Origin of the sequence: Desulforamulus aquiferis (genome assembly GCF_030577015.1) — a bacterium.
Taxonomy (GTDB): Bacteria; Bacillota; Desulfotomaculia; order Desulfotomaculales; family Desulfotomaculaceae; genus Desulfotomaculum; species Desulfotomaculum aquiferis.
The window spans coordinates 57672-115059 of record NZ_JARPTC010000004.1; the positions used below are offsets into that span (position 1 = coordinate 57672).

The 57388-nt window shown below is 41.0% G+C and carries 64 protein-coding genes and 3 tRNA genes (2 of these 67 only partly in view); 25 read left to right on the plus strand and 42 right to left on the minus strand.

Annotated elements, in window-relative coordinates:
* Positions 1-706 carry the 3' end of a DUF294 nucleotidyltransferase-like domain-containing protein gene (locus tag P6N53_RS03465; RefSeq protein WP_304541215.1) on the plus strand. The gene continues 1214 nt to the left of window position 1, outside the view, so the window shows 706 of its 1920 coding nt (coding positions 1215-1920); its start codon lies beyond the left edge, outside the window; the stop codon is at positions 704-706.
* A gap of 31 nt (positions 707-737) precedes the next feature.
* Here P6N53_RS03465 and P6N53_RS03470 read toward each other — a convergent pair whose 3' ends face one another.
* Genes P6N53_RS03470 through P6N53_RS03480 form a run of 3 tightly spaced genes read right to left on the minus strand, consistent with a single transcriptional unit; the run spans position 738 to position 3276 of the window.
* Positions 738-902 (minus strand): hypothetical protein, encoded by a 165-nt coding sequence (locus tag P6N53_RS03470; RefSeq protein ID WP_304541218.1) that lies wholly within the window; start codon positions 900-902, stop codon positions 738-740.
* A 23-nt stretch (positions 903-925) separates the two neighbouring features.
* Positions 926-2965 carry a solute symporter family protein gene (locus P6N53_RS03475; RefSeq protein ID WP_304541220.1) on the minus strand — a complete coding sequence of 680 codons (2040 nt, stop codon included), beginning with the start codon at positions 2963-2965 and terminating at the stop codon, positions 926-928.
* Positions 2962-3276, minus strand: a complete 315-nt coding sequence (locus P6N53_RS03480; protein ID WP_304541223.1) for a DUF485 domain-containing protein — start codon at positions 3274-3276, stop codon at positions 2962-2964. Before P6N53_RS03480 ends, P6N53_RS03475 begins: the two co-directional genes overlap by 4 nt.
* Positions 3277-3634: 358 nt before the next feature.
* On the opposite strand from P6N53_RS03480, the gene P6N53_RS03485 reads away from it, so the two are divergent.
* Positions 3635-3916 (plus strand): MarR family transcriptional regulator, encoded by a 282-nt coding sequence (locus tag P6N53_RS03485; RefSeq protein ID WP_304541224.1) that lies wholly within the window; start codon positions 3635-3637, stop codon positions 3914-3916.
* A 44-nt stretch (positions 3917-3960) separates the two neighbouring features.
* Here P6N53_RS03485 and P6N53_RS03490 read toward each other — a convergent pair whose 3' ends face one another.
* Positions 3961-4185 (minus strand): DUF378 domain-containing protein, encoded by a 225-nt coding sequence (locus P6N53_RS03490; RefSeq protein WP_304541226.1) that lies wholly within the window; start codon positions 4183-4185, stop codon positions 3961-3963.
* A 197-nt stretch (positions 4186-4382) separates the two neighbouring features.
* Between P6N53_RS03490 and P6N53_RS03495 the strand changes: the two genes are divergently transcribed.
* Positions 4383-4691, plus strand: coding sequence for a hypothetical protein (locus tag P6N53_RS03495; protein ID WP_304541227.1), 309 nt, complete (start codon positions 4383-4385; stop codon positions 4689-4691).
* A 53-nt stretch (positions 4692-4744) separates the two neighbouring features.
* Here the strand turns inward: P6N53_RS03495 and P6N53_RS03500 are convergent, their stop codons facing one another.
* The 3 genes from P6N53_RS03500 to P6N53_RS03510 form a co-directional block, all read right to left on the minus strand.
* On the minus strand, positions 4745-5467 hold the full coding sequence (locus P6N53_RS03500) for an N-acetylmuramoyl-L-alanine amidase family protein (RefSeq protein WP_304541228.1): 723 nt from the start codon (positions 5465-5467) through the stop codon (positions 4745-4747).
* 371 nt (positions 5468-5838) lie between these two features.
* Positions 5839-6933, minus strand: coding sequence for an FUSC family protein (locus P6N53_RS03505; protein WP_304541229.1), 1095 nt, complete (start codon positions 6931-6933; stop codon positions 5839-5841).
* Between the two features lie 5 nt (positions 6934-6938).
* Complete coding sequence (locus P6N53_RS03510; protein WP_304541231.1) at positions 6939-7664, minus strand: nitrogenase component 1; 726 nt, start codon at positions 7662-7664, stop codon at positions 6939-6941.
* A gap of 257 nt (positions 7665-7921) precedes the next feature.
* On the opposite strand from P6N53_RS03510, the gene P6N53_RS03515 reads away from it, so the two are divergent.
* Both P6N53_RS03515 and P6N53_RS03520 read left to right on the plus strand, forming a co-directional pair.
* Positions 7922-8254, plus strand: a complete 333-nt coding sequence (locus P6N53_RS03515; protein WP_304541232.1) for a hypothetical protein — start codon at positions 7922-7924, stop codon at positions 8252-8254.
* Positions 8255-8320: 66 nt separating this feature from the next.
* A tRNA-Met gene (locus P6N53_RS03520) sits at positions 8321-8396 on the plus strand.
* 79 nt (positions 8397-8475) lie between these two features.
* Here P6N53_RS03520 and P6N53_RS03525 read toward each other — a convergent pair.
* Both P6N53_RS03525 and P6N53_RS03530 read right to left on the minus strand, forming a co-directional pair.
* Positions 8476-8727, minus strand: coding sequence for a hypothetical protein (locus tag P6N53_RS03525; protein WP_304541234.1), 252 nt, complete (start codon positions 8725-8727; stop codon positions 8476-8478).
* Positions 8728-8850: 123 nt separating this feature from the next.
* A complete protein-coding gene (locus P6N53_RS03530; protein ID WP_304541236.1) occupies positions 8851-9228 on the minus strand; it encodes a hypothetical protein in 378 nt (125 codons plus the stop codon).
* Between the two features lie 194 nt (positions 9229-9422).
* On the opposite strand from P6N53_RS03530, the gene P6N53_RS03535 reads away from it, so the two are divergent.
* Positions 9423-9499 (plus strand) — tRNA-Arg (locus P6N53_RS03535).
* Positions 9500-9687: 188 nt separating this feature from the next.
* Here the strand turns inward: P6N53_RS03535 and P6N53_RS03540 are convergent.
* The 3 genes from P6N53_RS03540 to P6N53_RS03550 are packed head-to-tail and all read right to left on the minus strand — an operon-like array spanning position 9688 to position 10844.
* Complete coding sequence (locus P6N53_RS03540) at positions 9688-9849, minus strand: helix-turn-helix domain-containing protein (RefSeq protein WP_304541380.1); 162 nt, start codon at positions 9847-9849, stop codon at positions 9688-9690.
* Positions 9850-9855: 6 nt separating this feature from the next.
* Positions 9856-10176 carry an Ada metal-binding domain-containing protein gene (locus P6N53_RS03545; RefSeq protein WP_304541238.1) on the minus strand — a complete coding sequence of 107 codons (321 nt, stop codon included), beginning with the start codon at positions 10174-10176 and terminating at the stop codon, positions 9856-9858.
* Between the two features lie 14 nt (positions 10177-10190).
* Positions 10191-10844 carry a (Fe-S)-binding protein gene (locus tag P6N53_RS03550; RefSeq protein ID WP_304541239.1) on the minus strand — a complete coding sequence of 218 codons (654 nt, stop codon included), beginning with the start codon at positions 10842-10844 and terminating at the stop codon, positions 10191-10193.
* 268 nt (positions 10845-11112) lie between these two features.
* Between P6N53_RS03550 and P6N53_RS03555 the strand changes: the two genes are divergently transcribed.
* On the plus strand, positions 11113-11511 hold the full coding sequence (locus P6N53_RS03555; protein WP_304541241.1) for a helix-turn-helix transcriptional regulator: 399 nt from the start codon (positions 11113-11115) through the stop codon (positions 11509-11511).
* A 25-nt stretch (positions 11512-11536) separates the two neighbouring features.
* The gene (locus P6N53_RS03560; RefSeq protein ID WP_304541242.1) at positions 11537-12505 is read left to right on the plus strand and encodes a biotin synthase BioB; all 969 of its coding nucleotides are present in this window, start codon (positions 11537-11539) and stop codon (positions 12503-12505) included.
* Positions 12506-12776: 271 nt separating this feature from the next.
* On the opposite strand, the gene P6N53_RS03565 is transcribed toward P6N53_RS03560, so the two are convergent.
* On the minus strand, positions 12777-13727 hold the full coding sequence (locus P6N53_RS03565; RefSeq protein WP_308447257.1) for a P1 family peptidase: 951 nt from the start codon (positions 13725-13727) through the stop codon (positions 12777-12779).
* Between the two features lie 266 nt (positions 13728-13993).
* The gene (locus P6N53_RS03570) at positions 13994-15535 is read right to left on the minus strand and encodes a methyl-accepting chemotaxis protein (RefSeq protein WP_304541244.1); all 1542 of its coding nucleotides are present in this window, start codon (positions 15533-15535) and stop codon (positions 13994-13996) included.
* 368 nt (positions 15536-15903) lie between these two features.
* On the opposite strand from P6N53_RS03570, the gene P6N53_RS03575 reads away from it, so the two are divergent.
* The 4 genes from P6N53_RS03575 (at position 15904) to P6N53_RS03590 (ending at position 19792) form a co-directional block, all read left to right on the plus strand.
* The gene (locus tag P6N53_RS03575; protein ID WP_304541246.1) at positions 15904-16224 is read left to right on the plus strand and encodes a hypothetical protein; all 321 of its coding nucleotides are present in this window, start codon (positions 15904-15906) and stop codon (positions 16222-16224) included.
* A 168-nt stretch (positions 16225-16392) separates the two neighbouring features.
* Entirely contained in the window at positions 16393-17406 is a 1014-nt protein-coding gene (locus tag P6N53_RS03580; protein ID WP_304541248.1) for a methyl-accepting chemotaxis protein, read from the plus strand.
* A 140-nt stretch (positions 17407-17546) separates the two neighbouring features.
* The gene (locus P6N53_RS03585) at positions 17547-17918 is read left to right on the plus strand and encodes an ArsR/SmtB family transcription factor (protein WP_304541249.1); all 372 of its coding nucleotides are present in this window, start codon (positions 17547-17549) and stop codon (positions 17916-17918) included.
* On the plus strand, positions 17918-19792 hold the full coding sequence (locus P6N53_RS03590) for a heavy metal translocating P-type ATPase (RefSeq protein ID WP_304541251.1): 1875 nt from the start codon (positions 17918-17920) through the stop codon (positions 19790-19792). Before P6N53_RS03585 ends, P6N53_RS03590 begins: the two co-directional genes overlap by 1 nt.
* Before the next feature lie 55 nt (positions 19793-19847).
* Here the strand turns inward: P6N53_RS03590 and P6N53_RS03595 are convergent, their stop codons facing one another.
* Together P6N53_RS03595 and P6N53_RS03600 are read right to left on the minus strand one after the other, a co-directional pair.
* Complete coding sequence (locus tag P6N53_RS03595; RefSeq protein WP_304541253.1) at positions 19848-20075, minus strand: hypothetical protein; 228 nt, start codon at positions 20073-20075, stop codon at positions 19848-19850.
* 177 nt (positions 20076-20252) lie between these two features.
* The gene (locus P6N53_RS03600) at positions 20253-21899 is read right to left on the minus strand and encodes a long-chain-fatty-acid--CoA ligase (RefSeq protein ID WP_304541254.1); all 1647 of its coding nucleotides are present in this window, start codon (positions 21897-21899) and stop codon (positions 20253-20255) included.
* A gap of 410 nt (positions 21900-22309) precedes the next feature.
* Here P6N53_RS03600 and P6N53_RS03605 point away from each other — a divergent pair, with 410 nt between their 5' ends.
* The 3 genes from P6N53_RS03605 to rarD all read left to right on the plus strand — a co-directional run bounded on the left by P6N53_RS03605 (position 22310) and on the right by rarD (position 25030).
* Positions 22310-23488: an Ig-like domain-containing protein gene (locus P6N53_RS03605; protein ID WP_304541256.1), complete on the plus strand. Its 1179-nt coding sequence runs from the start codon at positions 22310-22312 to the stop codon at positions 23486-23488.
* 86 nt (positions 23489-23574) lie between these two features.
* A complete protein-coding gene (locus tag P6N53_RS03610; RefSeq protein WP_304541258.1) occupies positions 23575-23937 on the plus strand; it encodes a hypothetical protein in 363 nt (120 codons plus the stop codon).
* Positions 23938-24076: 139 nt separating this feature from the next.
* Positions 24077-25030 carry an EamA family transporter RarD gene (gene rarD / locus P6N53_RS03615; RefSeq protein WP_304541259.1) on the plus strand — a complete coding sequence of 318 codons (954 nt, stop codon included), beginning with the start codon at positions 24077-24079 and terminating at the stop codon, positions 25028-25030.
* Between the two features lie 78 nt (positions 25031-25108).
* Here the strand turns inward: rarD and P6N53_RS03620 are convergent, their stop codons facing one another.
* The 4 genes from P6N53_RS03620 to sigK all read right to left on the minus strand — a co-directional run bounded on the left by P6N53_RS03620 (position 25109) and on the right by sigK (position 30308).
* Positions 25109-26008 (minus strand): sensor domain-containing diguanylate cyclase, encoded by a 900-nt coding sequence (locus tag P6N53_RS03620; protein ID WP_304541262.1) that lies wholly within the window; start codon positions 26006-26008, stop codon positions 25109-25111.
* A gap of 144 nt (positions 26009-26152) precedes the next feature.
* Positions 26153-27508 (minus strand): DUF1015 domain-containing protein, encoded by a 1356-nt coding sequence (locus tag P6N53_RS03625; RefSeq protein ID WP_304541264.1) that lies wholly within the window; start codon positions 27506-27508, stop codon positions 26153-26155.
* A 343-nt stretch (positions 27509-27851) separates the two neighbouring features.
* On the minus strand, positions 27852-28958 hold the full coding sequence (locus tag P6N53_RS03630) for an iron-containing alcohol dehydrogenase family protein (protein ID WP_304541266.1): 1107 nt from the start codon (positions 28956-28958) through the stop codon (positions 27852-27854).
* Positions 28959-29609: 651 nt separating this feature from the next.
* Complete coding sequence (gene sigK, locus P6N53_RS03635) at positions 29610-30308, minus strand: RNA polymerase sporulation sigma factor SigK (protein ID WP_304541267.1); 699 nt, start codon at positions 30306-30308, stop codon at positions 29610-29612.
* Positions 30309-30466: 158 nt separating this feature from the next.
* Between sigK and P6N53_RS03640 the strand changes: the two genes are divergently transcribed.
* Positions 30467-31075 (plus strand): DUF47 domain-containing protein, encoded by a 609-nt coding sequence (locus P6N53_RS03640; protein ID WP_304541268.1) that lies wholly within the window; start codon positions 30467-30469, stop codon positions 31073-31075.
* A 12-nt stretch (positions 31076-31087) separates the two neighbouring features.
* Entirely contained in the window at positions 31088-32089 is a 1002-nt protein-coding gene (locus tag P6N53_RS03645) for an inorganic phosphate transporter (RefSeq protein ID WP_304541269.1), read from the plus strand.
* Positions 32090-32142: 53 nt separating this feature from the next.
* Here P6N53_RS03645 and P6N53_RS03650 read toward each other — a convergent pair whose 3' ends face one another.
* Positions 32143-33393: a radical SAM/SPASM domain-containing protein gene (locus P6N53_RS03650; RefSeq protein WP_304541270.1), complete on the minus strand. Its 1251-nt coding sequence runs from the start codon at positions 33391-33393 to the stop codon at positions 32143-32145.
* A 6-nt stretch (positions 33394-33399) separates the two neighbouring features.
* The gene (locus P6N53_RS03655) at positions 33400-34077 is read right to left on the minus strand and encodes a hypothetical protein (RefSeq protein ID WP_304541271.1); all 678 of its coding nucleotides are present in this window, start codon (positions 34075-34077) and stop codon (positions 33400-33402) included.
* Positions 34078-34234: 157 nt separating this feature from the next.
* Between P6N53_RS03655 and P6N53_RS03660 the strand changes: the two genes are divergently transcribed.
* Together P6N53_RS03660 and P6N53_RS03665 are read left to right on the plus strand one after the other, a co-directional pair.
* Positions 34235-34645: a DUF2325 domain-containing protein gene (locus P6N53_RS03660; protein WP_304541274.1), complete on the plus strand. Its 411-nt coding sequence runs from the start codon at positions 34235-34237 to the stop codon at positions 34643-34645.
* 70 nt (positions 34646-34715) lie between these two features.
* A complete protein-coding gene (locus P6N53_RS03665; protein WP_304541276.1) occupies positions 34716-35000 on the plus strand; it encodes a hypothetical protein in 285 nt (94 codons plus the stop codon).
* Positions 35001-35363: 363 nt separating this feature from the next.
* On the opposite strand, the gene P6N53_RS03670 is transcribed toward P6N53_RS03665, so the two are convergent.
* A complete protein-coding gene (locus P6N53_RS03670; RefSeq protein ID WP_304541278.1) occupies positions 35364-35669 on the minus strand; it encodes a hypothetical protein in 306 nt (101 codons plus the stop codon).
* 126 nt (positions 35670-35795) lie between these two features.
* Positions 35796-36494: an ATP-binding protein gene (locus P6N53_RS03675; RefSeq protein WP_304541279.1), complete on the minus strand. Its 699-nt coding sequence runs from the start codon at positions 36492-36494 to the stop codon at positions 35796-35798.
* A gap of 282 nt (positions 36495-36776) precedes the next feature.
* Between P6N53_RS03675 and tatA the strand changes: the two genes are divergently transcribed.
* Together tatA and P6N53_RS03685 are read left to right on the plus strand one after the other, a co-directional pair.
* Positions 36777-36965, plus strand: a complete 189-nt coding sequence (gene tatA, locus P6N53_RS03680; protein WP_304541280.1) for a twin-arginine translocase TatA/TatE family subunit — start codon at positions 36777-36779, stop codon at positions 36963-36965.
* A 280-nt stretch (positions 36966-37245) separates the two neighbouring features.
* Positions 37246-37767: an AmiS/UreI family transporter gene (locus tag P6N53_RS03685; RefSeq protein ID WP_304541282.1), complete on the plus strand. Its 522-nt coding sequence runs from the start codon at positions 37246-37248 to the stop codon at positions 37765-37767.
* Positions 37768-37959: 192 nt separating this feature from the next.
* On the opposite strand, the gene P6N53_RS03690 is transcribed toward P6N53_RS03685, so the two are convergent.
* The 13 genes from P6N53_RS03690 to P6N53_RS03750 all read right to left on the minus strand — a co-directional run bounded on the left by P6N53_RS03690 (position 37960) and on the right by P6N53_RS03750 (position 50487).
* Positions 37960-38033 (minus strand) — tRNA-Gly (locus P6N53_RS03690).
* A gap of 65 nt (positions 38034-38098) precedes the next feature.
* A complete protein-coding gene (locus tag P6N53_RS03695; protein WP_304541383.1) occupies positions 38099-38581 on the minus strand; it encodes a metallophosphoesterase family protein in 483 nt (160 codons plus the stop codon).
* Between the two features lie 11 nt (positions 38582-38592).
* Positions 38593-39198, minus strand: a complete 606-nt coding sequence (locus P6N53_RS03700; RefSeq protein WP_304541283.1) for an XTP/dITP diphosphatase — start codon at positions 39196-39198, stop codon at positions 38593-38595.
* Positions 39199-39206: 8 nt separating this feature from the next.
* On the minus strand, positions 39207-39947 hold the full coding sequence (gene rph / locus P6N53_RS03705; RefSeq protein ID WP_304541284.1) for a ribonuclease PH: 741 nt from the start codon (positions 39945-39947) through the stop codon (positions 39207-39209).
* A 17-nt stretch (positions 39948-39964) separates the two neighbouring features.
* Positions 39965-40936, minus strand: coding sequence for an alanine-tRNA synthetase second additional domain-containing protein (locus P6N53_RS03710; protein ID WP_304541286.1), 972 nt, complete (start codon positions 40934-40936; stop codon positions 39965-39967).
* A gap of 12 nt (positions 40937-40948) precedes the next feature.
* On the minus strand, positions 40949-41695 hold the full coding sequence (locus tag P6N53_RS03715; RefSeq protein ID WP_304541287.1) for an MBL fold metallo-hydrolase: 747 nt from the start codon (positions 41693-41695) through the stop codon (positions 40949-40951).
* An 8-nt stretch (positions 41696-41703) separates the two neighbouring features.
* A complete protein-coding gene (locus P6N53_RS03720; RefSeq protein ID WP_304541385.1) occupies positions 41704-42474 on the minus strand; it encodes an acyl-CoA dehydratase activase in 771 nt (256 codons plus the stop codon).
* A 5-nt stretch (positions 42475-42479) separates the two neighbouring features.
* Positions 42480-43457: a 2-hydroxyacyl-CoA dehydratase family protein gene (locus tag P6N53_RS03725; protein ID WP_304541288.1), complete on the minus strand. Its 978-nt coding sequence runs from the start codon at positions 43455-43457 to the stop codon at positions 42480-42482.
* Positions 43457-44704, minus strand: coding sequence for a methylaspartate ammonia-lyase (locus P6N53_RS03730; protein WP_304541290.1), 1248 nt, complete (start codon positions 44702-44704; stop codon positions 43457-43459). Before P6N53_RS03730 ends, P6N53_RS03725 begins: the two co-directional genes overlap by 1 nt.
* A gap of 34 nt (positions 44705-44738) precedes the next feature.
* Complete coding sequence (locus tag P6N53_RS03735) at positions 44739-46190, minus strand: methylaspartate mutase subunit E (RefSeq protein WP_304541292.1); 1452 nt, start codon at positions 46188-46190, stop codon at positions 44739-44741.
* A 16-nt stretch (positions 46191-46206) separates the two neighbouring features.
* Entirely contained in the window at positions 46207-47595 is a 1389-nt protein-coding gene (glmL, locus tag P6N53_RS03740; RefSeq protein ID WP_304541293.1) for a methylaspartate mutase accessory protein GlmL, read from the minus strand.
* Positions 47596-47606: 11 nt separating this feature from the next.
* A complete protein-coding gene (glmS, locus tag P6N53_RS03745) occupies positions 47607-48041 on the minus strand; it encodes a methylaspartate mutase subunit S (protein ID WP_304541295.1) in 435 nt (144 codons plus the stop codon).
* Between the two features lie 448 nt (positions 48042-48489).
* The gene (locus tag P6N53_RS03750) at positions 48490-50487 is read right to left on the minus strand and encodes an SH3 domain-containing protein (protein ID WP_304541297.1); all 1998 of its coding nucleotides are present in this window, start codon (positions 50485-50487) and stop codon (positions 48490-48492) included.
* A 259-nt stretch (positions 50488-50746) separates the two neighbouring features.
* Between P6N53_RS03750 and P6N53_RS03755 the strand changes: the two genes are divergently transcribed.
* Positions 50747-51694 (plus strand): L,D-transpeptidase family protein, encoded by a 948-nt coding sequence (locus P6N53_RS03755; protein ID WP_304541298.1) that lies wholly within the window; start codon positions 50747-50749, stop codon positions 51692-51694.
* Positions 51695-51740: 46 nt separating this feature from the next.
* Here the strand turns inward: P6N53_RS03755 and P6N53_RS03760 are convergent, their stop codons facing one another.
* From P6N53_RS03760 to P6N53_RS03770, 3 genes are all read right to left on the minus strand, one after another.
* Entirely contained in the window at positions 51741-52694 is a 954-nt protein-coding gene (locus tag P6N53_RS03760; RefSeq protein ID WP_304541300.1) for a DUF8754 domain-containing protein, read from the minus strand.
* 107 nt (positions 52695-52801) lie between these two features.
* Positions 52802-52996 (minus strand): hypothetical protein, encoded by a 195-nt coding sequence (locus P6N53_RS03765; protein ID WP_304541301.1) that lies wholly within the window; start codon positions 52994-52996, stop codon positions 52802-52804.
* Positions 52997-53021: 25 nt separating this feature from the next.
* The gene (locus P6N53_RS03770; RefSeq protein WP_304541302.1) at positions 53022-53414 is read right to left on the minus strand and encodes a hypothetical protein; all 393 of its coding nucleotides are present in this window, start codon (positions 53412-53414) and stop codon (positions 53022-53024) included.
* A 158-nt stretch (positions 53415-53572) separates the two neighbouring features.
* Between P6N53_RS03770 and P6N53_RS03775 the strand changes: the two genes are divergently transcribed.
* Positions 53573-54880, plus strand: coding sequence for an S-layer homology domain-containing protein (locus tag P6N53_RS03775; RefSeq protein ID WP_304541304.1), 1308 nt, complete (start codon positions 53573-53575; stop codon positions 54878-54880).
* 43 nt (positions 54881-54923) lie between these two features.
* Positions 54924-55259: a hypothetical protein gene (locus P6N53_RS03780; RefSeq protein WP_304541305.1), complete on the plus strand. Its 336-nt coding sequence runs from the start codon at positions 54924-54926 to the stop codon at positions 55257-55259.
* 50 nt (positions 55260-55309) lie between these two features.
* Here the strand turns inward: P6N53_RS03780 and P6N53_RS03785 are convergent, their stop codons facing one another.
* A complete protein-coding gene (locus P6N53_RS03785; protein ID WP_304541307.1) occupies positions 55310-56038 on the minus strand; it encodes a CAP domain-containing protein in 729 nt (242 codons plus the stop codon).
* A gap of 310 nt (positions 56039-56348) precedes the next feature.
* Between P6N53_RS03785 and P6N53_RS03790 the strand changes: the two genes are divergently transcribed.
* The gene (locus P6N53_RS03790; protein WP_304541309.1) at positions 56349-57089 is read left to right on the plus strand and encodes an SIMPL domain-containing protein; all 741 of its coding nucleotides are present in this window, start codon (positions 56349-56351) and stop codon (positions 57087-57089) included.
* Between the two features lie 104 nt (positions 57090-57193).
* Here the strand turns inward: P6N53_RS03790 and P6N53_RS03795 are convergent, their stop codons facing one another.
* Positions 57194-57388 carry the 3' end of a helicase-related protein gene (locus tag P6N53_RS03795; RefSeq protein WP_304541311.1) on the minus strand. The gene runs 1362 nt beyond the window's last position, so only the last 195 of its 1557 coding nucleotides appear in the window; its start codon lies off the right edge, out of view — the gene reads right to left on this strand; its stop codon occupies positions 57194-57196.

The following is a 57388-nucleotide window of genomic DNA, read 5'->3' on the forward strand; positions in this document are numbered from 1 at the left end:
AGGCCATAAGGTGGTTGAAGGATTAGCCAGATGCGGCTTTCTCAAATGCAAAGGCGGAGTTATGGCTTCCACACCGGATTGGTGCCGCCCCCTAAGTGGCTGGAAAAATACATTGGAGCAGTGGATTCGCCGACTTGACCCAGCCGAAGTGCGTTCCCTTACTATATTTCTCGATTTTAGACCAGTTTATGGTGAAAGGGCTTTGGCTAAAACCCTTTGGGAATATTTTGTCCAATATTTCAACATTTCCAGCCCGGCATCACATTTGTTAGCCACTGATGAGCTAAAATTCCGACCTCCCTTGGGGTTTCGAAATAATATTGTTACGGAAAAATCAGGTCCCCATAAAAATGAAATAAATCTAAAGTCCTCAGCCGCTATTCACATTGTCAATTGCATAAGAATATTTGCCCTAAACCACGGCATTACAGAAACATCAACTCTGGGACGTCTGAGGGAGTTGGTTGAACAAAGGATTATAGACAAGGATGATGCAGAGTATATTCAATCAGCCTATGAAACCATTATGATGTTTCGCATCAGAGAAAACCTGCGCAAATATCAGCTGGAACTGCCTCCGGATAATTTTATCAACCCCAACCGCCTCAGTAAAAGGGAACGTGCTATACTAAAGGACTCCCTTTCAATTATCCTGAGACTCCAGAAAACCACCGAAAAAAAATTTTCCTACCTTTGGAGACTTTAAGGGGTCTGCATATGTTGCAGACCCCTTAACTTTACCATCTTGGCCAGTAAACTGCCATGGCCGCACCGGCCAGTATTGCCAACCCAATACCAGTGGTTGAAGACAGTGTCCCACCATCCACCGCCAGCCAAATCATTCCTAGGGCAGCAAGATATACCGAGTATAGTGCAAACCCCCACCTGGTTTTTCTAAACATAAGTTATTCCTCCTACCATAGATTTAATGGGCACCAGGTGCAGCCCCTTGTTCCTTGATATACTCGCTCCTTAAGGCCAGTTCCTCCGGCGCGTGAAGTACCAGCATTTTTTGCCTTGCATCTGTCGGAATGCTATCCGGAGTAAATTTAGAAACAATAAAAATTAGGGACAGGGATAAGGGCACTGCCCAAATAGCCGGTTGCTCTGCCAGGGTCCTTATTATTGGATTTGCTGCAAAAAATACACTTAGGGAAGGGAGCCAGCCCTTATCAGCCAGCATTACCGCTACAATAGAAGCAAGTGCTAATAACCCGCCTCCAAGCATTCCGGTCCCGGCTCCCAGAGCACTGGTCCCTCGCCACCACACACTTACAATAAGCATCGGGAAATATGAGGCCGCAGCAATGGCAAAGGCCCAACCAACCATCATATTAATATCAAAGTTCTCCACCATGGTTCCCAGCAGCACCGCTGTTAAGCCACCACAGACCGCCGAAATACGAAATGCCTTTAAACGTTGACCCGGACCTGCCTTTGGATTAATCATGTTACCATATATATCATGGGCCAGTGCCCCTGTAATAGAAACCAGCAACCCTGAAAAGGTAGTCATAAACCCTGCAAAGGCACCGGCTGAAGTTATACCAGAGAGTATATCTCCTAAATAGGGCATGGTGCTATTTAATACCCTGGGCAGAGTTAAAACCACTGAATCAGTGCTAAAGGCTCCACCGGTGACAGCGTAAAGCTGAGGCACAAGATTCCTGCCTAGGGCACCCCAAATAGGTGGAAAGACATAAAAACAGCCCAGTAGAATTAAAACCCAAAATGCTGTTTTCTTAGCGGTTTTACCATCCGGGTTGGTATAGAACCTTACCAAAATATGAGGCAAACCTGCCGTGCCGCAGATTATGGCAATTATTAAAGAATAAGTGTATAGAAGGGGGTAGCCGTATTTATTGGTAAAGGGACCATAGGGTTCCATCCATTCCTTATCCATAGGAGCATTAGGAACAATCTCTCCCTTTGGATAAAGCATATGAACCGCTTCATTTCCCTCGGCGGGGAACACAGTAATTTTAACCGGAACTGATTTTAGCTCATCTCCACTACCTATAGAAATTGGATCCTTTATAGTGATGCTACTCCCAGCTTGAAATACATAGAAGTCAACCTCTTTGCCGGCAATGCTTCTTACTTTTGTTTGCTCAGGAAGGACGGACAAAATCAGATTCTCAGGCTTTGACAAAGCCTCAGCTATTGGCTTTACAGTCAAAAATGCTACCTCGGCACCGTTAGAAAATTCCGCTGTTGTTCCTGCCGGAAAAGTAATTTCATTTGCAGGCAACATAGGCTTATAGGTAATAGTAGTATCTTCTAAAAACCTTGGCAGGGATTTTCCTTCATCCCCTGTATTGCCAAAGGTTTTCATATGTCCCGAATAACCACCAACAACAGCAAAGAGGATAAACATGGGCACAGATATGGCAAACATCTTCACCCAGTATTGAAAGGCCTGAACAAAGGTAATTCCCTTCATTCCTCCCAGGGAAACATTAAAGGTAATAACAGCGCCTACCAGGACTACCCCCACCCAATATGGCGTATGGAGGATATTAACCAGCGCAACTCCCGCTCCCTTCATCTGGGGCATGGTATAAAAAAGACCAATGACAAGCACAAATATTACCGCAATCTTGCGAAACAGAGGACTTGAAAAGCGCCCCTCGGCAAAATCCGGAATAGTATAAGCTCCAAAACGCCGAAGGGGACTGGCAATAAACAACAATAGAAAAAGATATCCTGCCGCATACAAGGCCGGGTACCACAGTACATCATAGCCATATTTCATTACCATACCGGCAATACCCATGAAAGAAGCAGCAGAAAGGTATTCCCCTGATATTGCCGCCGAATTCATAGGTACACTGACAGAGCGGGAAGCAACGTACAAGTCGTCAGCATTGCGAACCGACCTTTGCACATAAAAGCCCAGGCCAATGGTTCCTATAACAAGAAGGGTTACAAAAATTAAAGGTATCCACCCAACCCCCGTCATCATAATTTCCCTCCCTTGCCCTTAATGGTATTTTCAGTTATTACCTGCTCCAAATTTAAGGAGCATTTGACATATATATAGGCGACCAACCATGTCAAAGGATAAAACATAATTCCCAAGAACAGCCAACTGACTGTAAAACCCCACACCCGGAAGTTAGTTATATCAGGTAAGTAATAATTCATTAGCGGCAAACCAAAAAGAATAAGAAAAAAAACCGCAAAGAGCAGCAAACTTAAGCGAAGCTGCTGACCCATAATAATCTTTAAATATTCCTCACTCTGCACTTCCAATAGACTTTCTTTTTTCCCCACTACAACCTCCCCTTTCTTGATTTGTGATACCAATTATAACTAGCTGACTAAAAATAACCTATTAATCTCCGGTCAAATGCATAATTTTAAACCTGATTTTTTCGCTGAAAACTAGGAGACCTATTTTCAAGAAAATGTATTGGCAGATTTCGCCCAACTGCACATAATAGGCCGCCAGTTGACAGAACTGACAACCTATTTTAAAACCGTAAAAACCCCAGCAGTTTAACCTTAATTTTGTTTATTTAAGGAATGCTAATTACCACTGGGATAAATTAAAACTTATTATTTCAACAGATAATGTACCGTGAACATTTCCTCTTTTGGGGAATACTACCCCAAAAGGAGGTGGGAATACTTGAAAAAAGCCAGAAGTCTAGCTAACCTTAGGGAAATTGATAGAAATGTACTGCTCTTTGTTAAAGAACAAGCTTCTCCTGACGGTATGCTAATATACCCCGCTAGAGAAATTGGTAGGCTATTAGGCTATTCAGAGCTGGAAGTAACCGCGTCACTCAGAAATCTAGAGGATTTAAAGCTTATTGATTATCGTGAAGGGGAGTATTCCGATGATCCTAACATGATCTTATATAAAGATGAGTGGCTGGAAAGCTTTACCCAAAACCATGACCCATTCTAAGTGCCTAAATGAAAAAAGCCCATGTGGGCTTTTTTCATTTAGTACTACTTCTCTTCAACTTGTGCCTTATCGCGGAAAAAGCTCGGGATTAGAACAATACCGGCCAAACCAACTATACTGTAGATAATTCTACTAAGTATAGAGGATTCCCGTACTGCATTTCCTCCCAACAGAGCGGCAACCAAGTCCCAACTAAAGAGACCTACTAGCAGCCAGTTTAATGCACCAATAATCACCAATACCAAGGCTACTCTGGTAAGCATTTCCATTGCAGTTTCACTCCTTAAGAATAAAATATAATTACAAGACAATCATTGACAGTTTTCGATATTAATATACATATTTTGGTAAATTTGTATCTTTATTTATTTGTAAGTTATTATATATATTATGTATATTTTTATATTTTTTGGTTTGAAGTGAGTTATAATTGGGTTAATATATAATTATGAAAGGAGTGAATCCCATGAAAAAAAGTTTTGCCTTTATGGTACTGATAGCCATCGTCTTTGGCTTGCTAATGATACCAAAAGCCTTTGCCTCTGATGCTCCTATATCCCAGGCCAAGTCATGGTTTGAGCAGAGAATGGCTACTAAACAAGCTGCCGTAAACCAAGCATTAACAGAAGGCCTCATAACCAAGGAGCAGGCTAATCTCTGGAACACACATTTTGAGCAAATGAAACAATATCACGCAGAATACGGCTACACTTGCCCGGGAGGTGGCATGGGCCGCTGCAACGGTAAAGGCCCCGTTAAAGGTCTTATTAAGTAGCAAAATTTATATTTATAAAAACATCCCGCTCAGAATTCTTGAGCGGGATGTTTTTATAAATATTGTTCCTTAGCATAGTTTATAATTCCTTCTGCAATGGCTTTAGCAACTTGCTCCTGATACTCTGGATTCAGTAGTTTCTCCCTTTCATTTGGACTGCACATCCAACCGGTTTCTACTATTACCACCGGGATATCGAGACAATCAAATAAATAAAAGGTATCTGCTTTAGCCCTTCTAGGAGGCATTTGGGGTATTTTATTTAGTTCCTCCTGAATCAGTGCAGCTAACCGCTGGCAACCCAACTTCTTAGGATCATAGTACACTTCCGCTCCACTGTTCGTACCCACCCCTGAATTTACATGGATACTTACAAGTACTTTCCCCCCTGCACTCTTTGCCAGTTCTGCCCTTCTCCGAAGGTCCTGCCTCTCTGCCTTACGGCTAAACACCCCATTATCTGAGAAATCTTTATCAGTTTCTCTGGTAAGCTGTACAGGATATTTGTGGGAGGTAATATGCTTTGCTACACGTTGTGCAATGGCCAGGTTTATGTCCTTCTCCAAAATGCCAGCCTGGCAGGTACCTGGATCAGTGCCTCCGTGCCCTGGATCAATTACTATTAACGGCATCTTTGTATTTTTTACCAGCCTGGTCTCATGATTCCCTTCGGCTTCAGACAGCATGGATTGTTCCCTTAGAAAAAAAGCAGCGGCAAAAATAATAAGGGTAAGTAAGCCAACCAATGCCAGCTGGTGTTTTTTAGTATTTCTCATGGTTTGTAATATTTCCTTTTATGTTGTCCCTCAGGCTTACTTAGTTTTATCTTTGCAGAGGGGAGAAATACTGTAAACTTATTGTAATTTTGGAAGATAAAAAATAAGCACTTCCAGCATTACTGTCAGTGCTCATTTTTACTATTGTTAAAAATAAAGACAACAACAAACTATTAGAATTATAACTAAAATTACTAGTACACAGCAAAGGATTGGAAACCATGAGCCCCATCCCCAAGAACAGGATTGTAAGGTAGTAACCATTTTAATTTCCCCCTTTTGGTACTAATTTACGAATTAATAACTAATAGTGTGAAAATAATAACCTGGGAAATATAGCCAACCTATACAAACTTGCCTACCACTCTTTGCTACGATTCAATTGAACCGCTCTCTTTCATGGCGGGAAATTCCTTAATGCTTCGGCTGGCCCATTTTATATCATTTGCCACTACCGACACATACATAAATACGTGCAAGAAATTCGCTCCAGTTAATTTGGTGTGCCAATTATCTATAAAGTAGCTTAACTCCTCCCAAAAATGCTCATTCTTTGGTAATTGCTCCATACCTACTCCATTAATAATATAATCATAGAGTTTAGCGTTTAATAATACTACTGAATCCACCCCTCTGCCCAACATCTCCAGAACTTTATTAAATTCATTAGATATGGGTGGCTCTCCCCTCTCCAAACGCCAATCTAATCTCTGCTGTGTTGCGTTATATATTTCCTGGCTTTTGAAAAATAGTTTAGAATTAAAATCCAGGTATTTCTCCCAGGTCTCATTTACATCACAGGGTATTTGTTTTAAGTATTTGTTTTGTTCCTTTAGGAGCTCATATTGACTTCTAGTGGTCCTCAACTGACCTTTGATCAAACTCCTCCGTCTTTCGTACTCTTCGGCCCCCATTGGTTCAAGTTTAATAAACCTCTTTACCAACTCCTCAAAAAACTCTATACACATAACATTCAGTTTTGACAAGTTAGTTAAAACAATTTGACCATAGCGAGGTTGGGGCAAAAGGCTATTCACCAGGAGTGCTGCCCCCAAACCCACAAACACCACATAGGAACGGGTCAAAGCATGGGTTAGAAAATCATGCTGGGGTGCATCCAGGACAAAGATACCCGCAACCACCCCCATGGCAACTCCCTGAAAAAGTTTTAACTTAACATTGGTAAGTATAATTAATACCGTTGTAATCCCCATAATCACAGGATTTGAGCCAAGGGCATAGCCGCAGGCAACAGCAATTAATACAGATATAATATGGGTCAGAATCTGTTCCACGGCATTCCTGAAAGAACGAAAAATAGAAGGCTGAACATTGATAACGGCACTTACTGCGGAAAAAACCTTAGGTTCCAGGTTTAATATGGTACAAATATACACGGCAAGGGTAACAGCTAATCCGGTTTTTAGTATCCTTGCACCAATAGCATTAACAATTGCAGCAAACATACCATTTACTCATGATATCTCAATTTTGACATCTGGGAAATGGATTTTGCTAGATTAGTAAAACCGGAAAAACCTAAGTAGGATGTTTCTGGATCAGGCATGGTCATATAGGGCAAACCTTTAACAAAAACATCATAGAAAGGACCAATAATCAGCTGAGCCTTTTGCTCCATGGCAAGCTGTTTAACATTCTCCTGCCTCATATTTTGATATTTAAATCTTTTATCTCTGATTGATTTCACCCCTAAATCTGTTAACACTGACTCAATTAAATCTCCCTGGTAACCATCATGTAATAATAAAATTCTCTTTCCGTACACCTCAGAACCATAGGAATTAATATCATTAGTTACTCCCAACAGTCCCTTCCGTACGTTTTTTTCCACAGCATTAGTATCTAAGCCCAAGGCCAAACCTATATCCCTTAAGGCACCGGCTGTCTCTGAAGGACCAAAGAAGGAAACAGTTAAATAGGGCCGCGAAAATCTTGTTTGAAATCTCTTTTGAGTTATCACTTCACTCATGGGCATATGAAAGATGTTTATGTTTGCCCTCTGATATACAGCCGACCTTGCCTGGTCTCCAGGAATATACTCGGCTATAATACCGAATTCCCGAAGCAACTCCTGCACAGAGCTAACTTCTGACATATTATTAAACTCACCTAACAAATTAGCAATATAGGCTGGTTGAACCTCATGATTTAAGTCCGATGCCTGTTGTAATTGCATGAATTCACCCCCAGTGGAAAACACTAGTAATTAAATAAAAAGGTGCTGAATTATCTTCAGCACCTTTGCCTCTCTCAAAAAGTTATTCCGTTGGTGCAATTATATCATTCCCCTTTTTATCAAGCAACCTGTCTTTGCGATGAATATTGTATTTTAGATTTTGATTAAAATAATGTCTTTGGCTTCTTCTACTATAACTGTTAAAATTAACAGAGAACTAGTACTATTTAAATAACCATATGGAATGGAGGTAAAATATGTCCCATCTAACCAAAGAAGGTCTTTATCAATTGATTTCTAAAGCTAGAGCTTCTTCTCCATTGACATCCGAGGAACAGGAACAACTTAAGCTGTATATCCCTATGCAACTGGGGGAGGAAAGTGCAAAACGTATGATGACAATGGTCAATGATATAAGGGAAGGAAAACGTTCTCCCCTTTCAGAACAGGAAAGAATTGAACTAAATTCTAGGAATATGGATGAAAGCCTGCAAAATTTCTTAAGTAAGCTTTCTTCCTCCTCAGATGAAGAAATGGAATCTATCCTTGAAATGTGCGAATGTATCAGAGCCAGTAGATCTAATTCTTGATTTATATTTTTATTTTAGATTCTTCCTTGACATAAAACATTACCAATGATATACTAAACAAGTTGTCGCGGGATAGAGCAGTTGGTAGCTCGTCGGGCTCATAACCCGAAGGTCGGAGGTTCAAGTCCTCCTCCCGCAACCATGTTTATAAACTCTGCTTAATGCAGAGTTTTTTTGTTTTACTAAAAGGAAAAACCTCCTTACAGAGGTTTAATTTCAGGTTAAGAATTAGAGTTTTTACAAACTACCCTAACTTGGATGTTTTCGGCTGAGCTGTCTTCAAAATATAAAAAACATGGGGCATTCGGATCTAGATTATAATTAACAATCTCTTTCCAGACCTCTTCAGTTAATTTACTGGCTTGTAGGGAAAATGACTTTGCTACCTTTCCTTCATTTACTCCCTCACATACCTCACCCACTAGATTTGTGACTAAGCTTATATGACTTACCTCACAAAATTCCAGCTCCATCCAACTCCTTTTATTAAGTTTTTCAGATGTTTCCTTAACATCCGTTAACTTGATTATCCCAAAACCAACCCACAAGTTCAAGGTTTATTAAGGTTTTCTGCTTGTCAATATTATGACAAAACATCAAGCATTTTCTGCAAGGGTATTTGCAAAATCATTTATAGCCACGGCATTTCTGCCCTGAAAACCTGTAGCCACAACCTCACCCGATTCCAACTTACCTACTATAGAGTAGTAGGCATTTTTCTGAAGTCCTCTATCCAATAAACACTTCAGGCTGCAGACTGAGAAAACATTACAATCATACTTTTTTATTATAATCCCGCTCTTTAATTCCTCTATAACCCAAAATAAGTCCTTCCCCCCGTGGCTGGTTTTACAGGTTTCACAGGCAGGAAATTGCGGTATCAACTCTTCCACTTTACACTCAGCCTTTTCCCTGCTCTTGTCCCAGTTACTACCGACAAACACTATATCCTTAACTAAAAGCTCCTTGTACACCCGAACACTCCTTCCGAGTTTCAACATTAATTAATTTTAGCATATCTCAAGGATTTAAGATTATTGACTTCTAATATGTTATGTTTTAAAATGATAAAGCTTAATAATTAATATCTCTTGTTGGCAATATTACCTTCTTGCCCTATGTTTTATATTGTGTTATAATAATTTGTGTTGGCTCTGAAGCCAAATACGTCCCAGTAGCTCAGCTGGATAGAGCAACGGACTTCTAATCCGTAGGTCAGGGGTTCGAATCCCTTCTGGGACGCCATTTAGGAATTATGCGGGGTGAGCGCGATTAGCGCACAGCCCGTTTTTCTATTTTTAAGTGCGTATCCGATGCTCTTTGTTTAGCACCAATGGACTCCTCTTCAACTGCTCGGTTAGTAAAAACTAATTCTAGCGAAGGGGAGTTTTTCATGGCGAAAAAGAAGTTGCAACAGCACCGTTGATACTACCTCAGCATTTTCTATGTTCATTAGGAGTATGTCCCATCTGCTCCTTAAAGTGTTTATAAAAATTAGATAAACTTTCGAACCCTACCTTGTAGGCGATCTCGATAATTTCTATATCCTCCTGTTCGAGTAATTCTCCCGCTTTTTTTATTCTTAAACAAGTAATGTACTGTCAAGGGGTAAAACCGTAATACTTTTTATAAAGTCTTACCATATGGTTTGGGCTAACGCCAACTTGTTTTGAAATGTTGTAGATACTAATTGATTTTGCATAATTTGTGTCTAATATCTCCTTGATTTTTTTCATCAACTCTAGTTCTGGCTGGAAAGTGTCTTTATCTGGACAACACTTTTTGCAGGGGCGAAAGCCTTTCTCCAATGCTTCTGCTGCATGATGAGAGAAGATCACATTGAATAGGCCGTCATAACTTTTGTCACAATCCACAACGGATTGCCACTTCTCATCCTCCGAAATTGATAAATGCTTTTTCAAGAGTTATCTCCTTATCAGTGGGAATCGATATAATTTTGTAATTCCTCGTGCCATACATCAGGCTCAAAGGTTCCAATGTTGGTTTCCTCCCCAAATAAAAGGTCTACAATATAGCGTGGCCTTTTACCCCCGACGTACATAGCTTTGATACAGGAAACACAGTAAACTACCACATCTTCGCAGGGCATTTCGTTGGCACGCCTTTTCATCCGTTTCTTTACCTGGTCCACAGGCAAAACGCCGTAAAAACTATCGCCACAACAAGCTGCTTTGGTACGGGTATTTTGTGGTTCAATGACTTTTATATTCATTTTTTCAAGCAATCGTCTAATGGCAGACTGTACCCTCTCTTCGGTTCGGGTAGGACAAGCATCATGGATGGACATTTCCACCCCTTTATAGTCAGGGAAAGGAAAGGTTTTGCTATTAGCTAATATCTCCCAGAGAGATATTGTGGATATTCCTTCATAAAGCTGTCTGTACCGCCGATCACAGCCAGCGCAGGTGTTGATTACCTGGGTTCCACTTTCGAGCTGAGGGTCATGTCTGCAGCAAATGAGGTGTTCACTTATATTCCCTAAATCCTTATCAAGAAAAGCTAATATTTTTTTAGAAAGTCCTGAATTATAGATCATCAGGGCACAGCCGGGTGCATAAACTTGTTTCATTTCTAGTTCCTCCTGATTTCAGGTAATTATTTTGTGAAAATATTCTATATAAAAAACAACTAGAAATCTTCCTATATTTCATTAAGCAATTGCTATTACCAAAAAAGAGTCCCCTGTGGTTTAATTTTTATGGTAGTAAGATAAGCTTTCACCTAAACCAATATTATGCTTTTATATCTACCACTAAAAAATAGCTTGACAGTTATAATTAGAAATTTCATAATAATACCATTAGTATCAGACTATATCTACTATAGGAGAATATCTTATGTTAGACTTTGATAAATGTCCATGTTCTGGAAATAACCTTGATAGATTAGTTCAGCCATTAATTTTGATAAATCTTGCAAAGGAAGCCCTTTACGGCTATAAACTTGTTCAAAGAATAGCAGAATCACCAATGTTTAAAGGACATAAACCAGATGGAACTGGCGTTTATCGTTCTCTTAAAGCTATGGAACAACGAGGTTTAGTTGTGTCCAATTGGTCATTAGATGATACAGGACCAGCAAAGCGAATTTACCATATTACAAATACAGGGGTAGACTGTCTTTCCCACTGGATTTCTACTTTGGAAGAATACCAACAATCTATAGAAATGTTGGTTGAAGAAGCACATAGGGTTTACTCTAAAGTAAAGAGTGGTGATGGAAATTTAAAGTACTAGAGAATAATCCTAAGGAGGAATACATATGTCAATTTCTGATTTGTTATCCTCAGTAAAACAAGGGAAATTATTAAACAAAGATGAAGCAATCGCATTACTAAACCTTGATTATAAAAGTCAGGATTTTTATAATCTATTATCTACTGCAAACTATATGTCCCGAACAGAATTTGATAATAAGGGGCTAGTTTTTGCTCAAATAGGCATAAATGCTGAGCCTTGTTCTATCAATTGTAAGTTTTGTTCTATGGGACAAGACCATTATTCCTTACCCGTTACATGGAGAAAAAATATTGATGAGCTATTATCTGAACTGGAATTATTGATTGCTGATGGTATTAATGATTTTTTCTTAATGACAACGGCAGATTATCCATTTAGCGATTTTTTTCAAATATCTAAAGTTATACGGAAACATTTGCCTGATAATATCAGATTTGTTGCTAATATAGGTGATTTTAATTTAGAAACAGCAAAGAAACTTAAAGATATTGGATTTACTGGGGCTTATCATATTAACCGTTTAAGAGAAGGTATTGATACTACCATTAAGTCTGAAACTAGAATAAATACCCTTAATGTAATTCGTGCTGTTGATTTGGACTTGTACTACTGTGTAGAACCAATAGGCCCAGAGCATTCTTATGATGAATTGGTAACAGAGATGTTAAGAGCACGGGATTATAATGTTAAAGTTATGGCAGTTATGAGACGTATCCCAGTTCCGTCTACACCCCTATATGAAAAAGGACAAATTCCTGCCATAGAGTTAACCAAAATAGCTGCAGTTACTAGACTTGTTACCCTTCCCAAAAGAGCTATGAATGCCCATGAAGTGACCCAAATGACACTACTAACTGGTGTTAATCAGCTTTACGCAGAATATGGAGCTAATCCTAGAGATACAGCATCTCAAACTGAAAAGAGTAGAGGCTTCTCAGTAAGACAAGCTTGGGATATGTTATGGGAAGCTGGCTACGGCGTTTCAAAATAATTTATAAACACTAAAACACAACGGATTTCCTCATTAACTATCTGTCAGTAAACTGCAGATAGTTAATGAGGATTTTTATTTCCTGAAGGCCTGACCGACCTGCTCCCTTTCTTTGAGGTTAATATCATCAGTAAGAGTTTTCTTTTATTTGTAGTATTGACCTGATGTAATTCCAAACTTTTTCTTTATTGGATTGATTGAGTGTTTTGGACTATTTATGCAACTTTCCATTTCTTTATCGTCCAGGTAATGAAGGGGTCTTGTACGATGCTTATTTTTGTGCGTATATCCCCGTTTGTGCCGCCAGTGCCCCCCGTATAATTGCCTGTTCCAGTACCACCGCGGCGGCTGTGCCCACGATTGTAACGACGGCATCTCTCGACATGTTGCTGGTGTGGGAGCCCAGTGCGAGGCAGAAGACCGTGTCACCGTCCCACTGAGTGTGATTGGGGGAGATGGCCCGGGCCATCCCATCGTCTGCGAGTCTCGCTACCCGGTTGGCCTCTGCCTTGGTCAGCCGCTCTGTGGTAACCACTACGGCGATTGTGGTACTCTGATAGTACAACGGTGACGGCACACCGTCCAGCATAGCCCGGGTCTGATTGACGAATGTTCCATCAGGCCATCTCGCCCCGACGACGATACGCCCTCGATCCCATATATCTCCTAGGGCATTGACCACCGCCAGTGCCGCCACCACAGGGCCGCCTGGGATGCCCAGGGAGGCAGTACCTAGTCCGCCTTTCATCGGTATCCCGTAGATTTTCCCCACCGTCGCTCCCGCCCCGGCACCCACATTTCCTTCTGCCACGGGACCCGCATTTGCAGACTGGCAGGCAGCGTAGGCCAGAGCTGCGTCAGGCGGGTTTGAACCCTTGGCAAAGGGTAGGTCGAAGATGACCGCTGCAGGTACGAGAGGTACTTCGTCGATCCCCTTCTCAACGAGCCAACGCATTACCCCACCCGATGCGGGTAACCCGAAGAAACTGCCGCCTGTTAGAAGAACACCATATACAGGATATTCCGAGGCGCCAGGGCGGATAATATCGGTATTCTGGGTACCCGGGCTACCTCCACTAACCTCTACGCCCGGGATCGCCCCACCAGGGCAAAGAATTACTGTGCATCCCGTACGTCCGCTTTTGTCTACAGCGTTTCCCACCAAGATGCCGGGGACATCAGTAAGTCCTCCCATATTGCAACCCTGTTTTTTATTACCCATTTATCTCACCCTTATTGTAAAAATAACTGCAATATTTTAAGAAACATATTTTTCCATATTATTCTTTTAGAAGATATAATGCTACTGTTATTAAGAAGGGAGCTCATGCTTATTAAGTCTTCTGTAGGATTTAACAGTAATTTGAGACATACTCAAAGGCGTTGGAAGTATAACTTGATGTTTTCTCAACGCCCAAATTAAATGCTCTTGCCAAAAAACCGCCGGGTTTCCCCGGCGGTTTTTTGCTTAGCAGACAGCTTGTATGTCTATAGCTTACATGCCAAATCGTTTAATTGCCCTGACAATAGAGCTAAGTTTTGGGCGGAGGATGAGATTTCCTCGGTATTGGCCGTTTGCTCTTCAGAGGCAGCGGCTACGTTCTGCATCGCAGATGAGACCTCTTCAACCGAGGAAATAACACTTTCTATGGCCGAAGACATCTTAATAGAAGCAGAAACCGCTTGCTCAATTTCAACGGTTAATTCATCAACCGCACCAATAATATTACCAAAGGTCTGGGTAGCCTCATCAAGGACATTGGCTCCCGATTGAACTTGCTTTAAGTTTTCTCCCATACTGCTAATAGCTTCATCGGTCTTGCTTTGAATTAATGAAACCAGTTCTTGTATTTCCTTTGTGGCATTAGAGGACTGCTCAGCTAATTTTCTTACCTCGTCTGCAACTACTGCAAAGCCACGTCCATGTTCACCCGCTCTGGCTGCTTCTATTGCAGCGTTTAAAGCTAATAAGTTGGTTTGATCGGCAATATGTGTAATTAGACTGATGATTTGACTAATCTTATTAGCATCATCACCCAAACCCTTAACAACCAACTCACTATTAGAAGATGCTTTTTGGATTTCATTCATTTGGGACACAATATTTCTAAGACTTTTTTCCCCTTCCTTGGCATAAGCTGATGCATTACCGGAATTTATTCCAATATTCTGAATATTATCCGCTACCTGTACTACCATGCCGGAAATTTCCTGTGAACTGAAGTTTACCTCTTCCATTGAAGACGCCACTTCATTAGTAGTTGAAGCTGTTTCCTCCGCGCCGGCAGCCATATTTTGGGAACCTGCTGATAACTGTGATGCGGATGCATCAACATCCTTAGACTTTTCTTGTAGTTGTGCCGAGATATTTTTTAAGCTCCTAAACACACCTACAATTATGACTACGCTCAATACAATAATAATTATCGCCAGGGATAAGCCTATAAATAAACTGCGATTTGCCTTAGCTGAATTTACCGTACTTTCCGAATTAAGTATTCCCTCCTGAAAATATGCAAATTCCTCCCCTGTTTCTGCCAATTTGCCAACAATGCCGCCGTTATTTTTAATAAATGCTGTTACATTATTCCCCTCAACTTGTCCCTCTCCTTCCGCAGGCAGTTGGGCAGCTTTTAACGTAATGATCTGATTTGCGTATTCCTTTAAATTATTGGAAGAACCTTGCACATTATTGTACAGTACTCTGCCTTCCTCAGTAGTAAGCATCGGGTAAATGTTCTTTAATATTTCATCTCCTTCACCAATAGCATTGTGATATCTTTCAAGGTCAATGGATTCGCCAGTTATCACATAAGATCTTAAACTGGCTGCCGCATGATTATACTTTGCCAGGGCTTTTTCAGCCAGAGCATATGATTTTGCCTTTTGCTCAATCAGTATTGTGTACTCATTATCAATATTCTTCATTACCCATACTAAATACAGAGAAAGTAGTGTCACAAGGGTTAAGACTGCTGCCATACCTAAAGTAAATTGTTGTTTTAGGGTTGTAGGTTTTTTAATTTTCATGTAAATTATCCTCCTATAGTTTAAAATCATTATTCTAAGGAACCACCGTTAGAGTAATTGTAAAAAATTCACCTCCTTAATCATTTGAATAAAATCATGCAATATTCGGTGGTTCCCGACATTATTCGACATATTTATTTCTTCCCTTAAGGTCAACTTTTAAAAAAAAATAAGTAATATAATTCCGATAAATGCAACAATCTTCCTAATTATAGAAAGATCTTATTTATAAAACAAATATTAATTATGTGCCATATATTCTCAGGTTAACATGTAAATTATGGAAAATTTTATGCAAAGCATTTTAGCTATTTATAATTCAAGTTCCTCCTAAACCCTGATATAATCACCAAAAGGAGGGTTTTGTAATGTCTGAAAGCATTGAAAAAATGCTCTCCCAGCTTATTACAAGGGTTTGGGAGGATCAGAAAGAAATAAAGTTTGAAATGCTAGAAATGAAGTCAAACATAGTAGAAATGAAGTCAGAAATTGTAGTAATTACCGCTGATATATCTGAGATAAAGACTGAAATAGTCCAGATTAATAATAGGCTTACCGGGATTGACGATAAGCTGTCGTACTTAACCTCCGATGTTAGATTATTAGAGCAGAAAACCCTTCAAAATGAAAAAGAGCTTAACCGAATGAAAAAACAAGTCGAAATGCGTGTAATAGGCCTATCGCCTTAACACGGTAATTTAATTGCTATTGAGATTGCCAAGGCTATCAGGCTTCTTAACTGCTTATTTTTTGTTCACTTTTAAAGCTTCTTTAATCCCCATAATTTTGCAAAAATAGACAAAATGCACAAGGTATTTGCATGTTTTTAGCGAAATGATTAGCCAAGGGGGATGAGGATGTTTAACGATAAATCGAATGACAATATGGATGTTTCGGTACTTCTTAATCAGTTAAAAGAGGCAAATAAGCAAATGGGCCAAGTTGTTGAAACAATTGACCAAATTAGTAAACAGACACATTTGCTTTCCTTAAATTCTGCTATTGAAGCAGCTAGGGCCGGTGATGCGGGCAAGGGTTTTGGGGTTGTCGCAAGTGAAATTAAAAAATTTGCTGACAAAAGTTTTCTTACTGCCAAGGAAAGTAAAACTATAATAAACAACATTCAAACAAAGGCAAATGAAGTAATCGCCGTTAGAACCGCAGATGTAGCTTATGATACTATTGATAAAATAGACCGGAACTTATTTGAACGCAACTGTGACGTGCAGGCCTGGGCTACTTTTGACGCCATTAAAAACTGTCTCTGCACTGATGATAGCGATAGGTTCAAGCAAGCAACAGCATTAATGAAAAATATTGTTGACATATATGAAGTTTACTATGATCTCTATCTTGCTGATTTAGATGGAAAAATTATCGCTACCGGAGTAAATCAGCAGACGGTGGGACAAAATGTTTCCAATGAAGAATGGTTTATTGAAACTGTAAAGCAAAATAGTGTTTATGTAACAGATATGTATTATAGCAATAATGCCGGTGGTTATACCGTTGCATACTCATGCCCCGTAAGGGACAATGGCGGCAATACAGTTGGGGTATTTTCTACCCGTTTTAACTGGACATTTATTTATGAGATAATTGATAGCGCAAGGGTTGGGACTACCGGGGATATTTTTGTAATCAACAAAAATGGTGTTGTTATAGCATCCAGGGATCGGAATGGAATTCTAAAGGATAGTTTAATGGAGCTGGAGGCCGTAAGAAAAGCTATTTCAGGGGACCTGTACGGCTACAGCATTGAAAAAGACAGAAGCAATAAAATGAAGATCTATGGCTACGCCCATACCAAGGGTTATAATGCCTATAAAGGTAAAAATTGGTCGGTAATTGTCAGTGAAACCATAGATTGATTTAATAATTATGTTTAGGCACGCTGCTATTTAAACCAGCGTGCCATTTTAATTTCTGGCCTTCTTTCATATTGACTAATGTAAAGAATTTGTATATATTTTATTTGAATATATGCTCATATACCGAAGGAGGCTAGCCAATGGACAAACATTTCTGTGATATTCATTGTACTGATGAAGCTGACCTATTAAAAATCAAGAAGAACTCCTTAGATGAAGAAGTCATTACCAAACTATCTGCATTTTTTAAAGCCTTGTCAGACCCCACTCGCTTAAGGATCATCTATGCCCTGAGCCAGACTGAGGAGCTTTGTGTTTATCATATTTGCTGCATTTTAGAAATGTCTCCCTCTTCCATATCCCATCAGCTTAGAGTACTTAGGCAGATGGACCTAGTTAAAACTCGAAAGGAAGCTCAAAGTGTCTACTATTCCTTGAAGGACAAACATGTGCTTCAAACCTTCAATCAAGGTCTGGAGCATGTACTAGAGCAGTTTGGAGGGCAAATATAATGGAAAAGGACAAAATTGATCATGAACAACCCCAGGAAAGTGCCTATTGGCTAGAATACGCTATTATTGGCATTACGGGGATTTTAATTCTTGTCTACTGGCTTGGGGGTATCAAAGAATTTGCTGGAGTAAATTTAGCACTATTGGCAGCAGTCATTGGAGGATATCCTATTGTTAAAGAGGCATTAATAGCAGTTGTTACTCGTGGAGATACAAAGGTAGGCTTGCTAGTAAGTATTGCCCTAATAGCATCCATTTCTATAGGAGAATATTTGGCTGCTGCTGAAGTTGCCTTTATCATGCTGGTTGGGGAACTACTAGAACACATTACTTTAGAAAAATCAAACAAGTCAATTAATAAGTTGGTTGATTTAAAACCCCTTAGGGCACGAGTGCTAAAAAACAACACTGAAATAGACGTAAATGCAGACCAATTACATATTGGTGACATTGTCCTAGTAAAGTCTGGTGACAAGATACCTGTGGATGGGACTGTAGTCAAAGGTCATGCAAGTGTGAATCAGGCAACCATAACCGGGGAGTCAATCCCTGTGGCAAAGGTTGAAGGAGATTCTGTTTTAGGAGGCTCTATAAACATCAGCGGCTACATGGAGATTAAAGCTACTAGAGTTGGTGAGGAAACTGCCCTTGGACATATTATTACTCTAGTAAAGCAGGCTCAAAACTCCAAAGCCCCTATTCAAAGACTGGTGGATAAATATGCCACTTGGTTTATTCCAGCCAGCTTAATCATTGCAACAATGGTATTTATTATCACCCGTGACATTACACGGGCAGTAACAATTCTCATTGTGTTTTGCCCATGTGCTATGTTGCTAAGCACCCCTACCGCCGTTATGGCAGCAATAGGTAATGCCGCTCGTAAGGGGATTCTAATTAAAGGTGGTGAAGTTTTAGAACGTACTGGCAAAATTAATGCAATCGTCTTTGATAAAACCGGCACCATTACTAGGGGTACCCCTGAAGTCAAGGAAATAGTCCCCCTTGCCATTTCAAGTAGGGAAATCTTGCAATATGCTGCCATTGCTGAAAAATTCTCAGAGCATCACTTGGCTGAAGCCATTATCAAATACGGCAAAAAAACAGAACTCCATATTCCTTCACCGGATGCCTGGCAAGTACATGCTGGACTAGGAGTAACTGCAATTTATCAAGGAAAAAAAATAATTTTGGGAAGCATTGAATGGATAAGTGGATTTGGTATTCAAATCAGTGAAGCTGACTTAAGAAAATATAATGAAATGGCCGAACACGGTTGTACCACTGTAGCTTTAGTGATAGATAACATCCTTTGTGGCTTCATTGGCATAGCCGACCTGATTAGAGAAAATGCAGCAGCATCTATTAGGGATATTAATAATTTAAAAATAAACAAAATTATGATGCTAACCGGCGATAATACGCTTCCTGCTAAATATGTAGCCAACCAAGTGGGCATAAATGAATATGTTGCTCAACAGTTGCCAGAGGGCAAAGCAAATACCATCAGACAGATTCAAGATAAAGGATTTACTGTGGCTATGATAGGTGACGGGGTTAACGATGCCCCCTCCTTGGCCACAGCAGATGTAGGGATAGCCATGGGCATATCTGGCACAGATGTAGCAGTTGAAACTGCTAATATTGCCCTACTCTCTGATGATCTTTCAAAAATCCCCGGTATAATTTCTTTAAGCAGAAATACTCTTGCAGTTATTAATCAAAATATTTGGTTTGCCAACGGTATAAACCTTATCTCAATCATATTGGCCTCCAGCGGTATCCTAGGACCAATACTTGCAGCAATAGTTCATAATCTAAGTGCAATCGTTGTAATACTCAATTCATCTCGACTAATAAAATCAAAAATCTAACTAAGCCCCCTCTCATATGCCGTTCAAAATCTTTGCAAGGGATCTACTGATTCCCCTACGACAAAAGATAGCCATTTCTACGAGGGTTTATAGTTAAATGGGTAATAATGTCTAAAGATAACTCTTCATTACAGAAGGTACAATGAATCTTAGGGCCATCTTCATACTGGGTTGTGATTTCTATTACCTTTTTGTAATCCCTAAGCCCATTAACAATCAGTTCACCTACCTGACGGCAAGAAGGACAGATTGTCTTGATACTGTAACTTATATTATTTACCATAAGTTGCAACCCCATTATCTTAACATTAATATTTTGAATCCATCTATATTTTCACAGTTAATAATAACTTTAAAATGAACTAATTATTAAAAAAGTATTAATTTTGCTTAAATTATAAGTGACCCTTATATAAAACAGGAACTATCAATATTGATAGTTCCTGTTTTATAGCAATCATCAGATATTTTCCTCTGCTAAAATACGCCGCAAAACCTTTCCCACAATAGTTTTTGGTAATGATGTTCGAAATTCTACTTGTTTTGGAACTTTGTATTTTGCTAATTGTTTACGACAAAAACCTATGATCTCTTCCTTGGTACACTGTTCACCCTCTTTTAAAACAAGGTATGCCTTTAATACCTCACCCCTACTTTTATCTGGGATCCCCACTACTGCCGCTTCCTGAACCTTTGGGTAGCTGAATAATACTTCTTCGACCTCCCTGGGATATACATTGTAGCCACTGGTAATAACCATATCTTTTTTCCTGTCTACAATATAGGTATACCCATCTTCATCCATGGTGGCAATATCCCCTGTATATAACCACCCATCCCTCAAGGCCAGTCTTGTCTCTTCAGGCTTATTCCAATAACCCATCATGATCTGCGGCCCCTTTATACATAATTCCCCTGGCACACCCACAGGAACTTCCTTTTCACCTTTTAGTAATTCTGCAATTTTATAATATGTCATTGGTATAGGCAGACCGATGGAGCCTTTGATTCTCCTGCCACTGATTGGATTACAATGGGTTACCGGCGCTGCCTCAGTAAGCCCATATCCTTCCACAAGCTTTCCGCCGGTTATTGCCTCAAATCTTTCTTGTACTTCCATCGGGAGTGGTGCTCCACCCGATAAACAAGTTTTAATGGAAGATAAATTATAGTTCTTAACCTCTTGGTTTGACACTATAGCAGCATATAACGAGGGTACAGCTTGGAAGACTGTTGGTTGAGACTCTTGGATTTGCTTTAAAAGATTACTAATCTCCAAGCGAGGTATAACAATCATAGTAGAGCAAAGATAGATTGCCAAGTTCATACATGTGGTCATGGCAAATACATGAAAGAAGGGTAAAACACAAAAAAACCTTTCTTTAGCTTCTTCCATATTATTAAGCCATAATCTAGTTTGCACGACATTTGTAAACAAATTTTTGTGGCTAAGCATAGCAGCTTTTGATATCCCAGTTGTTCCCCCGGTATATTGGAGCACTGCCAAATCTAATTCAACATTAATTGAAACCTCCGGTAAATCTATTTCCCCACTTTGAATTAAGTCTTCAAAATAGTATATTTCAGGGCCATTAACCTGAGTTGCCTCAACTTTTTTAGAATACAACCCGGCTAATAGGGCCATAAAATCTTGGATTCCAGTGGATATAGAGAGTTTAAGGCTGGTGTTAGGAAATACATTAGCAACCTTTTGCTTAAATTGATCTAGATAAATAATCACTTCTGCTCCAGAATCCTTTAGTTGATAAATCAGTTCTCTCTCTACATAGATAGGATTAGTCATGACCACAATACCACCTAGCCTAAGAACAGCATAATAGGAAATAATTATTTGCGGGCAGTTTGGTAGCATAATAGCAACCCTAGTCCCCTTTTGAACACCAATTTTACTCAGTGCTGTAGCAAAATGATCTACACTGTTCTTTAGTTCTTGATATGTTAATTGACTACCTAGAAAAGATATGGCCTGATGTTCTGGATATTTCTTTGCAGCTTCATCTAATACTGCAAACAGGGGCATCTCGGGTATATTTATAAGAAAAGGTATTTCTTCCGGATAAGATTTTAGAAAAGTATTTTCATTCATGAAAAACCCCACCTTACTATTTTTTAGTAATTTATAATTCCTATTATGTTACTATCAAATACTTAGATTATTCTAATATTAAGGCATTTTTCCTCCTTATATAAAACACTAGCTTTGTCGGAAAAAGAAAATCCATCTTCTAAACATGGCTGGTTATAAATAAGGAAGAATAAGGCTTGTACATTTTCTGTTACATTTTATTTATAATTTTAGTCATTATCAGTGAAGCATATCCATGTATTTACTTCGTGTTTTCTTACAATAAAGGAGGTAATATAATTAGCAATAGTTTCCTTTGAGATCTTTGGGTGAATGTTTGTATAATTATCATTAGGCACTATTGGACTAGTCCCTGGCCCCTCTCTCAGCATCTGTGTTTATAACTTTTATTATTTAGGAGGGTTTTTCTAATGAGAAAGTCAATTGTTTTATTCCTATTACCTATATTTCTTGCTACCTATTTTTTCCCAGCAACAGTTTATGCCTCAGACACTCCACAATTCTCCGCTAATGCATCCTACATCACATTTAAAGATAAGAATCTAGAAACAGTTATAAGAAACGCCATAGGAAAGCCCAATGGAAATATTGCCCAGTCAGATTTAAATAAAATATTTATTTTAAATGCCAGCAACAAGAAAATTCGTGATCTTAGTGGTTTAGAGAGACTGGTAAATATTATAAGGTTAGATTTGTCAAACAACAACATTTCAGAAATTCACCAATTAAAGGGTCTTAAAAACTTAACTAATTTAAATTTACAAAATAATAATTTAACTAACGTATCTGCCCTAGAATCACTGACTAATCTAAAGCAGCTAAATATCAGTAGAAATGCAATCCAAAATATCAGCTTTGCTAGTAAATTAACCAAATTAACGGAATTAAACCTCCAAGACAATAAGGTTAAAGATATTACTCCCTTAAGAAATCTGGTTAATTTAGAAAGACTTAACATTAGTAAAAATCCATTAAGTCTAACTTCTGGATCATCTAACATGTCTGTCATCCAACGTTTGCAGCAAAGGGGAACAGAGGTTGTATATGACCGTTCCACTATTACCAATATTACCGGCTTAAATCTGGATAAAAAATTTGTTTTTGTCAATGTTAATCAAAACCAAAAGCTAAATCCCACTGTTCGACCTGCCAATGCAAATGTCAAGAATTTGGTATGGACATCAAGCAATAATCAAGTGGCCAAGGTATCCAATGACGGTACTGTATCTGCCCTGAGAACTGGAATAACAGAAATTACCGTACGTACAATTGACGGAAAACACTCAGCCAGCTGCATCGTGGTGGTAAAACATTCAGACACCCAGATAAATACAATTTACTCTTCTATGCTTTTAGGCGAATCCAAGAAATTATCCTCAACTATCCAAACTGGCCAGGGAATTGTTTGGACTAGTGCTAACAATTCCGTAGCAAGGGTTGACCAAAGTGGTGTAGTTACAGGTACGGGCTATGGTTATACCTTCTTACTGGCCAGTTCACCAGATGGTAAGTATATGACCCTTTATGACGTGCTGGTGGCCAATTATAATGTGCCAAATTACGGATATTTAAAGCAAAATGTATGGTAGTAAGTTTTCTGCCATGGGCTCCTACCTTTTGTGGTAGGAGTCCTTTTATATGGTACAATATAAATAAACTGCGGAGGGGTTAATTATTGGCTGATTCAAAGATGAGTTACCTAACTAGGTTTTTTCCTTTTATTCCACTATTTTTAGCTATGGCCTTTATTGCTTTCGACAAGATATCCGGTCAGACTGATGCTCAAGCACCATTGGCGTACATGTTAATCCTCGTACTCTCTTGCCAAGGGATGTTAGCTTTCTCACTTGGATCGTTGATCTATCATTTATCTGTTCAAAGACATGTTTTCTATTTCAAAGTGGTATTTTTAGTTGTCGCGGTAATAAATCTATTATTAATAACTTTATTGGTGATTTTTGAAATATGGGTCTTAGTTTTGCTAATCCTCATTCTCATTGCCATTGGTTATTTTTATTTAAAGAAGTACCAAAGTTAAATCACTCTTTTCAAAAAACAGGCGCATTTATGCACCTGTTTTTATTTGGTTACAAGATTATATTGTAAATGGGTATTGCATTTCTCCGCTGATATCTTAAAATTAGTGCTATCACTTTTATTTGAGAGAAGGGTATTAGATGAAACTTCGGAGCTTAGATGATAAAACAGAGGGAATTGTCTCTGCAGCTGGGGCTTATTTCCTCTGGGGCATATTACCTGTATACTGGAAATTTGTAGGTATGGTTCCAGCCCATGAGGTGCTGGCCCATAGGATAGTTTGGTCCTTTATATTTATGTTATTGCTCCTTTTGGTCACAAGAAAATTTACTGCCTGCCTTGCTGATTTAAAAGAAATCCTTGCCCAGCCAAAGAAAGCTATTGGTGTAGTAATGGCTTCAGCCTTAATCAGCATTAATTGGGTTACCTACATTTGGGCCGTCAATAATGATCGCGTCATCGAAACAAGCCTGGGCTATTATATCAATCCCTTGGTAAGTGTATTGCTAGGAGTAATAGTCTTGCGGGAAAAGGTGTCCTTTTGGCAGGCAGTTGCCTTCTGTTTGGCCTTTATTGGGGTGTTAAACATGACACTTCATTTTGGTGTATTTCCCTGGCTGGCTTTATTACTGGCAGGCAGTTTTGGTCTTTACGGATTATTTAAAAAGATGGTAAACCCAGGTGCTATTACCGGTCTTACCTTGGAAACTATGGTAGTTGTCCCTTTTGCCTTAGGTTATCTTGGCTTCTTAACCAGGGAAGGAGCCAGCGCCTTTAGCTTTGCTCAGCCAAATGTTGCAGCCCTGTTAATGGGAGCAGGTATTGTCACAGCCGTGCCTTTACTTCTGTTTGCCAGCGGGGCTAAAAGACTGCCCTTAGCTACCATTGGCTTTCTTCAGTATATAGCACCCACAATAGCTTTAATACTTGGAATTTTCCTTTACCATGAAACCTTCACCATGGTTCATTTGACTTCGTTTATATTCATTTGGCTGGCCCTAACAATCTTTTCTTTGGGTAAAACAAAGTACTTCCTTCAATTTGAGATGTTTGTCTTTCACAAGCTACACCTAAAAGAAAAAAGCTCCACATAAAAATCCCCCTGGCAATCGCCAGGGGGGGCTAGCTTCCTCCACAAGATATAAGGCCGGTAAAAGGCAAGTTCTCCTTGGTTAACCAATGGATACCCTATTGCCACCGGTCTTTTTACTCTGGTACATTAGTCTATCGGCCCTACTGATAAGCTCCTCTATGCTATCTTCGGCCCTAGCCAGGGTAACACCAATTGATGCGGTCACACTGATTACAGCAGACTTCCTAGTGATGCTGGATTGTTCAATTAACGTTGATAATTTGTTGGCGGAATCCTGAAGGTTCTGTTGGGAAGTATCAGTCAGCACAATGACGAACTCATCCCCTGCCCATCTTCCAATGATATCTAGGGGCCTACATCCGTTTAGGAGGGTCTTTGCCACCATTTTCAGAACCTCATCACCCACATTGTGACCATAACTATCGTTAACAGTTTTAAATTTATCCACGTCTAAGAACATCAATCCAAAGGTATAATCATATTTCTGAAGTTCCTGAAGATTTGTGGTTAAGCTGATCTCAATAAAAGTTCTATTTGCTAGACCAGTTAATGGATCACTATATATCGCACGCTTTAATGCATCAATTCTTTCCAGTGCCGAAACCTTTGACGAATTGTCGCTAAAAACTTCCACCGCACCCACTATCTGCCCTTCCTTCATTATAGGCGCAACACGAACAAGGACAGGAACCCGGTAGCCCTCCTTATGATGAAGGTATAGTTCTGCCTCCCTTTTCTGCCCATCAATCATTGTCTCAGCAACGGGGCATAAGTCAAGGCACATCAGCACACATTCGTTATTTAAATGCATGAGTATATTATCTGAGCAGACCTTTCCCAATACTTCTTCACTGGAATAACCTGTCAGCCTCTCGGCTCCTTGATTCCAATATGTGATTCTTCTATCCCGATCAACAAAATAAACCCCATCATAAAGGTTATCTAAAAGATCTTTATAGAAGCTATTTTCAAAATCCATAAGCTCACCCCACTTTACTGCTTTGTTTCCATATTATGTCTACATCAAAAATTTTGTTCATCTTCAAATCAACCATTCTGGATTTACATAAATTAAAAAAAGTCACCGGCAATTAATAGCCGGCGACTTTTTTAACAGAATTTATTATTCTTTTGTGATCTTCCTGCATTCTAAGTAAAATCTCTTTTCCTCGGCCTCACCCATAGAGAAGGTTTTTCTGGGCAAAACCCCGTCTAAAATTACTGTCTTAAACAGATCGTGCTTATCCATTGGCTCAAGATAGAAGCCAATAGCTCCTTCTTGTGATGCCAGGGAACTTAACACATCTTCCCCGTGGATATAATCAATTTTTAATGCTTCCTTATTTTTAGAAATATCATTTAATGCTGACTGCAGTGTAGCAACTGCCAAATTATATTTTGGATTTTGAACAACTAACAAACCCCTGATGGTTCCACAAATGTAAGGTATAACATGATGGCCCCCAATTGCGGTAAGTTCCTTTGCTTTCTCCCCCTGCTCCCTTTGATCACTAAACTCCTGATAATAAGCCTCAGAATTATTCCTGGCGCAATACTGGACAATGTCTTGAAGCAGTTCTTTTCCATTAACGTTAAAAACTATCCTGTGTATTGGTTCAAAGGTAAGTCCCTGATCATGGACATTTACAACTTCAACCATTGCATAGCGAGCTGGATGATTATCAAAATCCTCTCCCGCCAATCCGCCTTTAATGTTTTCCCAAACTGATTTAGCTGTAGCCAGGGAGTGGTTGCCATCACCGGCAGCGAATAAAAGAACATCCTTTTCTGGACCTACACCATATTTTGAAGCAAAGGCTTCTGCTTTAGCCAGCTTGGTAAAGGCGTCTAAAATAGCCTCCTCCATATTTGGATCAGCTACCCTGTATCCCTCAATGTGTCCACCATTCATCATCAGGTCAAAGTCATATACCTTTTCCATTTTATCAGTTTGCAGGGCCAACGGTTCTATCACAGATTTTTCCGGGTCATCAATCAATAACATAACGTGGGGAACCTCTATGGGAGCATTTTCCCTAATTCTTATTCTGGGTGGTAAGCGGTCTAAAACAGTCCCCTCCGTGGCCCTAATCAGGGTCTTTGCACCCGGATTAAAATCGTATTGTTCTAGGTCAATGGTAATTAGCAGCCCCTTTCTTGACTTTGTATGGGCTGTTTTTCGATCAATATAAATAAAACCTTTTCCAGCCTCCATAAGCTGCTTTTGGTCAAGGTATTTCTTCATGGTGTCATTTATATTTGCTACCCTTTGGGCTGCCCCAGCTTCTTCCAGGTAAACCTCGGGAAAAACTAGCTTTAAAGTCGATGGTTCCTCTCCAACTAAGTTTTCAACCTCTGCCCAATATTCCGGCTGGGATGTATATTGGTCACAAGCGACAACCGCCCACTTAGTCAAGTCTACATTCTTTTTGGGCAGTAATACCTGGGGTGGTTTGATTCCTAAATTTTTTAACGACAAAATTCTTTACCTCCTGTTATAAAACAATTCTATTAAAGCAAAATATCTTATATTTTATCAAATCGAATCCCCTTAATCACTTATCTACGGGCTAGTATACATTATATTTAATATTAAAAATGCCAACCTGTAACATTTTACCATAACTTAGAATAAAATGTAAAAAGTCTCGGAGGTTAGCCATGAAATTATTAGATATTTTGAAAACTCTTCTAAATTTAAGGAAGGCAGTTAGGGGAAGTAATAGAAAGTCAAAACTTCCCAAAGCCCTACTAGACAGATTTAATAACTGGCTTACATAGTAACGCCCGGAACAGAAACCGGGCGTTCTCCTTTTTTCTTTTTAGCAGAGCTTACTGCTAAGCAAAATCTTATAAAGGTCTTCTTCTTTAGGAGGTTTTGGACAATTAGCTATGTTCTTAGCCTGAAGGGTTTTAGTTACATATTTTTTCTGCTCTTCCTCGGTCAAACTAATGGATACCCCTGGTAATACTCTAATAAGCAGTGCTCCTACCTCATCCAGGTTATTGCAGCCTAGGGCGTCAACTACCTGTTTAACTTTAATAGGACTGGCCTGTTCTAAAAATTCAAGGACTGCCTTAGTAACCACACCGTTAGCTAACCCATGGGGTAGATTATTAAAATATGTAAGCTGGTACCCAAGGGCGTGAATTATCCCCGTCCCAGTATGGGCTATCACAATTCCACCCAGCATAGAGGCATAAAGCAGCTCTTCCCTTTCGGTTAAAGAAATTTGTTGTGGAACAATGCTTCTTAAGAGTTTTCCAATTATGGCAATGCTTTCGAGGGCCAGCAGGTCTGTTAATGAATCTGCTTTGTTGTTGATAAAACCTTCAATACTATGAGTAAGGGCATCTACCGCCGTGTTGGCAGTTATGGACCAGGGTAGGCTTAATGTATACTTTCCATCCAGATAGGCTACAATCGGAAACAAACTGTCAGCAGCAATTGATTGTTTGGTCTCTGCCCAATCTATGGTTAAAATGGCGTAGGGGGTTACTTCACTTCCTGTTCCCGCAGTGGTAGGCACCGCCACAATGGGTAATGGCTCGATAGACCACTGCTTAGCCATCAATTGTTCGGGAGTTATATCGTTAACAGCAAGAATTGCTATAGCCTTAGAGGCATCTAGTGGACTTCCCCCACCAATACCGATGATAAATTCAGCCTCAAATTCTTTGGCAGCTTGTCCCCCTTCAAAGACATTTTTAATACTGGGATTTTGTTCAATTTCGTCGAAAATGCTATAAGCAATGCCCTCTTGTTCTAAGGCACTAATCATATCCTGAAGGGCACCACTGGCTTTGGCTGAATTGGCTCCAGTAACAATAAGAGCCTTTTTGCCAAGGGCTGACATTTCCATGCTATTTTCCATTACACAATTGGGTCCTAAAAATATTCTGGTGGGACAACGAAATTTAATCTGCATAATTACTCCCCCTAATATTACTTATTTATTCAAAGTTCTAGCAAAATCACAGGCTTTCCTTTATTTTCTTCTACCCTCTTATTTTATCACTATAATAACGAACTATTAATATAAAAACAAATGACCGGATATACCGGCCATTCCAGCCTGTTGAAAAAGCTACAACTGGGTTTTAATAATCCCGAACAGCGACATTCGGAGCAGTGGAAACAGCGCTTCGCGAAGCTGAGGATGCGAAAATGGGTGCCCGGACATGGACGTCCGGGCAAGCCTGAGATAAACACGATGTTTACTCGAAGGCGGCCCATTTTCGCCCGAAGCAAGCGATTAGCGCTGTCCACTGCGGGGATAGGAGTCGTGAGGGATTATTAAAACCCGAATATAGGTAGTTTCTCGACAATCTGAAATGACCGGATATACCGGCCATTCTTTAGGAACTATTCAATTTGTTTAAGTTGCACCGGAATTATCATCCAAAGGTCTTAACATTCCATCCTTTAAAAACTTTGGCAACGGTCTTCTCTTTTCCTTTTTAGACTTTTCTTTTTCCTTCATAATTTTCCTCCCAAAATAGATATTTTAGTTTGGGCGTTAGCTTAAGTTTAAGATGTGCAAATTTTAAACTTATTACACGGTAATCTGAAACAATGCTTAAACATGGTTTAATTCCTTGGCTAGCTTATTTATGGAGCCGCTTTCAATGCGAGAAATAAAGGATCTAGATATGGCTAAGCGCTCCCCAACCTCCCGCTGTGTTAACTCTGGTTGACCTGCCAAACCAAACCTGAGCCTTATTACCGCCTGCTCCCTCTGGGACAATTTTTTTAGGGCCTTTTTTAATCTCTCAGTCTCCAAATTATTTTCCACCTGTTCTTCAACAGGAATGTCATTGGCCATTAGGGTATCTTGCAACTCTAATGGTGCACCGTCCTTATCAAAGTCAAGGGGTTCTGAAATTGAAACACATCTTAAGTCATTTTTATGCTTTCGTAAACTCATAAGCATCTCATTTTGAATGCAGACCCCTGCATAGGTGGAAAACTTATTCGCCCGGGACGGGTTATAGGTTTCCACAGCTTTTATTAAGCCAACCACTCCACATTGGAATAAATCTTGTTTTTCTAAACCCCGCTCATTCAGCTTATTAGCAATCTTAGCAACCAACCTTAAATTTCTCTCGATTAAAATAGTTCTTGCAATGCTGTCTCCTTTCTGCAGTCTTTCTATTAGTTCCCGTTCTTCTTCTGGCGACAAAGCTTCCGGCAAATGACCTGAGGAAATATATGATACTAGGATGAGCAAACCATTTACGACCGACAGAGCAATCAAAGTAATTATCCCCGGTGTCAAAAGTCATCCCTCCTAAAAATAAAAATAGGTTCTACTGATATGCTACGAAGAAACCTTTATTTGTGTGCTTGTATAATTAAAATTTTATTTTTAAATACTAAACCCAATTTGCCCCGAATAGGAATCTACCAGAAGTCAGTTGAGTCAAGGGGGCCCTTATGTTTTTAAGAAAAAAAGATGTTTTCCACAAAACTTTTGAGGATATCTCACTAAATCTAATTGAGTCTGCAGAAATACTTCTTAGTTCCTTTCATAGCCAGGACCCTTCTTTTTTTCTGAATAATATCCACTTTCTAGAGAAAAAGACTAACCGACTCGTTGAAGTAATAATAAAAGAACTGAATAGCACCTTTGTTACACCATTAGAGCGAGATGATATCTTCCATTTGGCCATCAAATTAGACAAGATCCTAGATTTAATGGAAAAATCAGCAGTATATCTAGCTACATATGAATCTCCAAGGGTACCAGACTTTGAAAAAATAGCCAATATAATTCTCTCGTGTTGTAAAGAAATCAAAAATTCAATCGAAAAACTCTCCAGAAAAAAGTTTTCAGATGTGAGACTACATACCACGAGAATATACCGCCTAGAGCAGGAAGCCCGAAGCAACCTATTTCAGAGCCTAAAGTTTTTATCAACCACTTCTGAAGAGCCCCTGTTATTTATAAAATACAGGGATATTCTGATTTTATTAGGACAAATATTAGCTTCCCTTGTTGAGGCAGCACATTGCCTCAATATTATTATTTTAAAAAATTGTTAGTAGAGGCCTCTTATGAGTGAATTTATATTAATCATATTTGTAGTAATGTTGTCTCTGATTTTTGATTTTATTAATGGGTTTCATGATACTGCCAACGCTATAGCCACCTCAGTATCTACAAGGGCCCTAAAGCCCAAATCAGCAGTACTACTGGCAGCAATTATGAATCTGTTGGGAGCATTAGCCTTTACGGGAGTGGCTAAAACAGTAGGAGGCAAAATTGCCGACCCTATGGCATTAGAACATGGGGTATCCGTTGTGGTAGCTGCACTGCTGGCAGCCATTGCCTGGAATCTCATAACCTGGCTTTATGGTATCCCTAGCAGTTCCTCCCATGCCCTTTTAGGTTCTTTAGCCGGAGCCACCATGGCAGCTGCTGGTTTTAAGGCTGTTAACCTTTATGGATTTATTGTCATAGTTGGCGGCCTATTTCTTTCGCCCCTTGGAGCTTTTGCCGTGGGATATACTATTATGTCAGTTCTTAGATTTTTATGTCATACTTTTTCTCTCCATAGGGTTAATTCCTTTTTTAGGTCATTGCAAGTCCTTTCCGCAGCCTTACAAGCCTTCAGTCATGGTACCAATGACGCTCAAAAGACCATGGGAATTATTACCTTTGCCTTAGTTGCCGGAGGGTTTCAGCAAGATTTGGAGATAGCCCTATGGGTAAAAATCTCTGCCGCTTTGGCTATGGCCTTGGGGACCTATGTAGGTGGCTGGAGAATAATCAAAACCGTTGGAACAAGGATTACCCGGCTGGAGCCACCAACTGGTTTTGCCTCGGATTTTACCTCCGCAATTGTCATCATCTCTGCTACAGTAGCAAAATTGCCTGTATCCACCACCCATGTTGTCAGCTCTGCCATCATGGGTGTAGGCTCTTCAAAGAGCTTGTCTAACATTAAATGGCAGACAGTTTTTGCACTGGTGACCGCTTGGATTATTACTCTACCAGTAACCATGCTATTATCGTCCCTTATTTTTTCCTGCCTGTTCCCCTCCTATATCAAATAACACGAAAAATGGGCACTCCAACACAGAAGTGCCCATTTTTCTCTTTAAATGTTCTATATGAATGGTGCTAATTTCCCGGCAGCTATTATTTTGGAAATCCTTTTGGCTTCCTGACAAACTACCCAGAAAAGACAATTCTCCTCAGAAGCCCTAAAATGATCACCTGTTTGCTCAAAGTTTACAGCATAGCAGCCACCTGCACAGGTTCTGCTACAGGCTTTGCAATGACTTGGTTGACGGCTGAGAGGGTTCTGAAAGGGTTCTAAAAGTTCAAAGTTAATTTCTGTATTTACATTACCAACCACGTATCTACCCGATTCATTAGTAAGTCCAAGTAACTTTGAGCAGGGACTAACCTCTCCGTTTGGTGCAATAGCTAAGGAAGTACTGCCCGCTCGGCAGCCCCACCCTGGGTGATTATTTTCATCCTGTTCAAATTCTTCAATAAAAATGGGAACTCCCTGTTGCTTTAACTTATGATAATCCTGAAGAATATCCATTAGATTAAGTCCATATTTTTCTATTTGCCCCTTATCCCAAAGGGTTTCTCCTTGGGCTGGGGCAATGATTAATTGATTAATGCCAAGGTTTACAATATGATGAAAATCCTCTCTCATGGTATCAATGGCCTCGGTGCTAACAGTCATTCTAGCCCCTAACCAAGGCTGGTATTTCTTGATCGTTGGTATTAATTGGGCAATTTTAGCCCATGAACCCTCTCCACTTCTGGTAACCCGGTACCTGTCATGGGTCTTTGGCCCACCGTCGATACTTATCATGGCATTAATTTTGTGCTGGGCAAAGAACTTTAATATATCTTCATCAATCAAGGTACCATTGGTGGTTAAGGCCCAAGTAACCTGTAAGCCTCCTTTACCGGCTGCTTCTTCAGCATAGGGCACAATCTTTTTAATTAGCTCGTATTCTAAAAGGGGTTCACCCCCGATGAGGGTGATAATTATACTTGAAAAAGCTGCTTTTTCTATTAGAAGATCCACTGCCTTTTTAGCAGTTTCAAAGCTCATTCTATCCGTAGGAGACTTACGATGTACAAAGCAGTATTCACAAGTTAAATTACAGTTAAATGTGAGGTTTAGTTCGATGGCCGCAAGACCAAGCTTACCTAAACTAGTCTCTTGCTGAATTAACTCAGTAAGCCTCCAGGCCGTATCCTCTGTTAACAAAAATCTTTGTTGTAAGTTGTCAGCTAACTCCCGGGGGGAGTAACCGGGGGTTGACCTCCGGTACTCCCCTACGAAATCTACAATTTGATCTAACCAGACATTTGAGCTACTATCCTTCATTAGCAATTATTCCTTTTCTTCCATTTTGGGGCTATTAAATCCCGGGGAAATCCCTATAAAGGCTTGACCCGGACAGGCAAAACCACCTGGTGTTGGACACTGGGAGCCAAACTGAAAGGGTCCGCAGGGCTGTTGGAATTGGAAGGGACCACAAGGTTGTTGGAACTGGAAGGGTCCACAGGGCTGCTGGAATTGGAACGGACCGCAGGGTGGCGGCGATGGAACAAATCGGAAGTAGCAGGGCTGTGTAAAGGGTCTTCCGCAGGGTATGAAATGGAATCTAAAGCCGCAGGGCTGATAAAATTGAAACCTTGGACATCCAGCCTGGGGTCCCGCAGGAGTATATACACCGGGGCAGGCAAATGTATAAACACAGTTATCGGGCGGTATGCACACATACTGATTTAAACAGGTAAACCCAGATACCGAAGTACAATTTATTCTATTCTCATCCGTGCTTTTTCTGAGCTTTTCGGCTAAGTAATCCATGTTTTCCTCGGTTAGGTTTTGTACAGATTCCCACACCACCTGAATTGCAGAGATTGGAACGGTGCCTATTCCTTCGTTACTTTCTAGACGAACAAATTGCTCACTCACTGCGATGATCTTCCCAGATATTTTTCTACCATTTACTAATTCAATGGTAATTTTTTTACCATAATCGGCCTGAAGTTGCTCTAGCATCTTCCGTCCTCCTTTGTGGATATTCTTTCCTTTTTTAGAATATGAGGTAGCTTATGGATTGGTTACATGGACTATTTTAAAAAAATGAATATAACTATTGACGTTGATAATGGTTTTCATTATCATATAATTAGTTCTATGTAAGGAGGAGATAATAGTGCTTTCAGCTAATGGACAAACCCGCTCCTACAACTATATGATTTCTTGCCACTCACAAATTTGCCCAAAAATAAATAGCGCTGATCAAAATTTAAATAAGCAATGTAATCTCTGCCCAAAACGTATTTTGCTAGTGGGCGGAATTACTAAGCTAAAAGCTGTTTACAAGGACATTATCGAAGGTTCAGGTGGAGAGTTTGAATATATGGATGGTTACATGAAAGGCGGAGATAAAGCATTGGACAATAAAATAAAGAGGTGTGACATGGTGCTTTGCCCAGTTGACTGCAATAGTCATAATGCCTGTTTAAGTGTAAAAAAACTCTGCAAAAAACATAAAAAGCCCTTTCACATGCTAAAATCCTCAAGCATTTCGGGTATTAGCATGGCCGTCAGTAAAATTGTTTAACAAAATACATAACATAATTATAGTAAACAGAATTTTCTCCACTGCATATGCTGTAGCGGAGGTGTTTCTTGTGAGTCATTTTCCAAATATAAGGGATCAATTGTTTCATGTGCCAAGCCAACAAGTCGGGACTGCATTGGGAGGTTGCCTAACCAGTAATTTAGTCACAGTTAGATTTAAAAAGGGACCTGTGCTCTCCATTAGGTTGGCAGAATTGGTTCCTAATAAAAATCAGCCCTGCCCCCACTGTGGACGCCAGTTAAAACCAGACCGGGACGGTGTCTGCAAAGATTGTTATACCGTTTTATGTCCCATTTGCCAGGAGTGCAAATGCACTGAAGCAAAAATGATATAAAATTTTTCAATATACTTAACAATTATCTTTACAAGTTTATTATTCTGTTTTATAATTTGATTAGGGGAACGCCAGTAGTTTAGGTTTAAGGTAAGACACGGTTTGTATTCCAAGGATATGCGTGTTGAATCTCAATCAAGAAGTAAAGTGCTTGTATTGGAAAACCAAAGTATAGTGATTCCCTTTTCAATTGTTTAATTTAAGGCGCAGATTTTCGTTAAGTTAGTTATTACGTTTAAGAAAGTTGGAAGTTCAGATAACCAAATTGAAGGAAAAGTTAAGTGTTCGGAAAAAGTAAATGGCGTTCCCCATTAATGAGTACCTAGGCTAAGCCTAGGTACTCTATTTTTCTATGGTTATTTTCTACTCAGGATAACCACTGGCTATGGCTAAAGCCTTGTAGAGAATAACAGCTCCCCCCACACTAAGACCTGGTACTAATATTATGATTAATAATACTATCTTCTTTGTTTTTGGAGTTAAATTGTTGTTCTTCTTTAAGTCCGCTATAAAAAATGCACCTACTCCTATAGCTAGGAAAAGAAATAATATACTAAAGGTAATTAAAGCAATTTCAAAACCAATTCTTCGCATAGAGTTTAATATCAACAATATATTGAAGCTAATTATTACGGTTAATATCAATGCTAGAATACGCTCATTTTTCAATGGCTACATCCCCCTTAAACAAGCCTTCCACCTTATGCTGTTATATCACACAAGGAAGGGTCCCTCAAGACCCTTCCTTGTGTAAAACTAAAATTTCTTAATTGTTTTGTCTCTTATAGAAAATTCTTATAGCCTAACCTGACCATCTATACCAATGACCACTTCCCTTACCGGAATATCTTTGCCAGCTAACCGTAGGGCCTGTTTTAATAAATTTATGATACCTCCACAACAAGGAACTTCCATTCTGGCAACTACTATGGTTTTAATATTATTTAACGAAAGTATTTGGGCCAGCTTCTCTACATACCCCTGGGTATTATCCAGTTTTGGGCAGGCTATGGCGACAGCCCGATTTTTTAATAGTTTTTCCTGAAAATCCCCATAGGCAGCCATAACGCAATCTGCACTAAGCAGAAGATTGGCATTTTGGAAGTATGGGGCACTGGGGCTTACCAGATGCAGTTGAATTGGCCACTGTTTCAGGTAAGAAGGCTGGGACTCTGCAGTGGCCTGTCCAGCAAAATCCTTTTCGATAACCTTTGTTTGCACCGATGGGCATCCACAGGAAGTTGATCCTTGGCTGGTTGATTTGAGTTTAATATTGAATCTAGTCTGATCAAACTCTTCCGTTTCCTTTTCCACCAATTGTATTGCATCCACGGGACATTGGGGTAAACACATACCTAAGCCGTCACAATAGGATTCTGATACCAGTTTTGCTTTCCCATCAACTAATTTAATTGCCCCCTGCATACAAGCATTGGTGCAAAGGCCACAACCTATGCATTTTTCACCATCTATTTGAATAACCTTACGTTTCATTAATAATTCCTCCTTGGTGTTGAATTGTCTTTTGTTATTTGTTTGTATTATAAATCAGACTCTATAAAGGGACTGTAACATATATCACTATTAAAAAGATTTTTCATGTCTTCTAAAGATCATTTATAAACTTGCCAATAAAAAACTGCGGTTAGGGTGGACAGGAACCAATAAATTGGGTAAAATTTAATTCTAGAAGATTATTTTAATATAAAATGTTTTCAATTAACTTCTCAAGTAAGAAGTGTTCCATTTTCAAACCAAAATAAGGAGGTAGATTCTATGTACGGAGCATTCCAACCTTCTCACCTGCTTCTGGTTTTAGTAGTTGTTCTCATAATTTTTGGACCCGGAAAATTAAAAGGTTTAGGAAAATCATTAGGGGAATCAATTAGGGATTTTAAAACTGAAATTACCAAGGAAGAAAATAAGGACGACAAGGATAACAATACAGAATTAAAAAAGTCATAGTTTTCCGTTTACATGACTAACTAAATAAGCAACAAATTACCCCCGGTCTAACCCGGGGGTTTTCGTTGTATTTGCATTCTTTTAGAACAGCAAAGGCACTCTTAGTAATTATATAGTACAAAATGATAAAATAAGGAACACTTAAAAGGAAATTTATGGCTCACAGGGCAGAAATCTTACTTGGCACGCTATTTGCTTATAATGTTATAAGTCAGAATTTTTAAATTATTCGTACAATAAGTTTTCTAGGGGAGGGGGAGATAATAAGGGGGGTAATTAAATGCCATTAACTTTAGCAATATTAATATTTATTGCTATTATGTGGATTCCAGTAGCTCTTCTTTTTCTTGGTAAAGGTGAAGCAAAAGGGACTGGCTTTGCAACTGGTGTTGTAGGTATACTGGTAGTCCTAGGAGCTTTGGTTGAGGCTACACCATTATTTCAACAGGATGTTTTTGGTTCTGGTCTCCTTTTTGCCCATGGTATTCTTTATATAGTAGTATCCTATGCACTATTAACAGGCCTATCTGATATGAGATCAGTAGGTAATGTTAGTTTAACCGTAGCAATTATCTCTTTTATTTATACTGTAGTTTATACCACCGGAACTGCATTAGTACCAGCAAGTCCTTATCTTGCCATGATGTGTGCGGGTTATACTGTTCTGACTCTTGAAGTATGGTTAAATTCATATGGTAAATTCTCAGCAAAATATCTTGCATATTCACTTATCATCTGGGCCTTTATCGGACTGTGGATTCCAGCCTTCTCGGTCTTAACCACAGGTGAATTTCCCTTTTAGTTAAACTAGCTTTATTATATAATCCCCTCTCCTCTGGAAATAAAAGGTGGCTGTTTTACTACAACAGCTGCTTTTTATTTTATCATTACTATTTCTGGTTAGAGAGATAATAAAAAAAGTGAAGCCATAAAATGCTATGGTAAACATTTTATGGCTTCACTTTTTTTATTATATTTGTTCTTTAAAAAAAAATGGAGCGGGTGATGGGAATCGAACCCACGTACCCGGCTTGGAAGGCCGGTGCTCTACCATTGAGCTACACCCGCAAAAGTTTCTTATTTCGTGAACAAATACTATTATACCAAACCATCTTCATTTGTCAATAGTAAGATTAAGGATAAATATAATCTATTAAATATAATTTTGCCTTAATTTCTTCTCCGTTGATTTCAAGCAATCCTACCGAAGCACGGCTTTCACCCCTTGGTTGCACCGGACTGCCAGGGTTCATGATAATTACTCCTTCTTCCTCCCGCAAATCAGCAACGTGAGTATGACCATAAATAGCAACCCTGGCCTGTAATTTCTTAGCCCTTTCTAAAATGGCTACGGTGTTGCTTTTAACACCGTAGCGATGTCCATGGGTTATGAATATTCTATGTCCACCCACAACTAAGATATCTTCCAGTGGTCCATCACCTGGCCAGTCACAGTTTCCGATAACTCCCCGGGCAGGTATTTCCAGTAGATAGGCAAGGCTATCGGCATCCCGGTAGTGATCACCTGCGTGGATAATCAGGTCTACCTCTCCACTCAATTGCTCTACAACATATTGAACCGGGCCTAGACGCCCATGGGTATCGGAAACAACCATTACTCGCAACACTAACCCTCCTGAACTGTTCTTAGGCGGTCAAGTATCTCTTTTGCCCTTTGCAGTGCCTTGCCCCGGTGACTAATTAGGTTCTTTGTAGTTAAATCTAACTCTGCAAAGGTCTTTTTAAACTCGGTAACATAAAAAAGCGGGTCATAACCGAATCCGCCTATACCCTTCATTTCCCTGAGGATAAGTCCTTGGCAAGCTCCGTCTGCTGTCTGGGTTTTCCCATCTGGAGTTGAGACAGCAATAACACAACGGAAACGACCCGTACGTTCTTTTTCCGGGACCCCCTCCATAAGCTGTAAGAGCTTGTTGTTATTCCTTTGGTCATCCTTTGGCTCCCCGGCAAAGCGTGCTGAATGTACCCCGGGGGCACCCTTTAGTGCATCAACTTCTAATCCAGAGTCATCAGCCAGGGCTAACTCCCCGGTAAACTCAGCAGCAGCCACAGCTTTCTTGATGGCATTGGCCTCAAAGGTATCCCCATCCTCTTCGACTTCCTGAAAACCTGGATATTGACCAATGGGGACTACTTCAAACCCTAATGGTTTTAACAACTGGTCCAATTCCTTTACTTTTCCCTTGTTATTAGTAGCTAAAACCAGCTTCACATCTGCACCTACCCAATCATATTAGATATTTTATCACCTAAAACTTCTTTTTGTAAGGATATTAATTCCATAATACCGGCCGTTGCCAGGTCTAATAAACTATTCATTTCATCCCGTGAAAAGGTCGCCTCTTCACCTGTACCCTGTATTTCCACAAATCTGCCTGTTCCTGTCATTATCACATTCATATCGACCTCGGCGGCACTGTCCTCGGCATAGCACAAATCCAGCACCGGAACTCCATTAACCATGCCTACACTGGTGGCAGCAATAAAATCCTTAACAGGCATTTCTTTAAGCATACCCTGTTCCATGAGTTTATTCAAGGCCAACATCATTGCTACATAGGCGCCTGTAATGGAGGCAGTCCTGGTGCCTCCATCGGCCTGGATAACATCACAATCCAAAGTTACAGTGCGCTCGCCCAGGGCTTCCAAATCAACCACAGACCGCAGGGAACGACCAATTAGCCGCTGAATTTCCATAGTGCGACCGCCAAGTTTACCCCTAGCCGCCTCTCTAATAGTTCTTGTTCCCGTGGCCCTAGGAATCATGGCATATTCTGCTGTAACCCATCCCTTTCCTAAGCCCTTCAAAAAAGGAGGCACCCTTTCTTCAACTGTGGCGGTACAAATAACTCTGGTATCGCCCACCTCTATCAGCACTGAGCCTTCGGCATACTTGTTATAATCTGTTGTCATATTTACTGTTCTTATTTGTCCTGGTTTTCTTCCGTCAACTCTCTCCATATAGATGGATAGCCTCCTTATGTAATCTGTTTGGATCTTCTGCGGGCCCGTCTAATGAGTTGGAATTGGTCCGGCGGTGTTAGCGGGCTTTCACCTTCAACCACCGGTCCAATCAGCCCCACCAACACATAAAGTTCTTGAATGGGGTCCCACATTAGTTCCTTGACCAATCTAAAATTTGTGACTTCGCTTGTCTTTTTAACATGTAGGCGTGGTCCAGTACAGGAATAGGAACCATCCCCCACCTTAATATGTGTCTCATCTTGATAGTAAATACAATGATCCTGAGCAATAATTGCCTTTACCCTATTTTCTAAGGCGTCTAAATCAATACTAGGTTTGTCTTCAAACTCCAGTACAAAGCCATGTTTTATATCACTGTGGACCTTTGGCTTCTTGATTCCTAATTCCTGGGTTAATATCCTGGTGGTGATATCTTCTGCCGTATGGGCCATCTTTCGATAGATTAGAGATTCAAAGACTATATCAGCAATTTCCTGGGGCTCAGGCCCAAAAATATTAGGTCTGGTAACGATAACTTCCTCTCCTATACCGATTAATATTTGGGCATTAATCTTCAGCATTTGATAAAGAAGATCAAAATGCTCAACAATAACTCTCCTGTCCTGCTTAATGGCTTCCTGTACTGCCTCAACAATTGCCCATGGTTGACTGAAGGCCATTTCAAATCTCATGTCCAAGTGATAGGTACGGCTTCTAAAATGCTTACGCCCAGCATCCTCTAACAGGGGCAGGGGTCTGACATTTATTCCATCATCGTCGTTAGTAAGCTCTAGACCAGGAAACATTCCCCTAATCAAAAGTGATTTTCCTGCTCCTGCGTCCCCTACAAAACCGATAAGGTGGTCCTCGGGGCTAAGGTAGCGATGGGCAAGGCTACCACCCAAGGCTAATAAGCGATATCTTCCCCTGGGGGCAAAGTAAACCGCGTGCATAAGATATTCATGAATTATCGAAGAAACCGGCATGTCATCTCCCCCTTAGAATTCTAAGTTGGCACCTTCCCTAGCCAATAGTACTTTCTGCCCGAAACCTTGCTCAGCCTGGTTTTGTAATTCAGAAAGAATATACTCTGGGTAAAAATGGGTTATCATTAGTTCCTTGACGCCAGCTTCCCTGGCCAATTCTCCGGCTTGCCGGGCAGTTAGATGGTTTTCTTTAAGATATTCAGCATCCTTATCCAGCCCACTGGCTTCACACAAGAAGACTTCAGCCCCGGCGGTAAATTTCACCAAGTTCGGATTATAGGCTGTATCCCCCGAAAAAACAAACCTTTTGCTTCCTTCAATTTTCATACTATAGCAGGGCAGATTATGTAAAGCCGGCATAAAGCTCACTTTAAGTCCAGCAATTGTTTCCTCCCTTGGTTCTAGTAAATGATCAATAATGTTAATTTTAAAGGCCTTTGTGAAGGAGGTTATTCTATTAAAATCCTCGGCAGGGCCACTTGGCAAATAAAGGGGTAGTAGTTTGTTCATCCGCCCCTCTCTGTTGGCAGACTCAACTGCATGTCTAAGGCAGTAGATATCCATTATATGATCAGGATGTAAATGACTTATAATAACAGCATCCAGTTCCTGGAGATCGATGTGTTGAATCAGACGGCTTAATACACCGTTACCAGCCTCAATAAGCAGATTTTTGCCCTTGTCTTGCAGCAGGTAACCTGAGCAGGCTCCACTAACTCTGGGATAGGGTGCCCAACAGCCCAGAACAGTAAGTTTCATATTTATGCTCACCTCATTATGATATGCTTTGCTCCATGGGAACAGCAGCCAATGGCTCCATTAAACTGGGGAAATTTCGGCACCATAACCGGCAGCTGCATTTCATTCTCAATTATTTTTACCAGTGCTTGGTTATGGGCCACTCCACCTGTAAAAACGATAAGGTTAGATTGAAGCTTAACCAGCATCGGCTTTATTCTTTTAAAGATTGTATAGTTAACTCCTGCTGCCAGTGATGCTACACTGTGCCCTTCAACCACCTTGCCAATCAATTCTGTTTCTCCAAATATTGCACAGGTAGAATTTAAATCTACAGGGTTCCGATGATGTTGTGATAGCTCCTCCATATCAATATCTAAGACCGTGGCCATATTTTCTAAATAACGCCCCGTGCTGGCAGCACATTTATCATTTGTTTGGAAATCCACCATTTTTCCCCGGGAAACCAACACAACTTTACTGTCCTGTCCCCCAAGATCCAGCAGTGTAAATTCCGAGAGGCCAGTTTGTTCAATTGCTCCCAGCACGTGGGCCTTTATCTCAGCGATTATTTCTGCCCCTTTAAGATTAATGGTTTGCCTGCCATAGCCGGTGGCAACCACCTTTTCAGGCGTTCCAAGACCCAGGGCAACCAGGTCGACCTCAAGTTGGCCGTCCCTATAGGTTCCATGATTACGGTAAAAAGAAACCGTATCGAACCTATTAAATTTATAACCGCTATCAGGTTCCCATAAAGCAACCTTCACATTCCGACTACCTAAATCAATTCCACAAATCAAAGTTTTCACCTCAGAATGTCCAAAAAGGCGTCCAGACGCATACGGGTACGGGCGTCCAATTTGTTTGGTTTATCCCCTTCTAGGGTCAGTATGGGGTATTTTAGCTTCTTGCGTATAATCAAATCCTCAATCTGCCTGTAGCAAAAGCTCTGGGCATAATGAATGACCCCATCAATCTGTCGTTTTTCAAGTTCCCTCGATATATCTTCCAGTCGATAAAAGATTCCATAGGGATAGCTGTAGACCCTGTACTGCTCAATAATATCCTCTATTTCAAAGGGCATGGTGAATTGCCGCTGGGTTTCATTAAAGACGATTCTGGCTCCACGTTCCTCTACATAATCGTATAAATCGTCTACAATGGGTGGAACTCCTATATAGGCAAGTCTCAAATCTGCCTTAATGGGTGTCCTTTCGGATAACTTATCAAGAAATTCATCCATCCTCTTTTCAAATTTGTCAGGTTCCCCATCAAAGTCACTACAGCTAACTTGATAAAGGTGATTTTCCCAGCCCCTGACCCTATTATCCTGCCAGGTAAGTCGATCAATTTCTTTAACCTTACGGCGAATCTCATCTAATCTTTTTTTTACTTGATAAACCTCTTGCCAGTTAGTCCCCAAAGCGGTGATAAGCTTTTCCATTTGAAGCTTAAGTAAATCATAATCCCTGTCAAAGGGAAAGGCGAAGGGGATAACCTTTACTCCCTCCATCTCCAGGGTTTCCATCAGGGCGTGGGTGTTACTGCAATCACCCTGGGTGACAGCAATCACCGTATTGATATCAGCACTCAGCCTTGTGGTGGAGTAAAGCCCCTTGATCCAGGCACAAAGATTACGGGGATAACCTGCTATCTCCGCCTCTTCTACCAATCCCTGTGGGTTGCTATGGGTTATAAAGATATTGTTTAAATCAACTGGAATCTTTCCTGCGGCATAGACCACCTCCATGGGAACAGTGGTGGTCATCCCAATCTTTTCCACTATATTACCCCCTTGGCCCTTAGCAGAGCCAGGGTACGGCTCATTTCATTATAGGTAATCATTAAGCCCTCATCTACACCCATTCCCGGCTTAGCCAACATTTGATCAGGTTGGGTAGCAATGCCAATGTGGACACAAACCTGGGCCGAGCGATCTGTTTCATTGCAGGTACCGCCCAGATAGGCCCCTACCCCGCCCCTTTTGGCGTAAAGTACAGCCTCAATGGTATTATTAATCCCACCGAGATCCGGGGTTTTAATTTGCACCATATGCCCGGCCCCGGCATCCACAAACTCACGAATATCCTCCAGGGTATTACACCATTCATCGGCTACAATTTCAACATTAACAGCCCTTTTCTTTAAAATACCGCATAGTTCTGCCAAGGCTTCAATCTGAGCTGGTTTGCTGCCCCTATCTGTAGGCCCTTCTATTCTTATTTGCAGGGGTGAGGCTGCCTGCTCAATCCCGGCCAAATAGTCTGCCATCCTGTATAAATCCTCATCAAAGGCTTGACCTATTGTGCCGTAAACATCAATATGCAGGACCGGGCGGTAATCTTCTCCTCCAAGCCTATGGGCCCTCTCCTTCAGCCAGGAAACATACTCCAAAAGTTTTTCTCCCCGGTTACCCAGCTTTTCAGCCACATTATTAATCAGCCCGTGGGGCAGCACGTCGGCCCTCTTGATAATGGTTTTATCGGCATTGGTATAGCGTTCGTCTCCCGTTTGAGTAAAAAGGGGCACCCTTTTATTTTCTAGATTACAATTATATTCTCGGGCAATAACCTCTGCCATACTGTGGCGGGAAGCTTTTGCTGCCGCATCTAACAAAGCCTGGGTAATGCCATAGCGTATGGCTGTGTGATATTGGTCCCCATCCGTTCTTCTAAGTCTGTCAAATTCCTCCGCCAGCTGCCTAAATCCCGTGATTTCCCTGTCCCTTAGTCTAGGCAGTATTTCCTGCTCTAAAACAGGTATAAATTCTTCTGCAATAAAAAGTGGGTCTCGTCCCCCGGCACCGGAATACTGAACCGCAGCACAGTCCCCATAAGCTACCGAGCCATCCTCCAAAAGAAGCATAATGGATATAGACTCCCCCCTCTGCCTAACGGCAGAAAAACCATTTGTAACTGGTTCCCCCAATAGGGCAAAGCCGTCTTGCCTGCGTCCCATCTTAATTGCCTTTTGATCATCAAAATAAAAGCCGGTTAAACCCGGCGAAACAACAGCACCGATAATTCTCATGATTTGACTCCCCTCTTATGCTTCTAAGCAACAACTAACGGGGCTTGCCTACTAACATTCCCTTACCAATGGCATAGATATCGTCAATAACCATTTGAAAGCTAGGCTCCCTTCCTTCAGCTTTGCCCCTGGTGGCTATTTTTTCCCTGTGAATATCCTTTATATCATCCCCAAAGGGTAGGTTGCCAAAATCAAGAAGTCTAACCGCCCCATGATGATCCCTGGCCGGTAGTAACCGACCTAGATTAAACCTGCTGGGGGCAAAGGGTACATCAATAACACCAGCTTGAAACCCCCTAACTGTTCCTAAGGCTATATCCCCTTCACCAAATTCAAGGAGCCGTTCCAAAATAGCCCTGGTTTCTGCCTTAATTAGATCCTTTTCATTCTTTAGCTCTATTGTCTCCAGTAATGGTTGATCCTTAAGCATATTTAGGACTTGTTTGGTAGCCTTAATTCCGGCTGAATTAGCTTCCTTGGTAGGGATGCCTAGGGCCTCATGGGGCGTTTTAACAATAACCTTAGTGGCTTTAGACATGGCGGCAGTGGCAGCTCCCCAGCTAATTACACCAAAGGCCTTGCTTTCATCCTGGGGAAAACCTCCCATCCATTGGTGAAAAACCGTGGTAACAACTGTATCTCGATAGCCGAATCTCCCTAGATACTCCTCTGCCAATTCCTCCAGGGAACGTATGGCAGCCACATCCTGAATTAGATTGCCGCATTGGCCATACCCAAGGGTTAAACTTTTTACCCCTTGCTCAGCGGCCAGCAGGGCCTCGATTATAGCTATGCTGTGGGAAATGCAAGGAGGAACTAAAGTTCCGGTTAGGGGACCAAAGGGTTCCCTGTTTATGGAAATACCCTTATCTTCATAATAACCCACCAGCCTATCGACATATTGCCAATCCCTGATGGACCTTTCCAAAGGAACATCCTTGGCGTAAGGTATATTATAGGATATGCCCCCTCCCTCGTAGGCAGTAAAACCTCCCGCCAGGGTTATTTCCGCCAATAACCTGGCATCCGGGGTACCATGCCGTACTTGAATGGGTGCTTTAACTGCCTCAACAACCTCTCTGCAGGCATCTAAACCATGATTTACCGCCGGAAAACCGTTAAGCATGGACCGACCTACCGAGCGACTCTCTTCAATGCCAGCCTGGGCTTCATTATAGCGATTTTGTCTGGTATAGCTGTCAATGGTGGTTGGCAAAAGGTCTGCCCCTCCCTCATTGACCAAATACTGCAGCAGGTCGATGTGTTCAAGGACAAGTGCTACACCTGCCCTTGGCTGGGCCAGGGTTATTCCCTCTTTCTTGGCAGCTTCCAATTTACTGGCAAATCGACGATCCTGGGGCAGTTTAGATTGATAATCAATGGCCTCTTCCAAATCAACTTCCTGTCCGGTGGGCCAAGTATTTAGTACACCCTGACGAAGTTCCATAAATTTATCCCAGTCAAGTTTTTTATTGATCAGTTGCAACTATTTCACTCCCTCACTAGATCTCTACCAATTGTTTTTTTAATAAACCCAGGGCAGCCTTAGGGTTAACCTCCGCCAATAACCCTGCCGCCCCTAGTATATAATCCTTATCCAGCATAAGCTTTGGATTTTTAGGTTTAAGAATTGTTGTCTGGTCAGATTTATCACTGACCCCCAGCAGAATATCACCAGGTTTGGCATGATTTACAATTACACCCCCGGTACCGATAACACAGGGAGTGCTGGTTAAATCTTTACCATGCTGGACGTATACTGCACCCATGGGTGTCCACATGGTTTCCAATGTGCCTGAGTGCCTTTCTACGGCTAGTTCTGTAGCTGCCCTAGCCATAGCAGTTTCTATTTTCCATTGTTCCTCGGTTTCGGGCAGATAATCAATGTTCTGACGCACCCGCTCAATATAAGATGCAATAGCTAGCTCCGTTACCCCTGATTGGGAAGCGAGTTTGCCAATGCTAACCGATTCCAATAAAGAGCGTGCACTGACCCTCATACCCAGATCACCTTCAACAGTTCTCTTGGCAAAGGGCTCCGGTATTCCCTTATAGGTAACACCTGATTTTGTAGGAAAACCATCCGACATTGAATGGATATCCGTTGTAGCGCCTCCAATATCAACAATTATCAAGTCGCCCCAGCCTGGCTCACCCTCTGTACCTTTGGATAAAAGCTTGCCAGCCTCAAGGACTGCCGCCGGGGTTGGCATTAATACCCCTTGAATATAACTTTCCGCCCTTTTAAGCCCTTTTGCCTCAACTATCTTTTCAAGAAACGTATTTCGGATAGTTTCCCTGGCTGGTTCCACATTCAATTTATTCAATTCAGGCAGAACATTTTTAGTTATAATGGCATCTTTACCGGCACGAACCAGAATATCCTTAACTTCTTCAGCTGCAGACTTATTGCCGGCGATAATTACTGTCTCACCGCATTTTGCCTCAGCCAGCATATGGGCGTTGTGGATAATTGTATCGCGATTACCCCCGTCGGTTCCTCCCGCTAATAAAATAATGTCCGGGCAGCTAGCTTCAATCTCCTCTATTTCAATCCGGGTAAGCTGATGGGCATATACTCCCAATACACGGGCTCCTGCCCCTAGGGCAGCCTGTCTGGCAGCTTCCACCGTGAGATCTTTAACCAGGCCAATAGCCACCATACGCAGGCCTCCTGCTGCACTGCTGCAGGCCAGCTTATATTTGAACTCCGGCAAATCTCCACCAAAAGCCGGTCTGATTTTCTCCAGAGCTTGTTCCAGTCCTTCTAAAATATTTGTTTCCACTGTTGTGATGGCTTTGGCAGTAGCTATAATTTCCACCCCGCTAATATCAACGGCTGTGATTTTTGTATAGGTGCTGCCAAAATCAATTAATAGGGCCAGCTCCATACCGGTCCCTCCTAACATTTCTGGGTAAAACCAAGATCTCGCAAAATATCATCTATAGCGTCCTGGGGCATGGTACCAGGAGGATAGGCACGGTCAAAACCCATATGGATAAATTTTTTCTCCACCTCGTTCCAGTCCTGCTTGCCCACCACCAGATTGCCTCCGACATACATCTTGATTTTACCTACCCCTGCCTCTATTGCCTTTTCACGTAAGCCCCGACAATCTATCTCACCATGACCGTATAGGGAAGAAACCAGTATGGCATCTGCGTTAGTTTCGACTGCCGCATTGACAAATTCTTCCTGGGATGCCATTACACCGATGTTGATCACTTTAAAACCAGCCTCGCTGAGAGCATATTCAAGAATGCGATTGCCCACGGCATGTACATCTGCTCCAATTACTCCCAAAACCAGCGTCAATTGTCTTGTTTCCTCAGCCACCAGCAAGACCTCCTACTTAATATCTAAAGATAATGTATACAAGATTTTCTTTAGTTTCTCCTATTTTGGAATACTTTCCTCCTAAATAAAGATATTTTTGTTAAACTTTTTTCGCACCAAAAAAATACCCTGGTTTCATCCAGGGTATTTCAGACTGTTGAAAAAGATACAAATGGGTTTTAATAATCCTGAACAGCGACATTCGGAGCAGTGGAAACAGCGCTTCGCGAAGCTGAGGATGCGAAAATGGGTGAGCGGACATGGACGTCCGCGAAAGCCTGAGGTAAACACGATGTTTACTCGAAGGCGGCCCATTTTCGCCCGAAGCAAGGGATTAGCGCTGTCCACTGCGGAGATAGGAGTCGTGAGGGATTATTAAAACCCGAATATAGGTAGTTTCTCGAAAATCTGAAATACCCCGGTTTTATCCAGGGTATTTCGATAATACTTATTGGCCTGCAAAGTAGGCAGTAATACCTCGGGCAATAGCCTCAGCAGCCCTTTGCCTAAATTGCTCTGTAGCAAGCATTTGTTCCTCTTCACTATTAGATAAAAAGGCTGTTTCAACTAATATACTTGGCATCATACTGGTGCGAAGAACTGCAAAGTTTGACTGCAGCACACCAATATCCCTGCGGCCCAGTGTACTAACAAGCTCCCGCTGCACATCTCCCGCTAAGCGGGAGCGATCATTCCGTTGGTCATAAAGGCCTGGAATGCTTGACGGAGCATAAAAGAAAGTAGATGTTCCGGCAATGGCTGGGTTGGTGTTGGCATTGGCATGGATACTTACAAAGATGTCTGCGTTCTGGTCATTAGCCATCCGGGTACGTTCATATAAATCAACGTAAACGTCGGTGGTACGGCTAAACAGCACCGTTGCACCCTGCTGCCTTAATATCTGTGCCAGTTTCATAGTTGTGTCTAGATTTACATCCTTTTCTTTTAAACCATTTTTGCCTGTGGCCCCTGCGTCATAACCGCCATGACCAGGATCAAGGAAGATAACCCGCCCCTCAAGGCTGTTGCTATATGTTATTCCGGCTACCTCCAAGGTGAGTGCCTTTTTATCTGGAGCTAAGCTGGCCTTTACTCTGGCATACTGTTTTAAGTCAACAACAATTCGTAAAGTATAGGGGTCTTCACTGAAAATACCGGTACGAACCTTATCAACTATTTTAGTGTTGCCATTGATAGTTTCAGGGATGTTATTTAAGTCAACGTCCGTTAGGTTGACCACAAACCTGTTTGGATTGCTTAGGGTAAAGGTATTGTATTCGATGGCCTTGTCACTGACAATATTGACATAGGTTACATCATTTTTCTCTACAATCTGCACATCAACTAGTTTAGCTTCCGGAACATTCCCTGGGGGAACCTGGTTTCCTGAACCATTATTTGGATCAGGCTTTGTTGAGGGTAACCAACCAAGATCAGCATCGGCCGGTGGTGGTGGTTCTGGCTGGTCAACCACTGATACTAGCCATCCTGCTACCCAGGCTGTATTTCCATTCTCCTGTCTTACTTGCAGCCAATCCCCTGACCGGCTAATGATGGGTAGTCGTACTCCCCTGCTGACTTGCCCGGCAACATTGTGGTCAGTGCCTGGACCTCCTCTGAGATTCATGCTATCAGAATTAATTACTGCAACTTGACTCGATGAGGTAGAAGGATTAGTGGGTGTTGTTGCTGGAGTCGGATTATGTATGGTGACTAGCCAATTAGCTACCCAACCGGTAATACTGCCGGACTGTACCCTTACCCAATCCCCACTCTCGGACAATACAGTAAACTTATCCCCCTTTTTCGCACTCCCTGCCAAGGCAAAGTTTGTACCGGCCCCGCTCCTAATGTTGACAGTGTCTGCTGTAACCTCTGCCACTTTACTGCCCGTGGTGGCAGTATTTGACGGAGTAGTTTGGGTTGAGGCTGTGTTCTGAACTGATACTAACCAGTTGGCCACCCAGCCTTTAATGTTACCAAACTGGATTTGGTACCAATCCCCATTCTGGGCGAGAATTGTAAGTTTGTCTCCCTTTTTAGCACTTCCAGCAATATTGAAGTTTGTGCCTGGCCCACTACGAATATTCAGTGTGGTCCCTGTTACTTCGGCTATTTTTCCCTGGTTTGAGGTTGTGCCCCTGGATACGGCGGTATCCTGAACTGATACAAGCCACCCAGCTACCCAGGCGGTCTTATCCCCAAATTGAATCTTATACCAGTCGCCACTTTTGCCGGTAACGGTCAACCGATCCCCTTTGTTTATTTGCCCTACAATGGCACTGCTGGTATTAGGACTACTGCGCAAATTTAGCTTGTCCACACTTGATATAGCCAGCTGTGCTGCCTCAGCCAGGCGAAGGCCTCCAGCCAGGAGTATAAATAACCCCAGCCCCGCCAGGAGGGCAAATTTTAGAAACCGGTTTCTTTGGATATCCAGCGTCATCTCTACCTTCCTTTCGGGATCCGCATACCATAAAAATTTTCTACCTTATTAGACGAAATACCTGCTTATTTTGTAACAATAAGAACGGTAAATTAAGGTATCAAATTATAAATTATCATTATTTGTTATTAAATGTAGCTAAGCTTTAAAACCTGTTTTCATTGCTAGCTATTTACAGCATAAGTAGACAATTATATGTAAATATTTATATTGTCTGCTCCATTTTAGCTAGACAAAATTCATTGGAGGGATTTAGCGAATGTCAAAATACCGAAACTTGTTAATCCCGGCTTTTATTGCCATTTTTATGATGTTGCCAATTCACCCTTCCGGTGCAAATGAAGTTGATTTTCACTGCTGCCCCTTCAATGAAGATATTGATCGAGTTCTAATTCCCAGCAATCCGCCCATGCAAGGAGAAGATGTAACTACTCTGCAATTGGAGTTACAGGCATTAAACTATTATAATGGGCCTATTACCGGGGTATATGGCCCCATGACCCAAACTTCCGTTAAAAGTTTTCAATCGAAAAACAACCTTATCCCTGATGGTGTCGTGAATATAGAGACATGGCATAATCTTGCTTTACAAGTGGAACACCCGGTAACTAAAACTGAAAAAATCCCACCACCCACTGGTGAAATAGCTATCATCGTTGATACAACAAAAAGAAAACTCACTATTTTTTCTGACGGACAACCATATAAACAATTTAATATTGCCTGTGGCAAACCCTCCACTCCATCACCCGTTGGAACCTGGAAGGTGGTGCATAAGGCAACAAATTGGGGGACTGGCTTTGGAACTAGGTGGCTGGGGCTTAATGTGCCTTGGGGCAAATATGGCATTCATGGAACTAACAAACCCTTTTCTATCGGAAGCTATGCCAGCCATGGCTGCATACGTATGCATAATACCAGTGTGGAACAGCTTTATCCTTGGGTACCTAGAAACACTCCTGTTTATATAATAGGAAGTCCTTTTGGTGTACCCGGCCAATCCCATGGACGTCTTGTCCGGGGTGATCGTGGTTCTGACGTTTATGAAGTCCAGCGAACATTGAAGAGATTAGGTTACTACGAGCAGGATCTTGACGGTATTTTTGGTCACGGTCTTGAGACTGCCATTAAAGAATTTCGTAAAGCACACGGGCTGCCAATGGATAACTGTGTTGATCAGGAAGTATATAAAGCACTTGGGCTATAGTATTATCAGAAAATCCAAAGGTCCGGCTTATGCCAGACCCCCAGTATTAATTAACTATTATTGCTTGCCGATTTGACTCAAATACTTCCTCTTTATATCTGGTAATCTTTGGCCTCCAATCTAGCTGCCGTAATAACTGATTGTAATCCTCCTGGGTAATATCACCCCATTTTTTCCCTAACATAGACACAAAAACCGCTTCCATAACGTTGGTGCCAAAGGTTCGTCCATGAAACTCCGGCGTGGTGGTTACTAAAACCCCGGCCCCCCGCTCCTTAAGTAACTTCACGTCTGATTCAGTGGTTGTATTAGTTATTATTATTTGTCCGTTCATTTTGCCTGGCAAATGCTTTCTGATCAAATGATAGTCTCCGGCTATCACTTCTGCATCCTGATAATATTTAGCAAATTTAGCTGACTTTGCTGAATTATGCTTATCCTGTTTGGCTCCGGTGGGATAAATAATTTGAAAGGGAAGCCTTGAAACTATTGGCATCAATTTATTGGCTATACTCTTTAATTTTTCCAGGGAATATATTGGGTAGCGGATACCTAAAGAAAATATCAAATCGCCAAAGGTTATGCGGCAACCTATTTTTGTCAAAGCTTCAGCCATCCCGAAACGATCCATGGCACTGACCATTAATACCTTAGTCTCCTGCTTAATCAATCCTTGTTGCACAAGATGTCTAACAACTTCCCTTTCTAGAGTATTTTTTAGACCACTACCATCAACAACCGGAGTGACTTTGACTGATTGCATTAAACGCAAGCCGTCATGAATAACATACCTGTTGTTCCCAGCATATAGATAAACATCAATCCCGCCCAAGCCGATGGCATCTACCATTCCGTCTAATTCCTGGAGCATGGCTATAGCCTTATTGATGTCCCCATCGGTCCCCCTTCTACTTATCTCAAACCTTTGACCAAGAAGTTCCACATTAACTGTATGATCTCTTTTTGATGAACCGAGACTAACACTTACTACCTTTTTCACGTAAACACCTCCGGGCAAAAACCTTACCCTAATTTTAACCAAAAGTTTATTAGTTAAAGCAGTATTTTTGGCAATAAATTTTTCTTGTACTAAGAAGAACCGCTTTATCAGCGGTTCTTCCACTTGTATTTACCCTTCTGTACAGTGATGTCATATTCGTCCAGCAAATCCAGGACCTCATCGTAACTTGATAGATAGCCCGACTTAACAGCCTTAATTTGTTGGTCTGAAAAAGTAATACCGGTATTTTCTCCCCTAGGAGCAGTTACCTCCACCAATCTCCTAAATCGGTTTTCTATCATCTTGACACCCCCATTTTAGAAGAGCTTATAGCGCCCCCCCATGCTTATTTAGCACCTGGGCAGCTCTTTCGCCTAACTCATCGGTGGTTACTACTGTAACCAGGAAAGCCTTACCTCCTGCAACGCCGTAATCATGTGCAGCCATACCACTTACCGATGGGTCCGCAGCCCTTAAAATTCTAGCATCAGAATTTGAAAACCTATCTTGATTCTCAGAAAACAAAGTGAGACCAGTTATGGTTTCCGCATCATTCAGAGGATTATTTAGATGGGAATCATTAGTTATACCATACCTGGAAATTCTATCTAGGCTTATATCCGTGATTCCAATCTCCTTTATCTCATCAACAGCTGCTTGAGCCTTGGTACTGGAGGGAAAGTAAGCCAGAATAGAACGCATACCCTTTGGTAATGTCAATTTTAAAGACCCCTTTCCAAATTGTTTGTTAGTTTGCCCTTTATAAGTGAAAATTAGACTAAATAATTCAACAATTATATATGTTTTCTGTTAAAATTAAATTGATATCTATTATTTGGGTGGGAATTTATGTAAATTATTATACAGGGAGGGTCTTTATGTATCATCGAAAAATTTTATCGTATGTTGCTATTATATTGATAAGCCTAATATTTGCTTCAACTGCCTGGGCTGGTAATATGCAGCAATCCTTACTGGAAAAACTCCCGGAACCGGGTGAACAGTTAACCCGGGCAGAGTTTGTTTCTATGCTGGTAACTGCTGCCAATATTCCTGTACCTGCTAAAACCGTATACATGCCCCTAGATGTTTCCACTGGTGCCTGGTATGCAGAGGACATAAAAGCTGCTCTGGCGGCTGGAATTATAAACCATTCCAGTGGTGACACCATCTACCCTAACGAACCGATTACCCAGGCCCAGGCAGTAGCATTAATCTCACGGGTCCTTGGCCTGCCGGGGCTTGAAGCTCCGGGTCCCCTTCCGGCTCCTGCACCCGACCACTGGGCAAAAATACCCTATAGCTGGCTAATAAAAGAAGGTATCCTAAATACACCCATTAGTCCTGAAAAGGTAATGACTCCAATTGAAGGAGCCTCCCTTTTGAACAAAGTATTTGGTACATCCCTTGAGGCCGAGGAGCTATATAAAAAGAGCCAAGCTGCCCATACTAATATTAAAACCATGCGAGTGACAGGTAACATGATTATGAGCGTGGAAGGTAATCCTAACTTTTCCCAGGCTATGCCCCCTGAGACCGTTCAGGTTCGTTCCAACGTAACTATTGAAATGAATCAGGAGCAAGGCCTTAGCCAAAAGTTAATTATGAACATGTCCGGACTTCCGGAGCAAACTCCCCCGGTAGAAATGGAGCAATACCTCTTGGCTGATGGCATTCACATGAAGCTAAAGGATCCCAAAACAGGCGCAGCCCAGTGGGTATCCGTACCTAGCGAGACGGATATCAAAGAGTTACTTAAACAACAATCAGGCACAATGCAATTACCTAAGGAATTAGATAAATATTTCAACTACCGGCTTGTTGGCGAGAAAACCATTGGGGATTTCACCTATTATGACCTTGCCTTTTATGGAAATATACCAAGTTTAGCTACTTTAGTAAATCTTGCGGGAAGCCCTGCCGGGCTTGCCCCGGAATTGACGGATAATATGGCAAAATCAATGGACATGGTAAATGGCATTAGTATGGTGGGAAGAACACTAATTGACAAAAAATCTTATCTTACCAATAATATAAGTGCCTTTACGGTGATTAACTTTAAAGAGACCTTTGAGGATGAAACAAATCCTTATAAAACCCTGATGAATAGCTTTAATTTCACCTATAAAGACTATAATTCAGTTATCGAGGTCAAGCTTCCCCCGGATGCAATAGCAGAGCAATAAATAATTCACATTTCACCAATAAATTATTAGTTGGAGGTATAAAATGGTTACTAACCAAAAACCTTCCCTGGAGCAATATATCCTCGTTGCCTTGATCGATATCTACAGAGGTCTTGATGTCAAATTACCTGTAGACCTTGATATATCAGCCCAACATCGAGTAATGAGGGATGTCCTTTCTTCTGCCATTAGCTTTGCCACAAAGCCCGAGAGCATGCAGACGATAAGTGATGAATTATTCATATGCGCAAGGGAAGGCTGTACTTTGCAGCAACAGATGCAAGTAATTGAAAAGCAGTCACCCGATGTACTGAACGCTAAAATGACTGCTTCCGCTTATATGCTTAAATTGTTAAATAAAGAAGCAAACCTACAATAAGAGTTAGATCAAGAGACACTCACCTAAAAAGATGAGTGTCTTTTTCTTACTTAGCCATTATATAGTTGAACATACATCTTGCCATATTGTCCGCCGCCTACCACGCCAATACCAACTTTAGTATATTCCGCCTTCAAGATATTGGCTTTATGACTGGGAGAATTCATCAGGTTCTTGTGTGCAGTATTTACATCATTTGCCCCTGCCAGGTTCTCACCAGCAAAGCGATAGGTTACACCGTTATTTTTCATCATATCAAAGGGTGAACCGTAGGTGGGTGACTGGTGAGCAAAGTAGTTATTGTCAATCATATCCTGGGCTTTCATACGGGCAAGTTGGGTCAGTTTAGCATCAGTTGTTAAGGGCTGGAGACCTGCAGCTGCACGCTCTTTGTTAATTAGGTTCAGCATAGCCTGCTCCTCGGCGGTAATAACACCGCTGGAACTCTGAGAGGGTGTGGTAGTTTGCTGGCTAGGTACAGTCTGGGTTGGCTTTGTAGTTTGGGTTGGTGTACTGGTGTTTCTGTATACAGTATAGTTAGTATAATTTGGTGTATTGTAATTACTGTAGCTTGGGGTTGTAGTTGTTCTACTTGTATTACTGTAGTTGTAACTGGTGTAGTTACTGTAGTTACTGTAGTTGCTGGAGTTGCTGTAGCTGGTATAGCTGGTATAATTTGTATAAGCCTCTGCCTTCGCTGCTCCTGGACCAACCAGTGCCAGCATTAATGCAAATGCACCGGCCATCATTCCTGTGAAAATCTTTAATACGGATTTCATATAATTCCCCTTTCTTTTAAAACATTTTTTGGACGTTTGTCCTTCCTCTTTACGCAGTCTATAGTAACGTTTTTATTAGTCATATGACAACTAAACAAATACTATCTGATATGGTTTGTCTAAAAGATAATTACCGATAGTTTTTATATCAACTATTATTCATCAAATAACTAGCCAATGGTAATAATATTATTTTTTATCAAACACGTTACAAAAATACCTAAATTATGTCTTAATGGTACTATAAGTATTAGGAGGTGATATTTTCATATATTTAACTTAAGAAATATGGTATTCGGGAGGAGTTTCTTTGGAAAAGTATAGTAAAAATGCGTACCTCATAGTAGCCGCAGCAATTTTGGCCGTAGCATTGATTATTTGCTCATTGGTCATGTCAAAGCCATTAGGTGATTACGCCTCAAGCAAATCCTCAATCGTGGTTACCGGCTCTGCCAAACAACAAATCAGATCCGATTTAGCCCTCTGGCAGGGCTCCTTTTACCAGGAATCAAGTCAATTACCGGATGCTTATAGCAGCTTAAAGACTGATTTAGGTAAAGTTAAGTCTTATCTAGTTAGTAAGGGAATTTCTGAAGAATCCATCGTTGTATCTTCAATTTACACCATGCCCCAGTATATCTACAGCCCTAACGGCATGAGTACCGGGCAAATATCCAGCTACAGACTTTCCCAAAGCATTGAAATTCGCTCTTCAGACGTGGATAAGATTTCAACCATAGCCAGGGAGGCTACGGAGCTCATTGAGCAGGGAGTAGTTTTTGAATCCATGTCTCCCCAATATTTTTATACCAAGCTTAATGACTTAAAGATTGATATGCTGGCAGAGGCTACCAAGGACGCTAAACTAAGGGCAGAAAAAATGGCTTCCAGCACCGGAAGCCAAATAGGTCACCTGAGGTCAGCCCGAATGGGAGTATTTCAAATAACACCTGTTAATTCAAATGAAGTCTCAGATTATGGTTTTAACGACACTTCATCCTTAGATAAAGAAATTACAGCGGTGGTAAATGCTGAGTTTAGTGTTAAATAAAAGGCAATAGGATGGGGCCATGTTGATGCCCCATCCTATTTGTTGAAAACTCGGCAATTGGCCAAAACAACGCTTTTACAAAGCCACCTACCTAGACAATTCCATTAGAACACCACCGCTACTTCGTCCCGGTCAATAACCCGGCGGATCTCCCTTACCCTTTCCCGAAGATGCGGATTGTTGTGACTTGCATCATCAATTTGCCTGAGCAAATCAATTAGCCTTCTGATGATGGAAACTATATCACCCTCCTGAAGGCTGGTGTTCTCCAGTAGATAATCTATACTTTTTCCAGTGTA

Bases quoted from the DNA above. Each gene is read 5' to 3' on its own strand.
- P6N53_RS03590 (WP_304541251.1), top strand. From the start codon at position 17,918: ATGGAAAAGGACAAAATTGATCATGAACAACCCCAGGAAAGTGCCTAT.
- P6N53_RS03640 (WP_304541268.1), top strand. From the start codon at position 30,467: ATGTTTTTAAGAAAAAAAGATGTTTTCCACAAAACTTTTGAGGATATC.
- P6N53_RS03775 (WP_304541304.1), top strand. From the start codon at position 53,573: ATGTATCATCGAAAAATTTTATCGTATGTTGCTATTATATTGATAAGC.
- glmL (WP_304541293.1), bottom strand. From the start codon at position 47,595: ATGGAGCTGGCCCTATTAATTGATTTTGGCAGCACCTATACAAAAATC.
- rarD (WP_304541259.1), top strand. From the start codon at position 24,077: ATGAAACTTCGGAGCTTAGATGATAAAACAGAGGGAATTGTCTCTGCA.
- P6N53_RS03580 (WP_304541248.1), top strand. From the start codon at position 16,393: ATGTTTAACGATAAATCGAATGACAATATGGATGTTTCGGTACTTCTT.
- P6N53_RS03675 (WP_304541279.1), bottom strand. From the start codon at position 36,494: ATGAAACGTAAGGTTATTCAAATAGATGGTGAAAAATGCATAGGTTGT.
- P6N53_RS03600 (WP_304541254.1), bottom strand. From the start codon at position 21,899: ATGAATGAAAATACTTTTCTAAAATCTTATCCGGAAGAAATACCTTTT.
- P6N53_RS03575 (WP_304541246.1), top strand. From the start codon at position 15,904: ATGTCTGAAAGCATTGAAAAAATGCTCTCCCAGCTTATTACAAGGGTT.
- P6N53_RS03475 (WP_304541220.1), bottom strand. From the start codon at position 2,965: ATGATGACGGGGGTTGGGTGGATACCTTTAATTTTTGTAACCCTTCTT.
- P6N53_RS03785 (WP_304541307.1), bottom strand. From the start codon at position 56,038: ATGAAATCCGTATTAAAGATTTTCACAGGAATGATGGCCGGTGCATTT.
- P6N53_RS03605 (WP_304541256.1), top strand. From the start codon at position 22,310: ATGAGAAAGTCAATTGTTTTATTCCTATTACCTATATTTCTTGCTACC.
- P6N53_RS03490 (WP_304541226.1), bottom strand. From the start codon at position 4,185: ATGGAAATGCTTACCAGAGTAGCCTTGGTATTGGTGATTATTGGTGCA.
- P6N53_RS03595 (WP_304541253.1), bottom strand. From the start codon at position 20,075: ATGGTAAATAATATAAGTTACAGTATCAAGACAATCTGTCCTTCTTGC.
- P6N53_RS03695 (WP_304541383.1), bottom strand. From the start codon at position 38,581: ATGGTTGTTTCCGATACCCATGGGCGTCTAGGCCCGGTTCAATATGTT.
- P6N53_RS03715 (WP_304541287.1), bottom strand. From the start codon at position 41,695: ATGAAACTTACTGTTCTGGGCTGTTGGGCACCCTATCCCAGAGTTAGT.
- P6N53_RS03765 (WP_304541301.1), bottom strand. From the start codon at position 52,996: ATGATAGAAAACCGATTTAGGAGATTGGTGGAGGTAACTGCTCCTAGG.
- P6N53_RS03685 (WP_304541282.1), top strand. From the start codon at position 37,246: ATGCCATTAACTTTAGCAATATTAATATTTATTGCTATTATGTGGATT.
- P6N53_RS03655 (WP_304541271.1), bottom strand. From the start codon at position 34,077: ATGCTAGAGCAACTTCAGGCCGATTATGGTAAAAAAATTACCATTGAA.
- P6N53_RS03780 (WP_304541305.1), top strand. From the start codon at position 54,924: ATGGTTACTAACCAAAAACCTTCCCTGGAGCAATATATCCTCGTTGCC.
- P6N53_RS03585 (WP_304541249.1), top strand. From the start codon at position 17,547: ATGGACAAACATTTCTGTGATATTCATTGTACTGATGAAGCTGACCTA.
- P6N53_RS03505 (WP_304541229.1), bottom strand. From the start codon at position 6,933: ATGTTTGCTGCAATTGTTAATGCTATTGGTGCAAGGATACTAAAAACC.
- P6N53_RS03550 (WP_304541239.1), bottom strand. From the start codon at position 10,844: ATGAAACAAGTTTATGCACCCGGCTGTGCCCTGATGATCTATAATTCA.
- P6N53_RS03755 (WP_304541298.1), top strand. From the start codon at position 50,747: ATGTCAAAATACCGAAACTTGTTAATCCCGGCTTTTATTGCCATTTTT.
- P6N53_RS03555 (WP_304541241.1), top strand. From the start codon at position 11,113: ATGTTAGACTTTGATAAATGTCCATGTTCTGGAAATAACCTTGATAGA.
- P6N53_RS03710 (WP_304541286.1), bottom strand. From the start codon at position 40,936: ATGCCGGTTTCTTCGATAATTCATGAATATCTTATGCACGCGGTTTAC.
- P6N53_RS03500 (WP_304541228.1), bottom strand. From the start codon at position 5,467: ATGAGAAATACTAAAAAACACCAGCTGGCATTGGTTGGCTTACTTACC.
- P6N53_RS03565 (WP_308447257.1), bottom strand. From the start codon at position 13,727: ATGGGTAATAAAAAACAGGGTTGCAATATGGGAGGACTTACTGATGTC.
- P6N53_RS03515 (WP_304541232.1), top strand. From the start codon at position 7,922: ATGTCCCATCTAACCAAAGAAGGTCTTTATCAATTGATTTCTAAAGCT.
- P6N53_RS03620 (WP_304541262.1), bottom strand. From the start codon at position 26,008: ATGGATTTTGAAAATAGCTTCTATAAAGATCTTTTAGATAACCTTTAT.
- P6N53_RS03495 (WP_304541227.1), top strand. From the start codon at position 4,383: ATGAAAAAAAGTTTTGCCTTTATGGTACTGATAGCCATCGTCTTTGGC.
- P6N53_RS03645 (WP_304541269.1), top strand. From the start codon at position 31,088: ATGAGTGAATTTATATTAATCATATTTGTAGTAATGTTGTCTCTGATT.
- P6N53_RS03570 (WP_304541244.1), bottom strand. From the start codon at position 15,535: ATGAAAATTAAAAAACCTACAACCCTAAAACAACAATTTACTTTAGGT.
- rph (WP_304541284.1), bottom strand. From the start codon at position 39,947: ATGGAGAGAGTTGACGGAAGAAAACCAGGACAAATAAGAACAGTAAAT.
- P6N53_RS03510 (WP_304541231.1), bottom strand. From the start codon at position 7,664: ATGCAATTACAACAGGCATCGGACTTAAATCATGAGGTTCAACCAGCC.
- tatA (WP_304541280.1), top strand. From the start codon at position 36,777: ATGTACGGAGCATTCCAACCTTCTCACCTGCTTCTGGTTTTAGTAGTT.
- P6N53_RS03470 (WP_304541218.1), bottom strand. From the start codon at position 902: ATGTTTAGAAAAACCAGGTGGGGGTTTGCACTATACTCGGTATATCTT.
- P6N53_RS03525 (WP_304541234.1), bottom strand. From the start codon at position 8,727: ATGGAGCTGGAATTTTGTGAGGTAAGTCATATAAGCTTAGTCACAAAT.
- P6N53_RS03630 (WP_304541266.1), bottom strand. From the start codon at position 28,958: ATGCAGATTAAATTTCGTTGTCCCACCAGAATATTTTTAGGACCCAAT.
- P6N53_RS03650 (WP_304541270.1), bottom strand. From the start codon at position 33,393: ATGAAGGATAGTAGCTCAAATGTCTGGTTAGATCAAATTGTAGATTTC.
- P6N53_RS03730 (WP_304541290.1), bottom strand. From the start codon at position 44,704: ATGAGAATTATCGGTGCTGTTGTTTCGCCGGGTTTAACCGGCTTTTAT.
- P6N53_RS03560 (WP_304541242.1), top strand. From the start codon at position 11,537: ATGTCAATTTCTGATTTGTTATCCTCAGTAAAACAAGGGAAATTATTA.
- P6N53_RS03750 (WP_304541297.1), bottom strand. From the start codon at position 50,487: ATGACGCTGGATATCCAAAGAAACCGGTTTCTAAAATTTGCCCTCCTG.